This window comes from Microbacterium hominis NBRC 15708 (genome assembly GCF_001592125.1).
In the GTDB taxonomy this organism is placed as follows: Bacteria; Actinomycetota; Actinomycetes; order Actinomycetales; family Microbacteriaceae; genus Microbacterium; species Microbacterium hominis.
In genome coordinates, this window is the sequence record NZ_BCWI01000011.1 from 56,923 (window position 1) to 112,957 (window position 56,035).

The window sequence follows — 56,035 nt, forward strand, 5'->3', positions numbered from 1 at the left end:
GCGGCGCGCAACGCGCTTCGCCGCTGGACCGGGACCGCCTGAGCCCGTCCTGCCCGGCGGCCGTCCCGCCGGCGTTCAGTCGCGCAGGATGAGTCCGTCCGCGACGTAGAAGAGCACGACGTCGATCGACTCCAACGGGACGCCGTGCCGCGCGTGATAGGCGGCGCGGTACAGGCGGAGCTGGACCATACGCTCCTCGCGCTCGGCGGCGGTGCGCGGTGCGCGCCCCGTCTTCCAGTCGACGATCTCGATGCGGTCCCCGCGGCGGTACACGGCGTCGAGCTTGCAGATCACGACGTGCGGGCTGCCGTCGCCCAGCGCGTCCGCCATCGTGACGTCGATCTCGGTCTCGACCTCCAGCGGCTGCAGCCGAGCCCACTCGGAGGCGAGGAAGGCCTCCTGCAGGCGTCGCAGGTCGGCGTCGCTCTCCGATGTCATGCCGACGGCGTCGCCGTGGGCGAGTTCGTCGTCGTCGTGCCAGAGCACGTCGTCCGGCGACGTGCCGTCGCCGACCAGCCCCGAGCGCTGCTCCACCCAGGCATGGAACCTGGTCCCCAGCCGGGACTGACGGTAGGGCCGCTCGGGCAGCGGGCGCGCGAGGGCGGGGGCATCGCCGAGGTAGTCCTTGAAGCGCGACGCCGGGATGCGCACCGGGGCGGGAGGGCGCACGGGATGCTCGCGCGCGTCGCGCTCCGCGAGCAGCAGGGCGAGCTCCCGCGACGGTACGGCGGGCGGATCGGCCGCGGATGCGGCCCGCACCGCGGCGGCCGCCGCCTCGACGACCTCGCGGCGCGCCCCCAGCGGGTCGAGCGGCCACTGCAGCATCCTGCGCCTGCCCTCGAACGGGTTCTCCCCCGCATCCTCCGGCACCTCCAGCGCCGCGCCCAGGGCATCGGCGATCTCCCGGAGGAACGGGCTGGGCTTGCGCGCCGACCGGGTTCCCGACCAGCTCGACCCCGTCAACAGCAGATGATCGCGGGCGCGGGTGACCGCCACATACGCGAGTCGGCGTTCCTCCTCGAGCTGGCGGGCACGACCGGCGTCGACGAACGAGGCGAGCGCGGCGGCGAGGTCCTGCTGGGTCGGCGCCTGATCCGCCCGCCAGCGCAGCTCGGGGAGCCACTCGGCGTCACCGCGGAACTCGTAGGGCAGCACGCCGAAGCCGAGCCAGCCGCGCGTGTCCTTCGGCCGCGTGGGCAGCTCGTCCTCCACCAGGCGGACGACGGCCACGGCATCCCATTCGAGTCCCTTCGACCCGTGGATCGTGAGCAGCTGCACCACGTCGTCCTCCGGGGGCTCCGTGCGCGGCGCGAACTCGTCGAGCCGCTCGGCGTGGTCGAGCCACGCCAGAAGGCTCGGCAGCGACCCGCGCTCGTCCGTCGCGAGGAAGCCGTGCAGCTCGTCGACGAACGCGCGCAGCTGATCGCTCGCCACCCGCGCGGGACCGCGGGCCTCGTTCGCGGCGAGTTCGATGTCCAGGCGCAGTTCCAGCTCGATCATGCGCACCAGTTCGGGAATCGGCAGGGCGGCCTGCCGCCGCAGCCCGGCGAAGACGGCCGCCGCGTCGCGCAGCCGCTCACGGGCCGGAGGGGTGATGTCGGCGAGCCACCCGTGATCGGGTCCGTGGCGCAGGAAGAAGTCCACCGCGTCGACGAGTGAGCCCTGCTCGTCGCCGGCGGATGCGCGCATCCGCTCGACGACCTCGGGGGCCAGCGGCTGCAGCGCCGCGTCGTGTCGCGCGATGCGGCGCGACAGCTCCGCCAGCGCCCGCAGGTCGGCGACGCCGATCCTCCACCGCGGACCGGCGAGCAGACGGATGAGCGCCGATCCGGCGCGCGGGTCGCTGATCACACGGAGCGCGGACACGACGTCCACGACCTCCGGAGTCGACAGCAGTCCCCCGAGTCCCAGGATCCGATGCGGGATGCCGCGGCGCCCGAGCGCGTCGGCGAAGTGGACCATGTGCATCTTGCTGCGGAGCAGCACCGCCCCCGTCGTGGGGCGCCCCTCGCCCTCGCGTTCGCGGCGCACCCGTGTGAACCACTCCGCGACCCGGTCGGCTTCGGCGTCGATGTCGCCGTCGAGATGCACCTCGACATGGCCCCGCTCGGCGCCGGGGCGTGGCCGCAGCGGCGCGACCGGCACCGGAACGCGCTCGGCGAGAGGGGCCAGCACGGCGCCGGCGGCGGTCAGCACGTCGACGCTGTTGCGCCAGCTGGTCATCAGCGAGTACATGCCGGCATCGTCGTCGGTGCTGAAGGCGCTCGCGAACCCGCCCAGGTTGCCGGCGCTCGCACCGCGCCAGCCGTAGATCGACTGATGCGGGTCGCCGACGGCCATCACGGCGGCATCCCGGAAGACCGCCGCCAGCAGCTGCGTCTGCACCACCGACGTGTCCTGGTACTCGTCGAGCAGGATGACGCGGTAGCGCTCGCGCAGTTCGGCCCCCACGACCGGATGCGCGTCGACGATGTCGCACGCGCCCGCCACCTGATCCGAGAAGTCGATGACACCCAGCCGGCGTTTGCGCCGCCCGTATTCGCGGGCCAGGTCGACGAGCACCTCCAGCCCACTCACCGCCGTGGCGGCCTTCGCCACATCGGCGTAGACCGTGACCCGCGCGGACGTGGACGGACGCTGCAGGACGTCCGCGAACCGGGCGGGGAAGAGGGCGAGCTCGTCGAGATCGACCCGATTGTCCGCCGCATCGCGGGCGATGCGCAGCGCGCCGTCGACGATCGATCGCAGAGCCTCCTCGCGGCCCTCCAGGCGCACGTCGTCGGCGTCGAGGACGACGCGGCGCATCAGTAGCCACGCCGCCGACTCGCTGAGCACGGCGGCTTCGGCGTCGCGCCCGAGCCGCACGGCGTGCTCGCGGACGATCGCGTCGGCGAAGCTGTTGTAGGTGGCGACGGTGGGCCGATCGAGCAGACTGTCCGCCCCCTCGTCCGCCGGGACGGGGACCGCGCCGGATGCCGCGGCGAGCTCCGCCAGCAGATCGTGGCGCCTCCCCTCGGGCGCTCCGGAGCGTTCCAGCTCGCCGAGCGCATCCAGGCGTCCCGCGGCGTGCAGGGCGTCGAGGTGCGGGACCAGTCCCCGCCGCTCGAACTCGGCGAGCCGATGCAGCCGGCGGTGGATGCGCTCGGCCAGCTCGCCGGCGGCCTTGCGGGTGAAGGTGAGACCCAGGACCGCGTCGCGGGAGACGAGGCCGTTGGCGACCAGCCAGACGACGCGTCCCGCCATCGTCTCGGTCTTGCCGCTGCCCGCTCCCGCGACGACGAGAGCCGGCGCCAGGGGCGCGGCGATCACGCGCGCCTGCTCGGGTGTGGGCGGGAACTGACCGAGGGCGGCGGCGAGGGCGGCGGGGCTGACCGATGTCACGAGGCGCTCACCGCGCCGACCGTGTGGATGCGACACAGGCCGTACGAGTAGTCGTCGCGGCAGTGCTCCTCGTAGGGCGCGGAGAACGCCGTGCCGCTCATGATCTCGACGGCGGCGCGCACGCGACCGAGGAAGGCGTCGCGGGCCTGGTCGTCCATGGGAGGCTGGCGCGGTTCGACGTAGTCCTTCGTCGCGGCGGTGGGCCGGAGCACGAGCAGCTTGGCGCCACCCGAGACGAGGCCCCGCGCCTCGGGAATGGCGCCGGCGTCCAGCGCGAGCTGATAGGCGGCGAGCTGCGGGTTGTCCACGACCTTCGCGTCGGTCTGCGGCTCGCGCTTGCCGGTCTTGAGGTCCACGATCACGACCTCGTCGGCCGCCGTGCGCTCGACGCGGTCGATGTAGCCGCTGACGACGGCGCCGTGCGGACCCGGCGGGTCGAGGGCGACGGCCACCTCGAAATGCGGCTCGGCGCCGATGAGGGTGCCGCCGGCCGCATCGAAGCGTCGCAGGTAGACCGCCAATCGCCGCACGAGCTCGCGCGCCCTCGCCCGCTCGGCGCGATCGCGCCACGCCGACTCGAACTCCAGCTCGCCCCAGCGCGCGTCGACGACCGCCCACAGGGCCTCCTCGTCGCTGCCCTCGGCGTGCTCCATCGCGGCATGCACGAGCGTGCCCAGACCGGCCACTGCGCCGCCGGTGTCGGCACCGAGATCCGACAGCAGCCAGTTGAGCTGGCACTCCTCGAGCGTCTGCAGCCGCGACGGCGAGACCCGCACGTCCTCCTGTGTCAGATCGCGAAGGGGCGCCGACGACGTCGAGGGGGCGATCCCGTACCACTGCTCCGGTGCCGCTCCGGGAACCCCCGCCGCGGCGAGGGCGGCGAGTTGGGAGGCCGCGTACTCCCGCGACGACGACCGATCGCCGCGGATGCCGTGCCCCCCGGCGGCGCCCTCCGTGAGCGTGCGGCGGTGCTGCGCGACGAGCCCGCGCAGCGTCAGCGGGTGTTCGGCCGACCATGCCGCCGTCTGCCGCGGCGGCAGGAGCTCGAACAGCGCGCTGGGGCCGGTGTCGTCGTCGTCGACGGCCGTGACGACCAGCCGTCGCCGGGCGCGCGAGCAGGCCCGGGCGAACAGACGGAGCTCGTCGTGGAGGACGGTTCGGCGCCGATCGAGCGCGCCGACGCCGACCTCGCCACGATCGCTGAGCGTCGCGCCCGCGAGACGCCAGGTCTGCAGGAGTCCCCCGCGCGCACGCAGATTGGGCCAGATCCCGTCCTGCACCCCCGCGACGACGACGGTGTCGAACTCCGCCCCGAGGGAGCCGGCCGGCGTCAGGATGCTGACGGCATCCACGACGGCGCCGTCGCCGAGACGGTCCTCCGCGACGTCGGAGTCGAGCACACCGCGCAGGAAGGCGGCCGGCGAGGTGCCGTCGGCGCGCTCGCCGTGGCGCTTGGCGGCCTGGAAGAGCGCGACGACGGCGTCGAGCTCGCGCCCGGCCTGGGCCGCGAGGGGTCCGGAGCCGGACGCAGCGGCCGCCCACGTCCGCTCGACGCCGAGGCCGTCCCACCCCGACCAGAGCAGTTCGTGCGCCGTCGGACTGTCGGCGCCCCCCGTGCGCACGAGCTCCCACTGCGCGCGCACGGCCGCCAGCGTCGTCGCGATCCGCTCGGCGCGGCGGCCCTCCCGCGTGTCGAGGAGGGCGAACGCGACCGGATGGGCGAGCGCCGACACCAGGAGCTCGCCGCTGGTCGGCTCGGGCGCGTCGCTCGGATCATCGTCGCCCGATCGGGCCGCCAGAGCGCTGTGGCGCAGCGCCGTGCGCAGCCGCCGGATCTCGATGGGATCCATGCCGCCGGCCCGCAGCGCATCGATCGCGTCGTCGAGGCTCCATCCGCTCGGATCGACGTCGGCCAGCAGGACGACGCGCAGCAGGTCCGCGACTGCGCGCGCCTGCGCGAGCGGACGCTGGCCGTTGGTGCGCGTGGGCACCTCACGGGCGGCCAGCTCCGCCTCCAGGGTCGCGACCTGCCGGCTGTCGTGCGCGATCACGGCGCACTGCGCCCAGGGCACGCCGTCGTGCACATGCCGCTCACGGAGCAGGCGGGCGATGACGTCGTGCTCCTCCGCGGTCGACCGCGCCGTCAGGGCACGGACGCTGTCGTCGTCACCCTCCACGGGGGCCGCGGCGGGCGGGCGCCGGTGCGCCACGACGCCCGCGGCGCCGATGCGCCCGGTGATGCCCGCGACGAGTCGGCGCTGCCCGGCGGTGCCGCGGTGGACCTCGGTGAGGACGTGGAGGGGCGAGCGCGCGGCGAGGCGCGCGAAGTTCTCGGGGCTGGCCCCGCGGAACGTGCCCGACCCGACATCGGGATCGCCGAACGCCAGGACCGCGATCCCCCGCGCCCGGCAAGCCTCGAGCAGCTCGACCCCGCCCAGGGTGAGCTCCTGCGCATCGTCGACGACGATGACGCGAAGCCGTTCCACCGCCGCCACGCCCGGCGAGCCCGCGGGCAGGGTGCGGACCAGTCCGAGGGCCTCCCGGACGAGGCCGGCGGCATCGCGATGCGCATGACGCATGCCGTCGCGGGCATCGAGGTACTCCTGCGCGAAGGATGCCGCGGCCCGCCACTCCGCGACATCGTCGCGCGCGCCCAGGTCGGCGAGTCGGGCCGGCGACACCCCGAGCTGCGCGCACTCGGCCAGCAGCGCGCGGACTTCGGCGCGGAACGCGCGGGTCGCGCGCACCGGTGCGGGCAGCGAGGCGGGCCAGCGGATCAGGCCCTCGCGTTCGTCGGCGGCGTCGCCGTCGAGGAGGTCGGCGATCAGCTGATCCTCGTCGGGCCCGGTGAGGAGCTGCGGGGTCTCGGCGCCGGAGTGGACGGCGTGCGCGCGCACGATCTGGTAGGCGAAGGCGACCACCGAGCGGGCGAGCGCGCCGCGGGTCGGGATGCCGACGGCGAGAGCGAGCCGGTCGCGCAGAGCCGTCGCCGAGGTGCGCGACGGCGTCAGCACGACGATCTCCTCGGGCACCAGGACAGGCTCCCCACCGTCGCCGGCGCCCTGCCCGGTGACCTCATCACGCCCGCGCAGCAGCGCGGCCACGCGCGCGATCGCCGTGGACGTCTTGCCCGACCCGGGCGCGCCGACGACCACACCGGACGCCGCGGGAGGAAGGTCGATGACGGCGCGCTGCGCGGCATCCCACGTCACACCATCCATGCTCTTCACGGTAGCCGGAAGCGCCGACACAGCCGTTCGCGCACAGCGAGCGCCGCGGGGCCCGAACGGCGATCCGCGCCCCGCGGCGGTGTCGTAGAGTCGACATGCGGCCGGCGCACCGGCCCGCCCCGCATCGCCCTCGGCGGCCGGGTCACGACGAGAAGTGAGGCACAGTCACCGTGGAGATCCGCATCGGCATCGCGAACACCCCCCGAGAGCTCAGCTTCGAGTCGGCCCTGTCGGCGGAGGCCGTGACGACCACCGTCCAGAAGGCGCTCGCGTCGGACGAGTCGTTCGTCACCTTCACGGACGTCAAGGGCAACACCTACATCGTCCCCACCGCGGGCATCACCTTCATCGAGGTCGGGACCGAGGAGTCCCGCCGCGTCGGCTTCGTCGCCTGATCGCGAGTCCCCGCACCGTGGACATCCTCCTCGCCTTCATCTTCGGCGGCGCCTACGGCGGCGTGCTCCATTACCTGATGCCCGGGCGCACCTCGCGGGGTGCGGCGCTGGCGCCGGTGCTGGGCGCGCTGTTGGGTGGCTTCGTCTGGATGGTCATGACCTGGGCGGGTCTGACGACGCTGAGCCCCTGGCTGTGGATCGTCTCGCTCGCCGTCCCCGTCATCGTCGTCCCGGCCGTGCTGGCGGTGCTGACGCGTCGGCGTGCCACGCACGACGCACGCGAACGTCTGCGCCTCAAGATCTCCTGAGCCCGGCTCCGGGCCGCTACGCGTCGAGGCCCATCGCGGCCATACGACGAGAATGCGCGCCGAGCAGGTCGGTGAACACCGGCTCGACCTTGCGTTCCTCCGCAGCGTCGAGGGTCTGCGGCCGCAGCGCGCCGCGCGCGATGAGCAGCGTGTCGCCGACGAGTCGTCGCCCCCAGAGGGCGAGCAGCGACTTCCACTGCTCGTCGGCGGCGATCGCATCCGCGAGGATGCCCGCCAGCGCCTGCCGGTCGTCGTCGGCACGCAGCACGTCGGCGACGCGGCGTCCCGTCGAGCCGTAGCTCGACGACAGTGCGAGGTAGAAGTCGTCCAGCATCCCCGCGGTGATGTGCACCGACAGCATCGTCTGCAGATGCCGGGCGCCGTGGGTCGCCCGGCGGAAGGCGTCGAGGGGCTCGCGGAAGGGCAGCATGAGATCGAGCGGGTCGTCGCCGCGGTCGCGGATGATCGTCAGGAGGGCGCGGTGCTTCTGCAGCGCCGCACCGGCCGCCACGGAGATCGACTCCTTCTGGGTGAGCTCCGGCGTGGGGGCGATCAGTTCGCTGAGGGTCTCGAAGTACCCGAGCTGCAGGTAGGCGGCCTGCCCGAGGAACGTGTCGACGTCGGGCGCGAGCTCCTCGAAGTCCACGCGTCGGACGTCTCCGAAGTCGCCGCGCGAACGCACGCGGAGCGTGCGCGCCACGGTGCGCTCCCGCTGCCAGGGCCAGGTCACCACGTCCCCAGCCTAGAGGTCGCGGCGCCGCTTCCGAGGGACGCGGCGCCCGCTCCGCTAGGCTGGTCTGGTCCCGGCGACGGATCGGGACCCCCGCGCCTGCGGATGAGTAGAAGGCGTGGACCTCCTCACCGGCGGCTTCTCACCGCCAGACAGGCACGTATCGTGACGACATTCGCTGAGCTCGGAATCGACCCCGACATCGTGGAGGCGCTCGCCTCCAAGGGCATCGTGGACGCCTTCCCCATCCAGGAGCAGACCATCCCCCTGGGGCTGCCCGGCCAGGACATCATCGGCCAGGCCAAGACGGGCACGGGCAAGACCTTCGGCTTCGGCATCCCCGTCGTCCAGCGCCTCGGACTCGACCCGGCTCCGGGCGTGCAGGCGCTCATCGTCGTTCCCACGCGCGAGCTCGCCGTCCAGGTCTACGAGGACATGGACATGCTCACGCAGAACCGTTCCACGAGCGTCGTCGCGATCTACGGCGGCAAGGCCTACGAGGGGCAGATCGACCAGCTGAAGGCCGGCGCGCAGATCGTCGTGGGCACCCCCGGCCGCCTCATCGACCTCAACAACCAGCGACTGCTCGACCTGTCGGGCGCGGTGGAGGTCGTGCTCGACGAGGCGGACAAGATGCTCGACCTCGGCTTCCTGGCCGACATCGAGAAGATCTTCCAGAAGGTGGCGCCGGTGCGCCACACCCAGCTGTTCTCGGCCACCATGCCGGGACCGATCGTGGCCCTCGCCCGTCGGTTCATGAGCAACCCGATCCACATCCGTGCCACCGATCCCGACGAGGGTCTGACGCAGGCGAACATCAAGCACCTCGTCTACCGGGCGCACTCGCTCGACAAGGACGAGGTCATCGCGCGCATCCTGCAGGCCGAGGGTCGCGGCAAGACCGTCGTGTTCACGCGCACCAAGCGCGCCGCCCAGAAGCTCGTCGACGAGCTGAACGACCGCGGCTTCAACGCCGGAGCCGTCCACGGCGACATGAGCCAGGAGGCGCGCGAGCGCTCGATGGCCGCCTTCAAGGCAGGCAAGAAGGACGTGCTCATCGCGACCGACGTCGCCGCGCGCGGCATCGACGTCGACGACGTGACCCACGTCATCAACCACACCATCCCTGACGACGAGAAGACCTACCTGCACCGCGCCGGCCGCACCGGCCGCGCGGGCAAGACCGGCATCGCCGTCACGTTCGTCGACTGGGACGACCTCCACAAGTGGGCGCTGATCAACCGCGCGCTCGAGTTCGGTCAGCCCGAGCCGGTCGAGACCTACTCGTCGAGTCCCCACCTCTACACCGACCTCGACATCCCCGCCGGGACCAAGGGCCGCCTCGCGAAGGCGCCGAAGACCGAGACGGTGCGCACGCAGCGCCCCGCCCCGGAGCGCGCCACGGATGCCGCGGCGGAAGGATCCGCCGAGGCCGGCACCCGCCGTCGCCGTCGGCGCCGTTCGGGATCGTCCGTGGTCGGCGCGACGTTCGCCGAGGGCGCGTCGGAGAGCACGGATGCCGCCGCCGTCTCGACCGTGGACGCCCCTCGCTCGGCCGACGGTGCCGGCACGCACGACGGCGCCGGCACGGAGCACCACGACGGCAAGCCCGCGCCCGCGCGCCGCCGCCGCCGTCGGCGTGGTTCCGGGGGTGGCGCTCCCGCTACGCCCCCCGTCGCCGGAGCCTGATTCGGCCCCGCCCGGCCGCCTCCGACACCGGGTTGGATGTCGGAGGTCGCCGATAGCGTCGGGTCATGAAGGTCGTCGACGGTCACTCCTCCCCGGGCTCTTCCGCGACTTCCGCGACTTCCGCGACCCCGGCGTCGCCGACGGTGGTCGGGGCGGGTACACCCACGTGACCATCACGACCGACACGATCATCAGCAGGAACCACGACACGAGCTTGGTGAGCGACACCGGGTGCCATCCGTCGAGCTGGTCGGGGTAGAGCCACGCCCCGGCCCAGGTCGCGATGTTCTCGGCGAGGTAGATGAACAGGGCGACCCCGGCGTAGGCCGCGAGCAGCGGCAGCCGGAGCGTCCGCCGCCAGATGCGCGCGTGCATCACCGTCGGCAGCCACAGCGCGGCGACGGCCAGCAGGAGCAGCCAGCGCAGGTCCCAGACGTAGTGGTGCGAGAAGAAGTTGACGTAGATCAGCGCCGCGACGACCGTGGTCGCCCACCGACGCGGGTAGCGCACGAAGCTGAGGTCGAAGAGGCGGTAGACCCGCACCATGTACGAGCCGACGGCCGCGTACATGAAGCCGCTGAACAGGGGCACGCCCCCGAGGCGCAGCACGCCCTCGGCGGCGTACGACCACGAGCCGACGTCCGTCTTGAACAACTCCATCCCGGTGCCGGTGATGTGGAACAGCACGATCACCCACAGCTCGCGCCCCGTCTCGAGGCGCCCCACCAGCATCCCGATCTGGATGAGCACGGCGGCGATCGTCAGCGCATCGTTGCGGGCGAGCGCCGCGTCGTCGGGCCACCACAACCGGGCCGCGACGATGACCGCGAGAAGCGCGGCGCCGAAGACGCACGCCCACGCCTGCTTGACCACGAACACCGCCGCCTCGACGAGAAAGGCACGGATGCCGCTCTCCGGAGCACCGCGCAGCAGCCGGTGGGCCGCGGCGTCGATCCGCCGTTCGAGGGGGGTGGGTTGCTGCATCCGGAATACGCGACGTCAGGGGAAGACGGGGTCGCTCCCGCGGGCGGCGGCGATGATGCGCGCGACCACGTCGTCGTCTGTGGTGAACTCCCCCGGCTGGTTGGGCTTTCCCAGCCCGTGGTAGTCGCTCGATCCCGTCACGAGCAGATTTCGGCGCTGCGCGAGCTCCCGCAGTGCGCCGAGCGCCGGTTCCCGGTTCTCGCGGTGACCGAGCTCGAAGCCGGCCAGGCCGGCCGCGAGCATCCGGTCCATGAGCGGCTCGGGCAGGAGCCCGCCGCGCCCCGCGGGGTGCGCGATCACGGGGACACCACCGGCATCCACCACCGTCGCGACCGCGGTCACGGGGTCGGGGGCGTAGAGGTCGACGTAGTAGTCGCTGCCCGGATGCAGGATGCCGGCGAAGGCCTCACCGCGGTCGCGCACGTAGCCGCGCGCGACGAGCGCGTCGGCCAGGTGCGGACGCCCCACGGTGGCCCCCACGGCCGTCTGGGCGACGATGTCGTCCCAGGTCAGCTCGTAGTCGCGGCCGATGCGCTCCGCCATCGTCTGCGCCCGCGTCAGGCGCGAGTGGCGGATGCGGTCGGTGAGGGCGCGCAGGCCGGGGTGCTCGGGGTCGAACAGGTAGGCCAGCACATGGATGCTGCGCCACTCGTGCCGTGCCGACAGCTCCATGCCGGGGAGGAACGTCATCCCGAGCGAGCCGGCCGCCTCGGCCGCCTCGGTCCAGCCGGAGGTCGTGTCGTGATCGGTCAGCGCCACGGTATGCAGTCCGGCGGCGTGCGCGGCGGCCATCACCCGGGCCGGCGGCTCCGTGCCGTCGGAGTGGTCCGAGTGCAGGTGGAGGTCGCTCGGCCCGCGGAAGCGGAGCGCCCGATGCTCCCCCTGCGACACGACCATGCCACGAGCGTACCGTCGGCGCGGACACGAGGCCGGGACGAGGCGGCGCGTAGCCAGAGTCGAGGCGACGGTCCGGGAACTCTCAGGGGCACTGTCGTAGAGTCCTGACGTGCTGCGCCTGTTCGGAATCCTGATCACCGTGGCCGCGGCGATCGCCGCGGCCGTCGTCACCTGGCCGCAGTTCTTCCGCCTCGAGCAGACCTTCCCGTTCGCGCAGATCGTCTCCCTGCGCGGGGTCGTCGTCATCGTCTTCGGCGTCGTCTTCGTGCTCGGGCTGCTGCTGGCCCTCGCGCGGCCGCTGCGGGCGTTCGCCGGGACGATCGCGATCATCGCCCTCGTCGCCGGCCTCGTGAACGGCGGCATCCTGCTGTCGCGGGGCCTCGGGTCGGGCACGCTCCCCGAGCCCACCGACACGTCCATCCGCGTGATGACCTGGAACACGGCCGGCGCCGCGACCGACGCGCAGCTGATCGCCCAGACGGCCGTCGCGATGCGCGCCGACATCGTGGCCCTCCCCGAGACGACGATCGAGACGGGCGAGGCGGTCGCCATCGCGATGCGCGAGATGGGCTCGCCCATGTGGGCCCACCACGAGAATTACGGGGAGCGTCCCGGCTACCCCGACTGGGCCGCCAACTCGACGACGCTGCTCATCTCGCCCACGCTCGGCGACTACGCCGTCGTCGCGTCCACCTCCGACGGCGCGACCAACACCTCCGCGGTGCCCAGCGTGGTGGCGATGCCGGTCGACGGCAGCGGGCCGACGATCGTCGCCGTGCACGCGGTCGCTCCGCGCCAGGACCGCATGGAGGACTGGCGGGGCGACCTGGAGTGGGTCGCGAACCAGTGCGCCAGCGACGACGTGATCATGGCGGGCGACTTCAATGCGACGGTCGATCACATGGCGCGACTGGGCGTCGACGGGGGCGACCTCGGACGCTGCACGGATGCCGCGGCGCAGACCGGCTCGGGCGGGGTCGGCACCTGGTCGACGGCGTGGCCCGCCCTCCTCGGCACGCCGATCGATCACATCATGGCGACCGACCGCTGGGAGGCGACCGGATCGGTCGTGCTCGGCTCCCTCGACGCGAGCGGCAGCGACCACCGCCCCCTGATCGTGCAATACGACGTGCGCGACGCCACACAGCCCGCCGACGGGTGAGCGGAGGTGCGAGACTGGAGGGCATGAGCACGAGCGAGAGCGCCACGACCGACACCGCCGTCACCTCCACCGAGAACACCAACCGCAAGCAGCCGTTCCCGCGGGGCTTCCTCGAGACGATCTCGACCGGGTGGGCGGATCGCCCCGACCTCACTCCCCCGCCGCGCGAGCAGGCGCCCTACACCGCCGCACGCCGCGCGGCCGTGTCCGCCGCGTTCCCCGGGCGCCGCCTCGTGCTGCCCGCCGGCACCTACAAGCAGCGGTCGAACGACACCGACTACCCGTTCCGCGCCCATTCGGCCTTCACGCACCTGACCGGCTGGGCGAGCGACAGCGTGCCCGAGTCGGTGCTCGTCTTCGACCCGCGGGCCGGTGGCTCGGGCCACGATGTCACCCTCTACCTGCGCGAGCGCGCCGACCGCACCACCTCGGAGTTCTACGGCGATGCGACGATCGGCGAGTTCTGGATCGGGCCGCGGCCGGCGCTGGACGGCGTCGCGAGCGACCTCGGCATCGCGACCGCCCACATCGACGCGTTCGCGCCCGGGGAGGGCGACCTCGTCCTGGACGAGGACGACGAGCTGACCCGCTTCGTGTCCGAGCTGAGACTCATCAAGGACGAGTACGAGATCGCCCAGCTGCGCCTCGCGGTGGAGGTGACCGCCCGCGGATTCGACGACATCGTCGCCGACCTGCCGCGCATCATCGCCACGCCGCGCGGAGAGCGCGCCGTCGAGGGCGTGTTCCACCACCGCGCACGCGTCGACGGCAACGGCGAGGGCTACGACACGATCGCCGCGTCCGGCCCGCACGCCTGCTACCTGCACTGGACGCGCAACGACGGCGCCGTCGTGCCCGGCGATCTCATCCTCATCGACGCCGGCGTCGAGGTCGACAGCCTCTACACGGCCGACATCACGCGCACGCTTCCCGTGAACGGCACCTTCTCCCCCATCCAGCGCACGATCTACGAGACCGTCCGTGAAGCCGCCGACGCCGCCTTCGCGGCCGCCCGACCCGGCGTGAAGTTCCGCGCGGTGCACGAGGCCGCGATGCGCGTGATCGCCGCCCGCGTCGCCGAATGGGGTCTTCTTCCCGTCACCGCCGAGGAAGCCCTCGACGCCGACGCCGGTGGGCAGCACCGCCGCTACATGGTGCACGGCACGAGCCACCACCTCGGTCTCGACGTGCACGACTGCGCGCAGGCACGCCGCGAGATGTACTACGACGGCGTGCTCGAGCCGGGGATGGTGTTCACCATCGAACCGGGCCTGTACTTCCAGATCGACGACCTCACCGTTCCGGAGGAGTACCGCGGCATCGGCGTGCGCATCGAGGACGACGTCCTCATGACGGCGGACGGCCCCGTGAACCTCTCGGCCGCGATCCCGCGCACGGCGGACGAGGTCGAGGCCTGGATCGCGGGACGCACCGTCACGAGCTGATCGCGGCATCCCGCGCCTGCGCGCGCAGCCACGGCACCACCGACGCCGCGAGGCCGGCGCCCACCTCGGCGGCCGGACGTCGGCGTCCCTTCACCTCGAAGGAGTGCCCGCCGCCGTCGACCCACACGACCGAGGCGTCGCGGCACGTCGCGACGACCTCCTCGAACTGCGCCCGCGGCTGGATGAACGGGTCGACCGTCCCCTCGACGAACAGCTGCGGCGCCGCGACGGACGGCAGGTGCGCCGCCCGCAGCTTCTCCGGGGCGCCCGGCGGATGCAGCGGGTAGCCGAGGTAGACGAGTCCGGCGGGCGAGATCACGCCGTCGGCGGCCGCCATCGACGCCATGCGCCCGCCGTAGGACTTTCCCGCCGCGAACAGCGGGACCCCGGCGACCGCCGCGCCGGCGGCGGCGACGGCCGCGGTCCACGCGGCGACGGCATGAGCGGCCGGTCCCGGCATCCGCCGCCCCGCCTGCGCATACGGGAACGCGAAGCGGAGGACGCCGACCCCCTCCGCGGCCAGCGCATCGGCGAACCCCACCAAGAACGGATGGTCCATGCCCGCGCCCGCGCCGTGGGCCAGGGCCATGACCGCCCAAGGGCTCTCCGCCGCCGACAGCGCGGTCGAGACGGTGACGACGCCCGCGGGCAGCGCGACCTCCATCACCGCTCCGCGGCGGCCGACCCCGTGTCGCGGTCCTCGTCGGAGGGGGGTGCGTCCGGCGCGGCGGCCGGACGGCCCTCGCCGTCGATGCGCTCGCCGTACTGCGGCGGATCGATCCGTTCTCCGTACTGGGGAGGTGCGGCCGGCCCGGGTACGGGCGCGGCCGGCGAGGGGTGCACGGGTTGCGCCGGCGCGGGCGCGACCGTCCGGCCCACGACCTCACGCGCACGATGGATGCTGCGTGGCAGCACGGTGACCTCGTACCGGTCGGCGAGCACCTGCGTGACGGAGGTGTAGTCGCGACGGCGGCGCACGATCGAGTAGGTGACGATGCTCATCAGCATCCCGAGGGCGATGCCGACGAGCATGACGCCCACGAAGAGCTGGATCGCGGCGTTCGGCGTGCCCAGCACGAAGATCGCGGAGAAGAGGAGACCGAGCAGGATGCCGTTGATGGCGCCCGATCGCGCGGCGGCGGCGTAGCCGAGGCGGCCGGTGACGGTCTCCACCGATCGCAGGCCATGGCCGACGATCGCGATGTCGCGCGCCGGGATGTCTGCTTCGACGAGCTGCGAGACGGCCTTCTGCGCGGCGGGATACGTCGCGTAGTCGGCGATCTTCTCGCCCTGCTCCTGGGGGATTCCGCCCAACATGCTCACCCGACCATCTTGTCATGCGCACGCTGCGCGTCGGCCTCGCGGAGGGCGCGCGGACTACGCTGGTCGAGTGAGTACGCAGAGGGTTTTCGTGGCACGGCTGGTGGGCTGCACCGTCTTCGACCCCGCGGGCGATCGTCTCGGCAAGGTCCGGGACGTCGTCGTCATCTACCGAAAAGACGACCCGCCGCGTGTCGTGGGGCTCGTCGTCGAGATCCCCGGGCGCCGGCACGTCTTCCTCTCGATCGGACGCGTCACCTCGATCCAGTCCGGACAGGTGATCACGACGGGCCTCATCAACGTGCGCCGCTTCCAGCAGCGCGGCGGCGAGGTGCGCGTGATGAGCGAGATGCTCGGGCGCAAGGTGTACTTCACCGACGGCTCCGGCCACGCCGTCATCGAAGACGCGGCGATCGAGCGCAACCGCCTCGGCGAGTGGGACATCGGGCAGCTCTTCCTGCGCAAGCCCCGGACGAGCGCCTCCCCGTTCGCGAAGGGTCCGACGACCTTCGCCAACTGGGGCGACGTCCGCGAGCAGGCCGTGCCCGGCGAAGCGCAGTCCGCCGAGCAGCTCGTCGCGACGTTCTCGGAGCTCAAGCCCGCCGACCTCGCCAACACGCTCCTCGACCTTCCCGAGGAACGGCTGCTCGAGGTCGCCGAGGAGTTGTCTGACGACCGTCTCGCGGACGCGCTGGAGGAGATGCCGGAGGACGAGCAGGTCCACATCCTCGAGGCGCTCGGCGATGAGCGCGCCGCGGACATCCTCGATCAGATGGAGCCGGACGACGCCGCCGACGTCCTCGCGCAGCTGCCCGAGGACCAGCGCGAGGAGCTCCTCGAGCTGATGGAGCCCGAGGAGGCGGAAGACGTCCGCGCCCTGCTCAAGTACGGGCCCGACACCGCCGGCGGTCTGATGACGAGCGAGCCGATCGTGCTGTCGGCCGATGCGACCGTGGCCGAGGCGCTCGCGCTCATCCGCCGCCACGAGCTGCACCCCGCCCTCGCGGCGGCCGTCTTCGTCACCCTCCCGCCGTACGAGACACCGACCGGCCGGCTGCTGGGAACCGTCCATTTCCAGCGGATGCTGCGCTATCCTCCGCACGAACGGCTCGGCGCCATCATCGACGACACGCTCGATCCCGTGCCGGTGACCGCCTCCGCCGCCGAGGTCGCGCGCCTGCTCGCGAGCTACAACCTCGTCTCCCTGCCGGTGGTCGACCCGGCGCATCGGCTCGTCGGCGCCGTGAGCGTCGACGACGTGCTCGACTACCTGCTGCCGGAGGACTGGCGTTCCCATGACGGCACCGACGATCCGCTCGTCGTCCCCGCCACCACCGCGACGATCCCGAGGAGGCCCTGATGGCCAAGGCGAAAGACCGCCGCATCCCCTCGCTGGACGCGCCGCGCGGGCGCGCCGGCATGCTCAACCGCACGCCCCAGCCCTCGCGCGACCGGTTCGGCCGCTTCTCGGAGGCGTTCGCGCGGGCGATGGGCACCTCCGGCTTCCTCATCGGGATGTCGGTGTTCGTCATCGTGTGGCTGTGGTGGAACTCGGTGATGCCGCGCGACATCCAGTTCGACGCGGCGGAGAACAACTTCACGCTGCTGACGCTCATCCTGTCGCTGCAGGCCTCCTACGCGGCCCCGCTGATCCTTCTCGCGCAGAACCGGCAGGACGACCGCGACCGCGTCCAGATCGAGCAGGACCGCCAGCGCGCCGAGCGCAATCTCGCCGACACGGAGTACCTGGCGCGCGAGGTCGTCGCGTTGCGGATGGCTATGACGGACGTCTCGGAGCACGTGGTCACCCGCGACGTGCTGCGTCATGAGCTCAAGGCGCTGCTCGAGTCGCTCGAGGAGTCGCGCGAGACGTCGCCGTCGACCCCGGGCACGGCCCCCGAGCCCTCATGACGGCGCCGCAGGCGCACGACGATCCGGACGCGCTCCGCCGCGACGCCGTGCAGCGCGCGGTCGGGGCGGTCATGGACCCCGAGCTGCGCCGTCCGCTCTCGGAGCTCGACATGGTGCGAGATGTCCGTGTCGTCGGCGACCGCGCCGACGTCGGGATCGCGCTGACGATCGTCGGCTGCCCCGCCGCCGACCGGATCGAGCGCGAGGTGCGATCCGCCGCGGCGAGCGTGCCGGGCATCGCGACCGTCGAGATCGCGGTCGGGGTCATGACGCCCGCGGAGCGCCAGGAGCTCACGGCGCGCCTGCGCGGAGGCCGCGCGGCGCGCAGCATGCCGTTCGGCCCCGACTCGCTGACCCGCGTCATCGCGGTCACCAGCGGCAAGGGCGGCGTGGGAAAGTCGAGTCTCACGGCGAACCTCGCCGTCGGCCTGGCCGCCCGCGGTCTCGCCGTCGGTCTCATCGATGCGGACGTGCACGGCTTCTCGATCCCGGCGCTGCTGGGTCTCGTGGATGCCGAGGGTCGCCCGCCCGCGCCGACCCGGATCGACGACCTCATGCTCCCGCCGGTGGCCTTCGGCGTGAAGGCCATCTCCATCGGGATGTTCCTGCCGCGCGACCAACCGGTCTCGGCGGCGGTCGCGTGGCGCGGGCCGATGCTCCATCGCACCGTGCAGCAGTTCCTCACCGACGTCTACTTCGGCGACCTCGACATCCTCCTCATCGACATGCCCCCGGGAACGGGAGACGTGGCCATCTCGGTTGGCCAGCTGCTCCCCCACGCCGACGTCCTCGTCGTCACGACGCCGCAGACCGCCGCCTCCGACGTCGCGGTGCGCAGCGGACTCGTCGCGGCGCAGACCGGGCAGCGCGTCATCGGTGTCGTCGAGAACATGGCCGCGATGACGCTCCCCGACGGCAGCGTGCTCGACCTGTTCGGCGCCGGCGGCGGCGCGGCGGTCGCGGCATCCCTGTCGAGTGCCGGACACGACGTGCCGCTGCTCGCCTCCGTTCCGCTGAGCGTGGGGCTGCGCCGCGGCGGCGACGAGGGCGTGCCGATCGTGGTCGCCGATCCGGACGATCCTGCCGCGCGGGCCATCACGGCGGTGGCCGACGCTCTGGCGCGCGCTCCGCGAGGCCTCGCCGGCAGATCGTTGCCGCTCACCCTGCGCTGAGCGGCCGGCCGGTCAGGTGGCCTCGTCGTCGTAGGGGACGTCGAGCTCGGGATCGAAGGCGGGGGTGAGCGGCGTCGGCGAGGTGGCGGCGATCGCCGTGCCGACGGCGGCCGCGCGGACGGCGGGCACCGGAGCGTCGTCGAGGAGCGCGTCGCGGATGATGCGGCGCGGGTCGTACTGGCGGGGATCGAGCTTGCGCCACTCGACGTCGTCGAAGTCCTCGCCCAGCTCGTCCTTGACGCGCGTCTTCGCACCGCTCAGCCACTCGCGGGCGCGCACGGTCAGCTTGGCGAGCGTCTCGGCGTAATGCGGCAGCCGCTCGGGTCCGACCAGGAGGGCGGCCACGATCAGGATCAGGACGAGCTTGTCCCAGTCGAGGCCGAAGAACATGACTCCAGGTTACCCGTGCGCCTGCCCGCCGCGACGCGACCGGCACCGTACGCTGGGGGCGGAGGATGAACATGGCCGATCAGGACGCGATCCGCAGGTACGTCGACGAGATCACCGTCGAACCCGAGGCGATCGAGCGCGCCCGTGCACACGCGCTCGAGCTCGGCGCCGATCCGATCAGCCCCGCCGTCGGCGCGCAGATCGCCGTCATCGCCGCCACGACCGCCGCCCTCAACATCGTCGAGATCGGCACGGGGGCCGGCGTCTCCGGCCTCTGGCTGCTGCACGGCGCCCCCCGGGCGACGCTGACGACGATCGACAAGGAGCCGGAGCATCTCGCCGCCGCCCGCGTCGCCTTCGCGGATGCGAAGGTCCCGCCGGCACGCGCGCGCTTCATCGCCGGACGGGCGACGGAGGTCCTCCCCCGCATGAACGAGGCGTCCTACGACATCGTGCTCGTGGATGCCGATCCGGAAGGCGTCATCGACCACGTCGAGCACGGCCTGCGCCTCGTGCGGGCCGGGGGCACCGTGCTGATCCCGCGCGTGCTCGCCGGCGGAGCGGTCGCCGACCCCGTGCGTCGCGACCCGGTGACGACCGCGTTCCGCACCCTCATCCAGGAGACCCAGTCCTCCCCCGCCGTGCTGGGCGCGCTGTCGATCGTGGGCGAGGGGCTCCTGCAGCTGACGACCGTCGCCGCCGACGCGCGCTGAGCGCGCGGTCCGGCACCGGGGGACGGGAAAGGGTCGGTCCGAAGACCGACCCTTCTCTCGTATCGGAGGAACTCAGGCCGCGCCGACCACGCCGCCGAGCACGCCGTGCAGTTCCTTGGCCTCTTCGTCATTGACCGAGACGACGAGTCGACCGCCGCCCTCGAGGGGAACGCGCACGATGATCAGGCGCCCCTCCTTCACGGCCTCCATCGGTCCGTCACCGGTTCGCGGCTTCATGGCTGCCATCGCGGGCTCCTTTTCGTCATCGGACTACCTGTCAAGTTTATCGGTAAGCCGAGACAGTGGCCGAACGCGGCGTGCCGCGGCGTCATTCTCACGGGATCTGTGTGTACGTGTTCCCGAGCGCGAGCATCTGATAGATCCACCACCACTGGCCGACGAGACCGAGCAGCAGCATCCCCGCGCGCCAGAGCCGGTGCGGCGGCAGCGCCAGCGCACCGTAGAGCGGCGCGAGCGGCAGGAGCAGTCGGAAGATGCTCGACTGCGGGAAGAACACGAGCAGCAGGTACAGCAGATACGCGCCGGACCACAGCCGCACCTCGACGCCCAGACGGCGCACGTGCGGCTCGAACAGCAGCAGCGCCGCGACGGCCACGACCGCCACGACGAGTGCGATGTAGCCGAGCACCTCGGGCAGGCCCCACAGCCGGAACCACAGGGCCGCCGCCTGGACGAACCCGTCGAAGGGGACGAAGCCGCCCTCGCCGATCCAGCCGCGCCGCCACGACAGCTCCGTCTCCATGTACGCACTCGGGTCACCGGTGACGACGCCGGCGATGAACTGCCAGGAGAAGCCGACCGCGACGGCGAGAAGACCCAGCAGCACGATGTGCACGACCTCGACGGCGGCGAGCGGGTCGGTGCGCCGCCGCACCCACCGGTACACCCCGTAGGCGCCCAGCAGGAGGGCGAACGCGAGCACCCCCGGGCGGGTGTAGCCCATCGCCGGGATCAGCAGGTACAGCCATCCGAACCGCCGCAGCTGCAGGCACCGCAGAGCCAGGAACAGCCAGAGCAGGAAGAGCGACTCGGCATAGCCCATCTGAAAGAGGGCCGCCAGCGGGGATGCCGCCAGCAGCGCGACCGCCCACAGCGCCGCCGCCGCGTCGATCCGTGCGCGGAGCAGGTGGAAGAGCACCAGGCAGGCGAGGTAGCCGGCGACGATCGCGAGGACGACGGCGGCGAGCGGGTAGTTGCCGCCCAGCACGACCGACAGGGCGCGCGTGAGCGCGGGGTACAGCGGCATGAACGCCCACGCGTTCTGCATGACGTGCCCGGTCCCGTCGACCGGGAGCTGATCGGGATAGCCCGCCGTGCCGACGACCCAGTACCACTGGGCGTCCCACCCCATCGACAGCGTGCCGATGTTCGCGTCGGACCCGAACCGCGAGGTCGGACCCGACAGCTCCGCCGCGATCGCCAGGAACACCGTCGTCACGACCCGCGCGGCGACGTACACCACGGCCACCGCCAGAGCGGGCCGGAGCCTGCCGAGACGGTCGACGGGCGACCATCCGCGCGCCGGCACCCCGGCGTCGGTCAGGGCGCGCTCAGCCACGCGCGCAGCCCACGTTCGACGTCCTCGATCTGCGCGTAGGAGACACGCTCCTCGTCATGGTGCGCGAGACTCGGATCGCCCGGGCCGTAGTTGACGGCCGGCACGCCCAGCGCCGCGAAGCGCGCCACGTCGGTCCAGCCGTACTTGGGCCGGGCCTCGGCGCCGACGGCCGCCAGGAACTCCTGAGCGAGCGGCGCATCCAGCCCGGGCCGCGCGCCGGCGGCGGCATCGACGATCTCGACGTCGAAGCCCTCCAGCACGCGGCGCACGTGCGCCTCCGCATCCGCGACGCTCCGGCTCGGGGCGAAGCGAAAGTTCACCTCGACCTCGCACAGGTCGGGGATGACGTTGCCCGCGACGCCGCCCGAGATGCGGACGGCGTTGAGCCCTTCGCGGTACACGAGCCCGTCGACCGCGATCTCCCGCGGACGGTACTCGGCGAGGCGCGCGAGGATCGGCGCCGCACGGTGGATGGCGTTCTCCCCCATCCACGCGCGGGCGCTGTGGGCGCGCACCCCGTGGGTGCGGGCGATGGCGCGGAGCGTGCCGTTGCAGCCGCCCTCCACCTGGCCGTTGGACGGCTCGCCCAGGATGGCGAAGTCGGCGGCGAAGAGATCGGGGCGGGTGCGGGCGAGACGGGTGAGGCCGTTGCGGTCGGAATCGACCTCCTCGTTGTCGTACCAGAGCCACGTGATGTCCACGCGCGGCGCGATCAGCTCGGCGGCGAGTTTGAGCTGCACCGCGGTGCCGCCCTTCATGTCCACCGTGCCGCGGCCCCAGAGATGGGGCCGCCCGTCGACCTCGATGTCGCGGGTCGGCAGGTTGGCGTTGATCGGCACGGTGTCGATGTGCCCGGCGATCGCGACCCGACGGTCGCGTCCGAGATCGGTGCGCGCGACGATCGTGTCGCCGTCGCGATACACCTCCAGGTGCGCGAGGGGCGAGATCGCCGCGAAGATGGCGTCGGCGAGCGTGGCCTCGTCGCCGGAGACGCTCGGGATGTCGCAGATCGTGCGCGTGAGGTCGACGGACGAGGCGGACAGATCGAGCACGGGCATGGGCCGAGTCTATCGAGGCCCGCCGCTTCGATAGCCTGGACGCATGAGTGAGCAGCGGACGGTATGGGGCATCGGCCTGGCGACGACGAGCGGCGACGGGACGGTGCTGGACACCTGGTTCCCGGAGGTGCGCCTCGGCGCTCCCACCGACGCCGACGTCGCTGCGGCCGCCGCGACGTGGGGTTCCTTCGCCGAGCCCGACGAGCGCCGCGCGGTCGAGGTCGAGCTCGTCACCGTCGCGGTGGACCTCGATGCGGCGCCCGCCTCGACGCCCGATGCGTACCTGCGCCTGCACGCGCTCTCGCACCGCGTCGTCGCGCCCAACGACCTCAACCTCGACGGCATCTTCGGGCACCTGCCGATCGTCGCGTGGACCACCGCGGGTCCCATGCATCCGGGCGATGCGGCGCGGCTCCGGCCGGCCCTGCAGCGCGCCGGCATCCAGGTGCACGGCCTCGACAAGTTCCCGCGCCTGCTCGACTACGTCACGCCGCCGGGCGTGCGCATCGCGGACGCCTCCCGGGTGCGCCTGGGCGCGTACCTCTCCCCCGGCACCACGGTCATGCACGAGGGATTCGTCAACTTCAACGCCGGCACCCTCGGCGCGTCCATGGTGGAGGGCCGCATCTCGCAGGGCGTCGTCGTGGGCGACGGCTCGGACATCGGCGGCGGCGCGTCGATCATGGGCACCCTGTCCGGCGGCGGGACCCACCGGGTGTCCATCGGCGCGCGGACGCTCCTGGGCGCCAACGCGGGCATCGGCATCTCCCTCGGCGACGACTGCATCGTCGAGGCCGGCCTCTATGTGACGGCGGGCACCAAGATCGTGCTCTCGAACGAGGCGCCGCTGCACGACGGGTCGCGCCCGGTCGTCAAGGGCGGGCAGCTGTCGGGGCAGAACAGCCTGCTCTTCCGGCGGAACTCGCTCACGGGCGCCGTCGAGGCCGTGCGCCGCGAGGGCGTGGGGGTCACCCTCAACGAGGCGCTGCACGCCTGAGAGCCGGCGGCGGCTACGATCTGGTCATGAGCGACCGGATGCCGAAGAAGCCGTACGAACGCGAACTGAAGCGGCTGCAGGCGCAGCTGGTCGACATGCAGGCGTGGGTCCAGTCCACCGGCGCGCGCATCGTCGTCATCTTCGAGGGGCGTGACGCGGCCGGCAAGGGATCCACGATCAGTCGCGTCTCCCAATACCTCAATCCGCGCGTCACCCGCGTGGTCGCCCTGCCGACGCCGACCGAGCGCGAGAAGTCTGAGTGGTACTTCCAGCGCTACATCGCCCACCTCCCGGCCGCCGGCGAGATCGTCCTGATGGACCGCTCCTGGTACAACCGCGCGGGCGTCGAGCACGTGATGGGGTACTGCACCAACGCCGAATACCATCGCTTCCTGCACCAGGTGCCGATCTTCGAGCGGATGCTGGTGGAAGACGGCATCCTGCTGAAGAAGTACTGGTTCAGCGTCTCCGACGTGGAGCAGGAGAAGCGGTTCCGCTCGCGCAACGACGACCCGATGCGACGGTGGAAGCTCTCGCCCAACGACGTCCTGTCCATCACGAAGTGGGAGGACTACTCGCGCGCGAAGGACACGATGTTCGTCCACACCGACATCCCCGAGTCGCCGTGGTTCGAGGTCGACAACGAGGACAAGCGCCGCGGACGGATCAACATGATCCACCACCTGCTGACGCAGATCCCCTACGAGGACGTCGAGCGGGCTCCCATCGACATCCCGCCGCGCCCCGCCTCCGGCGGCTATGAGCGGCCCCCGCGCGAACTGCAGAACTACGTGCCGGATTACGCCGCGACGATCGCGCACTGACCCGCGTCGCAGAATCGGAGTTCGACGACAGCATCGGATGCCGCGGCTCGCGCCGACCGCATCCGTTGCGCGGCTCCGATTCCGTTCAGTCGCGGATGCGGACCGAGAGGCAGGTCACGCAGCCCTCGAGCTTCTCGAACTCGGTGATCGGCGTCGCGACCACCGTCAGCCCGCGCGCGACGTAGCGCTCGGCGGTCTCCGGGGCGTCCGCCGACATCAGCACCTCCGTCGGACCGAGCACGACCACCGCCGTGCCGTGCTCCTCCGGCACCGCCTCGAAGACGGGGAACGCCGACGGATCGTCGACGAGCGGCTCGTACCCCACCACCGTGCCGTCGGGCAGCGCCGTGACACCGCTCTTGAGGTGCAGCACGCGCTCGACCGGCACCGCGACCACCGTCCACCCGCGCGGGGCGAGCAGCGCGGTCAGCTGGGCGATGCCGTCCGCGTTCGTGCGGGCGGACGCGCCGACGTACACGGTCCGGCCGACCTTCAGGACGTCACCGCCGTCGAGGGTGCCCGGCGCGACGATCTCGGCCGTCTGCAGTCCGGTGTCCGCCAGGGCATCCCGCACCGACGCCGCCTCACCGCGGCGCGACGGCGCGCCGGCCCGGCACAGCACCGCGAGGTCGTCGAAGACGACCACGGCATCCTCGACGAAGACCCCGTCGGGCTGGTCGTCCGCGGGTGCGATCTCCTGGATCTGCCAACCGCGCGAACGGAAGACGTCGACGTACGCCTCCCACTGCCGCTGGGCGAGGTCGGCGTCGACCGACGTGCGACCGATGTGCGTGACCTCGCCGTCGGCGAGGCGGGGCGAGGGACGGCGGACCAGCAGACGCGACATGGCTCGACCCTAGTGGATCCCGCCGAGGCGTCCGCCGGATGCCGCGTCAGCGTGCGCCGGGATAGTCCCGCTCGGCCGCGCCGACGTACAGCTGCTGCGGACGGCCGATCTTCGTCTGCGGATCGTGCTGCATCTCGCGCCAGTGCGCGAGCCATCCCGGGAGCCGCCCGATCGCGAACAGCGGCGTGAACATGCGCGTGGGAAAGCCCATCGCCTTGTAGATGACGCCGGTGTAGAAGTCGACGTTCGGGTACAGCCGGCGCTCCTTGAAGTAGTCGTCCTCCAGGGCGACCTGCTCCAGCTCCTGCGCGAGATCGAGCAGCGGGTCGTGCACGCCCAGCTCGGCGAGGATCTCGTCCGCCGACTCCTTGACGAGCTTCGCGCGCGGGTCGTAGTTCTTGTAGACGCGGTGTCCGAAGCCCATGAGCTTGACGCCGTCTTCCTTGTTCTTGACCCGCTCGACGAAGCGCTGCACGCTCTCGCCGGACTCCTGGATGCGCGCGAGCATGTCGAGCACGGCCTCGTTGGCGCCGCCGTGCAGCGGGCCGTAGAGGGCGTTGATGCCCGCCGAGATCGACGAGAACTGGTTGGCCCCTGTCGAGCCGACCAGTCGCACCGTCGAGGTCGACGCGTTCTGCTCGTGGTCTTCGTGGAGGATCAGCAGCCGCTCGAGCGCGCGGGAGGTCACCGGGTTCACCTGGTACACCTCGGCGAGGTTGCCGAAGTTCAGCTTCAGGAAGTTGTCGACGAAGCTCAGCGAGTTGTCGGGGTAGAGGAAGGCCTGTCCGATGCTCTTCTTGTGCGCATAGGCGGCGATGACCGGGAGCTTCGCGAGCAGGCGGATCGTGTTGAGTTCGACGTGCTCGGGGTTGTTGGGGTCGGACTGCCCCTCGTAGTAGGTCGAGAGCGCGGCCGTGGCGGCCGAGAGCACCGACATCGGGTGCGCGGTGTGCGGAAGCGACGAGAAGAAGCGCTTGAGATCCTCGTGCAGCAGCGTGTGGTGGCGGATCTTGTCGTCCCAGTCGGCGAGCTCGTCGGCGGTCGGCAGCTCGCCGTAGAGCAGGAGCCACGCCACCTCGAGGTAGGTGCTGTTCTTCGCCAGCTGCTCGATCGGATACCCGCGGTAGCGCAGGATGCCCTCGTCGCCGTCGATGAAGGTGATGGCCGACTTCGTCGCCGCCGTGTTGACGAAGCCGTAGTCCAGGCTCGTATGTCCGGTCTGCTTCGTGAAGGTCGAGAAGTCGACGCTCGGCACGCCTTCGGTGCCGGTGAGGATCGGCAGTTCTGCGGTGCGGTCACCGACGGTGACCGTGGCCTTCTGGGGGTTTCCCGCGTCGCTCACGAAGCCTCCTTGCGGTCGTTGGGGGATCCTTTACAGCCTACTGGGCGCGCGGGCCTACTCAGATCCACCGCAAAGGAATCGGGAATCCGTAGGAGGAAAGCTACGAAGGTCTCAGCGCAGACGCGCAGCCGCGGCGCGGATGCGCTCGTCGCTCGCCGTCAGCGAGAAGCGGACGTGCTGCGGGAAGTGGGCCCCGTAGAAGTGTCCCGGCCCGGCGAGGATGCCGAGCTCCGCCAGGCGGCTCATCGACTCCCACGCATCCACCCCCTCGGTCGCCCACAGGTACAGGCCGCCCTCGGAGTGGTCGATGCGGAAGCCCGCCGCTTCCAGCGCGGGACGGAGGATGTCGCGCCGGACGCGGTAGCGCTCGCGCTGCTCGGCGACGTGGGCGTCATCGCCCAGCGCGACGGTCATCGCCGCCTGCACGGGCGCCGGCAGCATGAGCCCCAGGTGCTTACGCGCCGTCAGCAGCCGCGCGACGAGCGCGTCGTCGCCGGCGAGGAACGCGGCGCGGTATCCGGCCAGGTTCGACTGCTTGCTGAGGGAGTACACCGACAGGATGCCGCGGCGGTCTGACCCGACCACGCGGGGATCGAGGATGCTCGGCACCGGCTGCGTGGCCCACGGGCCGTCCCATCCGAGCTCGGCGTAGCACTCGTCGCTCACGACGATGGCACCGATCGCACGGCCGCGCTCGACCGCCGCGCGCAGCGCGTCGACGTCCAGGACGCGTCCGTCGGGGTTGCCGGGCGTGTTGAGCCAGACCAGCCGCGTGCCCTCGGGCCACTCGGCCGGGTCGTCGGCGGCGACCGGCGAGGCGCCGACGAGCTTCGCTCCCACCTCGTACGTCGGGTAGGCCGCGCGGGGGTGGACCACGACGTCGCCCGGACCGAGGTCGAGCAGCAGCGGCAGCAGCGCCACCAGCTCCTTCGACCCGACCGTCGGCAGGACCTCCTGCGTGGTGAGGCCGGGAACGCCGCGGCGACGCGCGTACCAGTCGACGATCGCCTCGCGCAGCGCGGGCGACCCGACCGTCAACGGGTAGGAGTGCGCGTCGGTCGCCGCACGCAGGGCGTCGGCCACGATCTCCGGGGTCGGGTCGACGGGCGATCCGATGGAGAGGTCGACGATCCCGTCGGGGTGCGCCTTCGCGCGCGCGGCGTAGGGTGCGACGGCATCCCACGGGTAGTCGTCGAGATCGCGGACGGCCATCAGTGCGTCTGCGGGGGAAGGGCCGAGATCACGGGATGGTCCTTCGCGATCACGCCGACCTTGGCCGCGCCGCCGGGCGAGCCGATGTCCTCGAAGAACTCGACGTTCGCCGTGTAGTAGTCCTGCCACTCCTCGGGCAGATCGTCTTCGTAGTAGATCGCCTCGACGGGGCAGACCGGCTCGCACGCGCCGCAGTCGACGCACTCGTCGGGGTGGATGTAGAGCGAACGCTCGCCTTCGTAGATGCAGTCGACGGGGCATTCGTCGATACAGGCACGATCCTTCACATCCACGCACGGCAGGGCGATCACATATGTCACGTCTTGATTCTAGTTCGTGCCCGTGGTGTCGTCGTGAAGCGGGGCCGTCCGCCGAGCGGATGCCGGCAGCTGCGGCCAGGCGACGACGATCGCCGCCATCACGGGCACCGCGAAGGTCCAGATCAGCCCGGTCGACAGCTGCCCGTCGGCGGGGGCGGGCACGACGACCGATCCGCCCGGTCCGCGACCCGACAGCGCCAGGGTCGTCAGCAGCACGCCGAGCCCCGTGGCCAGGCCCGCCCACCGGTCGCCGGTGAGCAGTCGGACGGCGAGAAGGAGCGCGCCCGTGCCGATGACGGCGACGACGAGCCCGACGGGAAGGGCGCCCCAGGAGGCGGCTTGCCCGATCGTACCCGCAGCGCCGTAGACGAGTCCGATGACGGCGGCGACCGCCCACGTGCCGATCCGTGCGATTCTCACCCGGTGAGTCTACGTCGCCAGTCCCCAGGCCCGCAGGAGCGCGGCGACGACCGCCGCGGCCACCACGACCACCAGGAACGGCGCGCGCAGGATCAGCAGTCCTGCCGCGACCACGACCGCCGGGACCCGGGCGTCGGCGACGATCTGCTGGCCGACGCCGAGCGTCTGCACCGCCACCAGCGCGGCCAGCAGGGCCACGGTGAGCAGATCGATCGATCGCTGCGCGCGCGGGGCCTCGAACCATCGCGCGGGGATGACGTAGCCCAGCGCCTTGAGGGCGAGGCACAGCAGGGCTGCGACGAGCACCGCGGTCCAGAGCGTCATGTCCTCGCCCTCTCGCCGAACGCGTTGGTCCATCCCACGGCGATCGCCACGACCGCGGCCACCAGCACGGGGATCCCCGGCATGAGCACCGGCGTCAGCGCGGTCGCGACGACCGCCGCGGCGACGCCCACGGCGATCGCCTGCCGACGGCGCAGGCGCGGCCACAGCAACGCCAGGAAGGCGGCGGCCGCGGCCGCATCGAGACCGTACGCCCGGGGGTCACCGAGAACGTCGCCCAGCAGGCCGCCGGCGAGCGTGGAGAGGTTCCAGCCGATGTAGATGCCGATACCGGTCACCCAGAACCCGATGCGACGAGCCCGCGGCTCGGAGTGGGCGAGCGCGACGGCGGTCGACTCGTCGATCGTCAGATGCGGCGCGAAGAGGCGCCGCCAGCCGGAGCCGACGACCGGCGCCATCCGCAGACCGTACGCGATGTTGCGCGCCCCCAGCAGCACGGCCGAGGCGATCGCCGCCGGGGCCGCGGCGACTCCCCCGGCGCCGATGACGCCGACGAACGCGAACTGGGATCCTCCCGTGAACATCACGAGGCTGAGCAGGCACGTCTGCCACACGTCCAGCCCGGATGCCACGGACAGGGCGCCGAACGACACGCCGTAGGCGCTCGTGGCGACCGCGACGCCGACACCTTCGCGCCACGCGCGGCGCTCGGCGGCAGTGCGCACGCTCCCGGCATCCATGGACACCATCATCACGAGCGGACGCGCGTTCGTCAAACCGAACGAATGTTTGCCATACTGAACGACATGGATGCCCTCGGCCCTCGGATCTCGCACGCCCTCCGCCGCGAACGCGACCGCGCCGGGCTGAGCGTGTCGGAGCTCGCCCGTCGGGCCGGTGTCGGCAAGGCCACCGTGTCGCAGCTCGAATCCGGCACGGCCAACCCCAGTGTCGAGACCCTGTGGGCGATCGCGACGGCGCTGGACGTGCCGTTCGCCGTGTTCGTGGCGGAGCCCGACGAGGCCCCCACGCTCATCCGGGCCCGCGACGGCAGCGGCATCCGCGCGTCGGACGCGCCGTACGAGGCCCTGCTGCTGGCGGCGGGGGCTCCGCAGTCGCGCAGCGACCTGTACCTCCTGCGTGCCGAACCCGGCTCACCCCGCTCGTCGCAGCCGCACTCGCCCGGCACGACGGAGCACGTCGTCATCGTCACGGGCTCCGCGCTCGTCGGTCCGACGGACGCACCGGTGGAGCTCGGCCCCGGCGACTATCTGCGCTACCGCGGAGATGCTCCGCACGTGTTCGAGGCCCGCCGCCCCGGCACCACCGCCGTCCTCGTCTCCGAGGTGCGCTGACCCCCGCCGCGAGCCGCTATCCCCCGGCCGAGCCGCCACGCTCCGGCCGCGCCGCCGGATAGCGGCTCGGCCGGAGCGTCGCGGTTCGGCGACGGGCGGCGCGCTTACGCGCCGGCGTCCTGGCGCTTCGCGCGGGAGGCGGCGCGGCCGCGCTCGGTCGCGTCGAGCACGACCTTGCGGATGCGCACCTTCTCGGGGGTGACCTCGACGCATTCGTCGTCGCGCGCGAATTCGAGCGACTCCTCCAGCGTGAGCACGCGCGGCGGCGTCATCGACTCGAAGGAGTCGGAGGTCGACGAGCGCATGTTCGTCAGCTTCTTCTCCTTCGTGATGTTGACGTCCATGTCGTCGGCGCGTGAGTTCTCGCCGATGACCATGCCCTCGTAGACCTCTTCGGTCGGCTGCACGAAGAAGCTCATGCGCTCCTGCAGCGCGATCATCGCGAACGGCGTGACGACGCCCTGGCGGTCCGCGACGATCGAGCCGTTCTGGCGCGTCGTGATCTGACCGGCCCAGTCGTCGTACCCGTGCGAGATCGCGTTGGCGATGCCGGTGCCGCGCGTGATCGTGAGGAACTCGCTGCGGAAGCCGATGAGACCGCGCGAGGGCACGACGAACTCCATACGCACCCAGCCGGTGCCGTGGTTGGTCATCGTGTCCATGCGACCCTTGCGGGCGGCCATGAGCTGGGTGATCGCGCCGAGGTGCTCCTCGGGGGCGTCGATCGTCAGGTGCTCGAACGGCTCCTTGAGCTTGCCGTCCTCGCCGCGGCGGGTGACCACCTGCGGCTTGCCGACCGTCAGCTCGAAGCCCTCGCGACGCATGTTCTCGACGAGGATGGCAAGGGCCAGCTCGCCGCGGCCCTGCACCTCCCAGGCGTCGGGGCGACCGATGTCGACGACCTTGAGCGAGACGTTGCCGATGAGCTCACGGTCGAGGCGGTCCTTCACCATGCGCGCCGTCAGCTTGTGCCCCTTGACCTTGCCCATCAGCGGCGACGTGTTCGTGCCGATGGTCATCGAGATCGCGGGGTCGTCGACCGTGATGGCCGGCAGCGGCCGCACGTCCTCGGGGTCGGCGATCGTCTCACCGATCGTGATGTCCTCGATGCCGGCGATGGCGACGATGTCGCCGGGGCCGGCGGACTCGGCCGGGTAGCGCTCGAGCGCACGGGTCTTCAGCAGCTCGGTGATCCGCGCGTTGGAGTGCGTGCCGTCGTGGCGCACCCACGCCACGGTCTGGCCCTTCTTCAGGGTGCCGTTGAAGACGCGCAGCAGCGCCAGGCGGCCGAGGAACGGCGAGGAGTCGAGGTTGGTGACCCAGGCCTGCAGGGGCGCCTCGTCGTCGTACGCGGGAGCCGGGACGTGCTCGAGGATCGCCTCGAACAGCGGCTCGAGGTCGTCGTTGTCGGGCAGCTCGCCGTTGGCGGGACGGTTGCGCGAGGCGGCGCCGGCACGGCCGGACGCGTAGACGACGGGAACGTCCAGCAGGGCGTCGACGTCGAGGTCGGGCACGTCGTCGACGAGGTCGCCGGCGAGACCCAGCAGAAGGTCGTGCGCCTCCTCCTCGACCTCGGCGATGCGCGCGTCGGGGCGGTCGGTCTTGTTGACCAGCAGGATCACCGGCAGCTTCGCCTCCAGCGCCTTACGCAGGACGAAGCGCGTCTGCGGCAGAGGGCCCTCCGAGGCATCCACCAGCAGAACGACGCCGTCGACCATCGACAGACCGCGCTCGACCTCGCCGCCGAAGTCGGCGTGGCCGGGGGTGTCGATCACGTTGATCGTGACCGGCACCTCGGTGTGCAGGCCGTTGTAGGTGATCGCCGTGTTCTTGGCGAGGATCGTGATGCCCTTCTCGCGCTCGAGGTCGTTCGAGTCCATCGCCCGCTCCTCCATGTGCTCGTGAGAGCCGAACGAGCCGGTCTGACGGAGCATGGCATCCACGAGCGTCGTCTTGCCGTGGTCGACGTGCGCGACGATCGCGACGTTGCGGAGATCCGGACGGAGGGCGTGCGCCATGGAGATGACCTAACGAGAAAGGGAGACGCTCCGAGCAGAGCGCCTCCCATTCTACAAGCCGGATGCCGCGGCGTCCCCCGCGGCATCGCCGGTGCCGACCGTCACGCCGGAGCGGCGTCTCCGGGAACCTCGTCGGCGTCGACGCCGGCGGCCAGATCGGCCAGGCGCCGGTCGCGACGCTCGCGCTGGATCTCCGGGTCGGGGACGGGGACGGCGGCCAGCAGCCGCTTGGTGTACGCCTGCTGCGGGCGGCGCATGATCTGGTCGCGGCTGCCCACCTCGACGAGCGCGCCGTGGCGCATCACGGCGATGCGGTCGGCGAGCTCGTCGATGACGGCGAGGTCGTGGCTGATGAACAGGCACGCGAACCCGCGCTCGCGCTGGAGGTCCTTCAGCAGCTCGAGCACCGTCGCCTGCACCGAGACGTCCAGCGCGCTGGTGGGCTCGTCGGCCACGAGCACCTTCGGGTTCAGCGCGAGCGCGCGGGCGATGCCGACACGCTGCTTCTGGCCGCCGGAGAGCTCGTGCGGGTAGCGCGAGGCGTACTCGCGCGGCAGGCGCACCGAGTCCAGCAGCGCCCGGACGCGCTTGTCGAGCGGGGCGCCCTTGATCTTCTCCGACAGCAGGATCGGCTCGGCGATGGAGTCGCCGATGGTCATGCGCGGGTTCAGCGAGCTGGAGGGGTCCTGGAACACGATGCCCACCTCGTGGTGCAGCGCGTGCAACTGATCGCGGCCGGCCTTCGAGATGTCCATCCCGGCCACCTCGAGACGTCCGGAGTGGATCGGCAGCAGGCCGATCGTCGCGCGTCCGATCGTCGTCTTGCCCGACCCCGACTCGCCGACGAGGCCCAGCACTTCGCCCTGATAGATCTTCAGGTCGATGTGGTCGGCCGCGCGGAAAGCCGGCACGCGGCCGCGCTTGGGGTACTCGATCGCGACGTCGTCGAAGGAGACGACGACCGGAGCGGTCGGATGGGCCGCCTCGGGAGCCTGCAGGTCCTCGGTGGTGATCCGCGGCACGGCCGCCAGGAGCGCACGCGTGTACGGATGCTGCGGATCGGCGAACACCTCGGCCACGGCGCCCGTCTCGACGATGTCGCCCTGACGCATGACCACGATGCGGTCGGCCATGTCGGCGACGACGCCCATGTCGTGCGTGATGAGCAGGATGGCGGAGCCGAGCCGGTCCTGCAGCTTGCGCATCAGCTCGAGGATCTCGGCCTGGACCGTCACGTCGAGGGCCGTGGTGGGCTCGTCGGCGACCAGGAGCAGCGGGTCACAGGACAGCGACTGCGCGATCATCGCGCGCTGGCGCTGACCGCCGGACAGCTGATGGGGGTAGGAGTCGAACGCCTTCACCGGGTCGGGCAGCTCGACGAGGGTCAGCAGCTCGATCGCTCGGGCCTTGGCCTCCGCCGGGGAGACACCGAAGTGCTGGCGCAGGGTCTCCACGATCTGGAACCCGACGGTCAGCACCGGGTTCAGCGCGGTCATCGGCTCCTGGAAGATCATCGAGATCTGGTTGCCGCGGATCTCCTGCATGTCGCGCGGCTTCATCCCGATCAGCTCGCGGCCGTCGAGCTTCGCACTGCCGCTCACCCGCGAGTTCTTCGGGAGGAGCCCGAGCAGCGACATCGACGAGACGCTCTTGCCCGAGCCGGACTCGCCGACGATGGCGAGCACCTCCCCCGAGGCGATCGAGTACGACACGTGCCGCGCCGCGGGCACCCAGTAGCCGTCGACGCCGAAGTCGACATTGAGGTCCGTGACCTCGAGCACCGGGCCGCGATCGGGCTGGTGCGCCTCAGTGGTGGGCAGCATGCCGCGGGACGTTCTCATCGGCGGGTTCCTTCTGTTGTGCGTGCGAACGGACTCGTGATCCGGGATGCGACGATGGGGGGATGACGGAAGATGTGCGCCAGTACCGGTCGACCACCAACACCGTGATCTCGATCGGCGCGTGGGCGGCGATCGCCGTGGGGGCGATGCTCGTCGTGCTGGTGGGCGCGGCGCGGACGTCGGCGTACCTGTGGGGCCTGGTGCCGCTGGCTCTGCTGGCCGTGCTGGTCGCCGAGCTGTTCTGGCGTCCGCGCATCCACTGGGATGACGCCGCCATCACGCTCGTCAACCCGTACGCGACCGTCGAGATCCCGTGGACGATCGTGGTCGACATCGACACGCGCTTCGCCCTGACCGTCGTCACGCCGGGCCGGCGCTACCGGTCGTCTGCGGCTCCGGCCGCCGGCGCGCTCACGCGACCCCGCGGCGGGCGCGACAGCCTCGGACCGCACCAGGAGGGCGGCGTCCTGCGCAAGTCCGACGCGCTGGGCACCGACTCGGGCGACGCCGCCTACATCGTGCGCGGCGTCTGGAGCGCACTGGTCGAACAGGAGCGCATCCCGCTCGGACGCGCGGCCAGCGACCGCGCCCGCACCCGCGTGCACGTCGGCGCCATCGCGCTCACCGTGCTGCTGGTCGGCGCGACGTTCCCGGCGCTGCTGAACCTCTGACCGCATCCGGCTTACTCCGGATCCTGCAGGGTCGGCGTTCCGGTCCGGGGGTTCTGCGCACCGGCATCCATCAGCGACGTCGGCGGCGCGACATCCGGCTCGACGCCGTTCGCACGGTCCTTCGTGCGACGGCGGGAGAACCGGCGGCTGCGCGGGTCGAACGCCTCGCGCAGCGCGTCGCCGAAGATGTTCGCCGACAGCGCCAGCACGACGATGAACAGGGCGGGCCACCAGAACAGCCACGGACGCACGGTGAACGCCGACTGGTTCACGCCGATGAGCAGACCCAGCGACACATCAGGAGAGCGGATGCCGTAGCCCAGCAGCGAGATCGCCGCCTCGAGCAGGATCGCGCCGGCCGCCAGGAGCGAGCCCGAGACGATGATGACGCCGGTCGCGTTGGGCAGGATGTGGCGGAAGATGATCCGGGCGTCGGAGGCGCCGGCCACGCGCGCGGCCTCCACGAACTCGCGCTCGCGCAGCGAGAGGAACTCGCCGCGCACCAGGCGGGCGATGACCATCCAGCTGAAGAAGCCGAGCATGATGCCGAGCACCCACACGCCGACGGCGCCGGCCCAGTTTCCGACGACCGCCGCGATGACGATGGCCGGGATCACGATGAACACGTCCGTCAAGCGCATGAGGACGGCATCCACCCATCCGCGGAAGTAGCCGGCGATGGCGCCGACGGTCACACCCACCACGAGCGCGATGCCCGTGATGAGCACCATGGCGACGAACGAGTTCTGGATGCCGCGCATCGTCATCGCGAAGTAGTCGCGACCGATGCGGTCCTGGCCGAAGGGGTGGTCGCCGAGCGAGAACGGGATCAGCGTCAGCGTCGGCTCGCCGCCGTTCACGCTGTTCGACAGGTCGTACCAGTTGTACTTCCACCAGCCCGGGATGGGGCCCACGCCGACAGCGCTCGTCGCGAACGCGACGACGGCCAGCAGCACGATGGCGGCGATGAGGCCGACCTTCTGCGAGAGGAAGCGACGCCAGATGATGCGGCTCTGGCTGACCGAGCGCGTCTCCTCGACGTCACCGGGGGCTTCGGAGATGGTGCTGGACATCAGCGGACCCTCACTCTCGGGTCGAGTGCCGCATACGCGAGATCGGCAAGGAAGTTGAACAGGATGGCCATGAAGGCGATGACGATGAAGTAGCCCATCACGGGGTACAGGTCACCCGGCCCCAGGGATCTCTGGAACAGGGCGCCCATGCCGGGGATCGCGAAGATGAACTCGGTGATGATCGCACCACCCAACAAGCCGCCGAGGTCCGTCGCGACCAGCGTCGTGATGGGGATGAGCACGTTGCGGAACGCGTGACGGACGACGACGACGCGCTCGGGCATGCCCTTGGCGCGGGCGGTGCGCACGTAGTCCTGGCTGAGCACCTCGATCATGCCCGCGCGCGCGTAGCGCGTGTAGCCGGCGAACGAGATCGTGAGCAGCGACACCGTGGGAAGCAACAGGTGGAAGAAGACGTCGAGACCGACGCGCCACATGTTGTCCGGGGCGTAGCCGGGGGTGGACGAGCCGACGGTCGCGATCGGGCGACCGTTCATGTCGTCCATGTACCCGGGGAAGGACTGCATGAAGCGGTCGATCAGGATGATGACGCTGACCAGGATCGCGACGAGCACCCCGATGCGCATGTTCTGCGCGCGGTCGTCGCCGCCGACGAAGAAGCCGGTGGCGAGTCCGACCGCGAGGGCGATCACGAACAGGATGACGAGCGTCCAGAAGGTCGACACGTCGAACAGGCCCTGGAGCGCGAAGTAGCAGACGATGCCGACGACGGCGACGATGCCGGCGGTCAGCAGCGCACGGCGCTGGCGCAGCCCCGCGATGAGGAGGGTCACGCCGAGCGCGGCTCCCGCGCTCAGCACGATCACGCCGACGGGTCCGAACCCGGGGGTGAGGAACCAGCCGGTGGCGCTCATGTACAGCAGCAGGCCCGCGGTGAGCACGAAGCTCGTGCCCCCGGAGGTCAGCCGCCGGCGGGCGTCCCCGCCCACCACGGCTTGGACGATGAGGGCGACCACGAGTCCGATGACGATCGAGACCACGATGGGGATCACCGGATCCTGCAGGAAGTCGTTGAAGCCGATCGCGACGAAGTTCTTCAGCAGCGCGGCCGCGAGGAACGACGGCAGCGAGTACAGGAACAGGCTCAGCACCGTGAAGGACACGTCGAAGCCGCTGTTCTCGCGAAGGGCGGAGAGGATGCCGGTGGAGATACCGAACAGGATGGCCAGCAGCAGCGCCGCTGTGACCATCTGAACCGTGGAGACCATGGCGATCGGCAGGACGTCCGTCACGGGCGCGCCCTGGAACGTGGTGCCGAGGTCGCAGGCGTTGGCGAACGGGATGAGGCACTTGGCGGCTCCCCCGACCCACATCGCCCACCGCAGCGGCGGCGCCACATCGAGGTTGGCGAGCTGGATGCGCGCCTCGATGAGCTGCTGCTTGTTGGGGTTGTTCGACGCGCGCAGATCCTCGAGCGGATCCGTGGACAACGCGACGAGGTTGAACATCACGAAGGATGCCGCAAGAAGGATGAGGATCGACACACCGACCCTACGGAGAATGAAACCGACCAAAGGTCACTCACTTCGACGTGCGACGGGACGGCGGCATCGGGTTGCGATCGCCCGTCCCATCGGTTGACAGACAGGGGCCAGGGTGGCGCCTTCGGGATCTACCGTAGACGCCACCCTGGCGTGGGTACTACTTGGTGTTGGTGCTCTTCTTGACGGACCACTCCCAGTTGTTCCAGATCGGACCGGTCTGGTTGCCCATGTACTTCACGCCGTCCAGCTTGCTGGAGACGCCGTAGATGCCGGGTGCCTGGAAGAGGGGCAGGCCGTAGCCCTCGGTGAAGGCGGTCTTGTCGATCGCCAGCATGAGGTCGGTCAGCTTGTCCTTGTCGACGGTGGTCTGCGTGGCCACGGCGTCGTCGTTGGCCGCGGTGAAGCGGTTGTAGTTACCGCCGCCGTCCGAGGCGAACAGCTGCGGGATCTGCGCCGTGCCGATGCCGGCCGAGATCCAGCCGAACAGCGACGCGTCGTAGTTGCCGCCGGCGAGGAGCGTCGACCACTTGGGGTCTCCGCCGTCGACGACCTGGAAGCCGGCCTTCGCCGCCGAGGACTGGATCGCCTGGAACTCGTCCACGCGGTTCGGGTTCTTGGTGTTGTAGAGGATCTTCACGGTCGGCGTCTTGCCGGCGAGGAGCTCCTTGGCCTTGGCGATGTTCTCGTCGAGCTTCGACGGGTCGTACTTGTCCGAACCGTTCTGCTTGACCGTGGTCGCGTACTCCGACTGGCTCGGCAGCCACAGCTGCGAGTCGAGGACCTTGGCGTCGGGGTTGACCGGCGTCACGATCGCGTCGAGGATCTGCTGGCGCGGGATCGTGAGCAGGAACGCCTCACGGACCGTCGCGTCGCTGAAGACCTCGGAGCCGAAGTTCAGGTCGAGGTGGTCGTAGGAGACCTGGTCACCGGTGATGACCTGGGCGCCGGAGACGGCCTCGAGCGACTTCTTGGTGTCGGCGGACGCCTGCGGGTAGACGAGGTCGACCTCGCCGTTCTGCAGGGCGGTCACCTGGGCGGCCGCGTCACCGATGATGCGCATGACGAGCTTGTCGATCTTCGGGGCGAGGTTGCCCGTGTAGTTCGGGTTGTGCTCGAACGTGAGCGACTGGCCGGGCGTCCACGCCGACAGGACCCACGGGCCCGACGTGACGAGGAGGTCCTTGTCGGTCGGGAACGACGTGATGTCGTACCCGGTGTTGACGAAGTCGGCAGCCTTCTTCAGCGTGTCGTTGACGGCGACGGGAGCGGCCGGGTCGCCCTTGGGCAGGCCCTCGAGCAGCTTCGTCAGGTCGGCGGCCGTCGACAGGCCCGCCTTCTTCGCCACGACGTGCGCGGGCTGGGCGATCGGGTTGAAGATGTCCCAGTCCACGTAGGGCTCGGAGTACTTCAGGGTGATCGACGTGTTGTCGTCGCCGACCTCGGGGAAGTCGGTCGAGTTGATGCCCGCGGTCGAGCCGGCGATCTGGAAGTACTGCGTGCCGCCGGTGACGTTGCCGTCCGCGTCGGTGGTCGCGTCGTCGTAGTGGCCCGAGGCGATCGCCCAGGCGAGGACCATGTCGTCGGCGGTGATGGGCTCACCGTCGGACCACTTGAGGTCCTTCTTCAGCGTGTACTTGACGGTCAGCGGGTCGTCCGAGGTCTTCTCGTACGTGCCGAACGACTCGTCCTTGACGACGTTGAAGCTGTTGTCCGGGTAGAAGAACCCGCCCGTGGTCAGGTAGACATACTGGCCGTTGGTGTCCAGGTTGCCCTGCGGCGTGTTGCTGTTCAGCGACGTCAGGTCGTTCACGATGGCCATCGTGACGGTGCCACCGGTCGGCGCAGCGTCGGTGGCGTTGCCACCACCGCTGGCCGTGCAGCCCGTCAGGGCGAGGGCGCCGGCCGCGGTGACCGCGGCAAGTGCTCCCCAGCGTGACTTCTTCAATTTTCCTCCTGGGTAAGGGATGGATGCGCAGGCGGGTGAAACACCCACGGCGCGGATACCGAAACCATAAGTTCTGATCAGCGTTGATCAAAACCGTTAGGGAAAACGTTACAGACCCTTAACTCAGTTCCGGGCACATCTGGCAATCTGACAAGATGAGCGATTCTCTCACCGGCGAACTGCCAAGAACGAGGAGGCTGCACACCCGACTCTGGTGGGAGATCGGAATCGTGCTCGCCCTGTCGGTCGGACGCTCCGCCGTCTTCTCGGTGCTCTCCCTCGTGCAGGCGCTGACGAGGGAGCAGGCGCTGGGCGACCAGTCGACCTCGCTCAACCCGGGCGCCAACGCGGCGCAGTTCTGGGACGTGCTGAACCAGCTCGTCAGCCAGCTCTTCGCGTTCGCTCCGATCGCCCTCGCGATCTACCTGCTGTGGGAGCCGGGAGTCTCGGCGTTCCGCCGCATCGGGCTGGACTTCCGCATGTTCGGCAAGGACCTCGGCGCGGGCGCGCTGCTGGTCGCCGTCATCGGCATCCCGGGGCTCGGGCTCTACGTGGCCGGCCGGGCGCTCGGCATCACCGTCCAGGTGGATGCCGCGCCGCTGGACGCGTCGTGGTGGACGATCCCCCTCCTGCTGCTCGCGGCGGTCCGTGCGGGGCTGACGGAGGAGGTCATCTTCATCGGCTATCTGTTCGACCGCCTGCGACGCCTGGGCTGGGGCACGTGGACCATCATCCTGTCGACGGCCGCGCTGCGCGGCGCGTACCACGCCTACCAGGGGTGGGGTCCGATCGCGGGCAACGTCGCGATGGGCATCGTGTTCGGCTGGGTCTACCACCGCTGGGGGCGGGTCATGCCGCTCGTCATCGCCCACACCCTCATCGACGTGATCGCGTTCGTGGGGTACCCGCTCGCCGCCGCCTGGTGGCCCGGCATCTTCTCCTGATCCGCCGCCCGCGCCCCGCGCGCGACGCCACACCCGCGCCGAGACATCACCTCCGCGCCGAGACACACGATGTGCAGTGGTTTCTCGGCGCGAGAGGCGTGTCTCACACGGCGGGCAGCGCGGGCCGGGCGGGCGTCAGGCGAAAGCCTCCGGCGGCGGGCAGGCGCAGACCAGGTTGCGGTCGCCGTACGCGTTGTCGATCCGTCGCACGGGCGGCCAGTACTTGGTGCGCACGAGGCTGTGCACGGGGTACACGGCGAGCTCGCGGGTGTACGGATGCGTCCACTCCCCCACGGCGATCGACTCCGCGGTGTGCGGCGCGTTCGCGAGCGGGTTGTCGTCGGCGGGCCAGGTGCCGGATGCCACGGCATCCGCCTCGGCCCGGATCGCGATCATGGCCTCGATGAAGCGCTCGATCTCGCCCAGGTCCTCGGACTCGGTCGGCTCGACCATCAGCGTGCCCGCGACCGGGAACGACATCGTCGGCGCATGGAAGCCGTAGTCGATCAGCCGCTTGGCGACGTCGTCGACGCTCACGCCGGTCGCCTCCTTGAGGGGCCGCAGGTCGAGGATGCACTCGTGCGCGACGAGGCCGCCCTCACCCGCGTACAGCACCGGGTAGTGATCGCGCAGACGCACGGCGATGTAGTTGGCGGCCAGCACGGCGGCCCCCGTCGCCTCCCGCAGCCCGTCGGCTCCCATCATCCGGATGTACGCCCACGAGATCGGCAGGATGGATGCCGAGCCGTACGGCGCCGCCGAGATCGGCCCGCCGTCGAAGACGAAGCCGCCCGCGTGCTCGGCGCGCTGCGCCAGCGGGTGCGACGGCAGGAACGGCGCGAGGTGCGCCTTCGCCGCGACCGGTCCGACGCCGGGCCCGCCGCCGCCGTGCGGGATCGCGAACGTCTTGTGCAGGTTCAGGTGCGACACGTCGCCGCCGAGGTCGCCGAAGCGGGCGAAGCCGACGAGCGCGTTCATGTTGGCGCCGTCGACGTACACCTGTCCGCCGGCCTCGTGCACCGCGGCGGTGATGTCCACGACGTCCTGCTCGTAGACGCCGTGGGTCGACGGGTAGGTGATCATGAGTGCCGCCAGGGCGTCGGCGTGCGTCGCGATCTTCGCGCGGAGGTCGGCGAGGTCGACGTTGCCGGCCTCGTCGCAGGCGACCACGACGACCCGCATCCCGGCGAGCACGGCGGATGCCGCGTTGGTGCCGTGGGCCGACGACGGGATGAGACAGACGTCGCGCTGCACGTCGCCCCGGGAGTGGTGGTAGCCGCGGATCGCCAGCAGGCCCGCCAGCTCCCCCTGCGAACCGGCGTTCGGCTGCAGGGAGACCGCGTCGTACCCGGTGATCTCGGCCAGCCACGACTCGAGCTGCTCGATGAGCACGAGGTAGCCCGCGACGTCGTCCGCCGGGGCGAACGGGTGCACGCGCGCGAACTCCGGCCACGACACCGCCGCCATCTCGGTGGCGGCGTTGAGCTTCATCGTGCACGAGCCCAGCGGGATCATCCCGCGATCGAGCGCGTAGTCGCGGTCGGCGAGCTGCTTGAGGTAGCGCATCATCGCCGTCTCGGAGTGGTGCGCCTGGAACACGGGGTGCGTCAGGAACTCGTCGACCCGCCACAGCGACGACGGCACCGACGCGGGCAGCGGCCCGCTGACGAATCCGAACGCGCGTTGCTCGGGTCCGCCGAAGACCTGCACGAGGGCGTGGACGTCCGCGGGCGTCGTGGTCTCGTCGACCGAGATGCCGACCGAGTCGGTGTCGCGGAACCACAGCTGGAAGCCGCGCTCGCGCGCCGCGTCGACGACGGCGCCCGCGCGCCCGGGGACCTTCACGACCACGGTGTCGAAGAAGCTCTCGTGGAGCACCTCGTTTCCCGCGTCGACGAGCCAGTCGCGAAGCAGCGCCGCGGTCGCGGCGACCTCGGCGGCGATGCGGCGCAGTCCGTCGGGGCCGTGGTACACGGCGTACATCGAGGCCATCACGGCCAGGAGAACCTGCGCGGTGCAGATGTTCGAGGTCGCCTTCTCGCGGCGGATGTGCTGCTCACGGGTCTGCAGCGACAGCCGGTAGGCGGGGCGGCCCGCGGCATCCACCGAGACGCCCACGAGGCGTCCGGGCAGCTGCCGCTCGAGGCCGGAACGGACCGCCATGTAGCCCGCGTGCGGGCCGCCGAAGCCCATCGGCACGCCGAAGCGCTGCGTGGTGCCGACCGCGATGTCCGCGCCGAGCGAGCCCGGCGACCGCAGCAGGGTGAGCGCGAGCAGGTCGGCCGCGACGACGACGAGACCGCCCTGCGCCTGCACCGCCGCGATGACGTCGCTGGGATCCCAGATGCGTCCCGTCGCGCCGGGGTACTGGACGAACGCCCCGAACACGTCGAGATCGGCGGGCAGGAGGCTCTCCCCGTAGGAGGTCTCCCGCACCTCGATGCCGAGCGCGGCCGCGCGGTGCGCGAGCAGCGCCTTGGTCTGCGGGAGCGCGTCGGCGTCGACCAGGAAGACGGTGCTCTTCGACCTCGATGCGCGGCGGGCGACCAGCATGCCCTCCACGACGGCGGTCGACTCGTCCAGCATCGACGCATTGGCGGTCGCCAGGCCCGTCAGATCGGTGACCATCGTCTGGAAGTTGATGAGGGCTTCGAGCCGACCCTGCGAGATCTCCGGCTGGTAGGGCGTGTACGCGGTGTACCAGGACGGGTTCTCGAAGACGTTGCGCGCGATCACCGACGGGGTCAGCGTGTCGTAGTAGCCCAGCCCGATCATCGACCTCGCCGGCCGGTTCTGCGACGCGAGCTCGCGCAGCTCCGCGAGCGCCTGCGCCTCGGTCGCCGCCGGGGGGATGGCGCTGTCGGCGACGGGGGCGGCATGGATGGATGCCGGGACGGCGCGGTCCACGAGCGCGCCGACGCTGTCGTAGCCGAGCGCGCTGAGCATCTCGGCCTGGGCGGCGGCGTCGGTGCCGATGTGCCGGTCGCGGAAGGGCGCCGTGTTCACTCCTCGCCGCCCGTGAGCGCGACGTAGGCGGCCCGGTCCAGGAGCGCGTCGACATCGCTCGGGTCGACCTGGATCTTCACGAGCCAGCCGCCGTCGAAGGCGCCGCTGTTCACGAGGGAGGGGTCGTCGACCACGGCGTCGTTGATCGCGACGACCTCGCCGGACAGCGGTGCGTAGAGCTCGCCGACCGACTTGGTCGACTCGATCTCGCCGCAGACCGTGTTCGCGGTGACGGTGGAGCCGACCGCGGGGAGGTCGACGTAGACGACGTCGCCGAGCTTGTCGGCCGCGTAGTCGGTGATGCCGACGGTGGCGACGTCGCCGTCGAGGGCGACCCACTCGTGTTCTTCGGTGTACTTGAGGGCGGTCAGGTCGGTCATGCGGTCCTCCGGTAGAAAGGCAGGGCGGTCACGGTCGCGGGGATGAGCGTTCCCCGCACGTCGATGAAGAGCGAGGTGCCGGCTTCGGCGAGCGCCGCCGGGACGAAGGCCATGGCGACGGGGTGCCCGAGCGTCGGGCTGAGCGCCCCGCTGGTGATCTCGCCGACGGGGGTGCCCGCGGCATCCACCACGGCGTAGCCGGCGCGGCCGGCGCGACGTCCCTCGGCCACGAGACCGACCAGCACGGGCAGATCGTCGGATGCCGCCGCGAGCGCGTCCTTGCCGACGAACTCGTCCTTGTCGCCGGCGACGACGCGGCCGAGCCCCGCCTGGGCCGGCAGGATCGCCGTCGACAGTTCGTGTCCGTGCAGCGGCATGCCGGCTTCGAGCCGGAGGGTGTCGCGCGCGGCGAGGCCGGCGGGGACGAGGCCGAGCGGCTCCCCCGCCTCGAGCAGGGCGTCCCACAGCGCCGGAGCGAGGGCGTTCGGCACCATCAGTTCGAAGCCGTCCTCCCCGGTGTACCCGGTGCGCGCGATGAACAGGTTCTCGTCCTGGAACCGCCCCGCGGACCAGGCGTAGTAGCCGAGGTCGGCGAGCGCCGGCTGCACGTCCGCGACGCCGGTCGTCGCTTCCACGATCTCGCGGGCGCGCGGGCCCTGCACGGCGATCAGCGAGGTCTGGTCGGAGATGTCCTCGATGCGCGCACGCTCGGTGCCGACGACGAACCCGACGGCGCCGTCTGCGGGAACCTCCCTGCCGGACCGCACGATCTCCGCCGCGCGGTCGACCCGCGCCGAGAACGCGTCGGCGACGAGGGCGCGGTTGCCGGCGTTGGAGATCACCAGGAAGTACTCGTCGCCGGTGCGGTAGACGATGACGTCGTCGATCACGCCGCCCTGATCGTCGAGCAGCAGCGAGTACTTGGCCTTCCCGACCTTCATCGTGGAGATGCGGCCGGCGAGCGCGTAGTCGAGGAAGGCGGCCGCGCCCGAGCCGGTCACGAGGAACTCCGCCATGTGCGAGATGTCGAACAGGCCCGCGGCCGTGCGGACGGCGTGATGCTCGGCCAGGTCGGAGGTGTAGCGCACCGGCATGTCCCACCCGCCGAAGTCGGTGAAGGAGGCTCCGAGCGCGGCGTGGCGATCGGCGAGTGCGGTGGTGCGGAGGTCTGGCATGAGTTCTCCCCGAGATCGGGCGGGCGGATGCCGGGACCGGCAGCCGGGAACTCCCCCTCTGTCATGGGCCTGAGAGTTTCACCGGCTCCGTCTGCACGGGTGCCGGCTTTCACCGTCGGCGGATCCCCCCACAGCGGGGATCGCTTTCCAGAGCGGCCGGACGCGAGCGGTACGCGGACCTGAGAGATTGGCGGGGAGGCTTGCTCCTTCGGTGTCCGGGCCCCGTCGAGAACGTGGATGCCGGAGCTCTCCCGCACACGTCATGCGGCCTGTCTTCAGTTGCCCTGTCAGCATAGCGCCCACGCCGGGTGTGCGTTCAGCCCGTGCAGCGGCCGGATCCGACCGTGGGCGACGCGGAGGTCACCGAGGCGAGGTCGGGGCGCAGCACCGAGGTCGTCATCGCGTACCCGCGCCCTTCGCCGTCCGCGCCGCGCGCGAAGACCACGCCCACGACTTCGCCGTCGCCGGTCAGCAGCGGCCCACCGGAGTTGCCGGGCTGCACGTCGGCGTCGAGGGCGTAGATCTCGCGGGGCGCCGCGGAGGCGTCGTAGATGTCGGGCACGGGGACGGAGGCGACCGACAGCACGCCGGCGGAGATGCTCGTGAACGGTCCGCCGTGCGGGTAGCCCTGCACGGCGGCCTGCGTTCCGGGCGCGGCCGGGTCGGCGAGGGGAAGCGGCGTGGCGGCGAGGTCTCCGATCGAGATGACCGCGAGGTCGTCCACGGCATCGAACAGGACGATGCGCCCTTCCGTGGCGCGCCCGCCGGGAAGCTCGACGACGGGGGTGTCGACTCCCGCGACGACGTGCGCGTTGGTCACGACGAGTCCCGGCGCGGCGACGAACCCCGAGCCCGTCATCGACACGCCGCAGGCGTACGCGGTGCCGCTGACGCGGGCGACCGATGCCGACGCGGCCTGCAGCTGGGGGTCGTCGAGGGTGATGGGCGGATCGGTCGGTGCCACCACCGCGCCGATGGCCGCTTCGAGCCGCGGGAGGCCGTCGGACAGCAGCGCGCCGCGCGCCGTCGCCAGGGCTTCGTCCAGGGGCGCCGGGGTGAGGGCGTCGATCGCGCCGAGCACCCGCGACGAGGCGACGGCCGACGAGACGTACGGGATGCCGGCGGTCGCGAGCCCGGAGGAGACGAGCAGGAGTGCCAGCGCCGTCGCGACGGTCGTCAGCACGCCCCCGAGGAAGCGCTCGAGCCCGCGGAGCCGGCTGCGGTCGACGCCCCGGCGCACCGCCCTGCCGATCGCGGCGCCGGCCGCCGTGCCGATCACGACCAGGCCGATCGCGGCGGCGGCGAGCGCCGCGGTGCGCGCGCCGCCGGACGGGATCACGGTCGAGAGCCAGGGCGTCGCGAGGGGAAGCAGCCAGAGGGCGGCGGCGGCGCCGACGATCATGCCGATGACGCTGCCCAGGCTCGCGAAGAACCCACGGGCGATGCCCGCCGCGAACGCGATGAGCAGGGCCGCGGCGGCGATGATGTCGACGATGAGCACGGGGTGACCTCCGCCGACACCGTACCCGGCCGTCCTCGGTGCTTCCTGCACGATCGCCGCGGGCCCCCGATCTGATCCGGCGAGGTCGGTTTGACCTTCGTGTCGGGATGACTCTAAGATCGTGGCCGAGGTTATGGTCACCATGACAAGAACAGACTCCGCTGTCGACGGCATCCGTGTCGCCGTGTCGACGGTCATCTTCAGCCTGCGGCGCGACGCCGACGGGCGGCTGGCGGTCGTCCTCCCGCTCGTGCGGCGCACGCGGGATCCCCACGAGGGACGCTGGGCGCTGCCCGGCGGCTGGCTGGACAGCACGGAGGAGCTCGAGACGGCGGCCTCGCGCACGCTGGCCGAGACGACCGGCCTCGCGCCCAGCTACCTCGAGCAGCTCTACGCCTTCGGCGACATCGGCCGCTCCCCCGGCCGCGTCGTGTCCATCGTCTACTGGGCGCTGCTGCGCGAGGGCGCCCAGCTGCCCGCCGACGCCGAGAACGTCGCCTGGTTCGACGCCTCCCGACCGCCGGAGCTGGCCTTCGACCATCGCCACATCGTCGAATACGCGCTGTGGCGGCTGCGCAACAAGGTCGGCTACAGCCGCATCGCGCACGGGCTGCTGCCGGACCTGTTCACCCTGTCGGACCTGCGCGAGGTCTACGAGGCGATCCTCGAACGCGAGCTCGACCCCGCCAACTTCCGACGCCAGGTCGAGAACTCGGGGACGCTCATCCCCACGGAGCGCTTCCGCACGGGCAGCCACCGTCCGGCCCGCCTGTACCGCTACAACCACGACGTCGAGCTGGCCGATCGCGGCCCGCTGCCCACCGACACCCCCGCACCACCCGTCCTTCCCGAAGAGGTCACGATATGAGCGCCACCATCCTCACCCTCACGCCGCCGCCGGCCGACGCCGTCGACCCGAGCGTCGACCACGGCATCCAGGCCATCGTCGCCGGCGCTTCGACGGCCGAGACCTGCAACACGGAGCTCGCCGCGGGCCCGTGGGACTTCGACCGACGTCCCGGCTACGGTCCCGGCTCGTCGATGGGCGATGTGATCCCCGTGGGCTCGCCGCGTCAGGGAGAGCTGCCCGCCGAGTACCGCACCGCCGGCGAGGACGAGCTGCACGCCCGCATCCGCGCCGCGAAGCAGACGCTCGGCTCGCGCGTCGTGGTGCTCGGTCACTTCTACCAGCGCGAAGAGGTCGTCACCCACGCGGACTACGTGGGCGACTCCTTCCAGCTCGCCAACGCGGCGCTCGAGCACCCGGATGCCGAAGCGATCGTCTTCTGCGGCGTGCACTTCATGGCGGAGACCGCCGATCTGCTGTCGCGCCCGGAGCAGGCGGTCATCCTTCCGAACCTCGCGGCGGGATGCTCGATGGCCGACATGGCCTCCATCGACGAGGTCGAGGAGTGCTGGGAGCAGCTGGCGGACGTGTACGGAGACCTCGAGGCCCCGGACGCCGACGGTCGCGTGCCGGTGATCCCGGTCACGTACATGAACTCGTCGGCGGCGATCAAGGGCTTCGTCGGGCGCCACGGCGGCATCGTCTGCACCTCGTCGAACGCCCGCACCGTGCTGGAGTGGGCCTTCGCCCGCGGGCGCCGCGTCCTCTTCTTCCCCGACCAGCACCTCGGCCGCAACACCGCGAAGGCGATGGGCGTGCCGATCGCGCAGATGCCGATGTGGAATCCGCGCAAGCCGCTCGGCGGCTCCACCCCGGCCGAGCTCGCGGACGCACGGGTGATCCTGTGGCACGGGTTCTGCTCCGTGCACCGCCGGTTCACGGTCGACCAGATCGACAAGGCGCGCGCCGAGCACCCGGGGGTGCGGGTCATCGTCCACCCCGAGTGCCCGATGGCGGTGGTGGATGCCGCCGACGAGGCGGGGTCCACGGACTACATCCGCAAGGCGATCGCCGCGGCCACCGAGCCGACGACCTTCGCGATCGGCACCGAGATCAACCTCGTCCAGCGGCTCGCGGCGCAGTACCCCCAGCACCGCATCTTCTGCCTGGACCCGGTGGTCTGCCCGTGCTCGACGATGTACCGCATCCACCCCGGGTATCTCGCCTGGGTGCTGGAACGGCTCGTCGCCGGCGAGGTCGTCAACCGCATCACGGTGCCCGCCGACGTCGCCGATCCGGCGCGCGTCGCGCTCGAGCGGATGCTGGCGGCCAAGCCGTGACCGCGACCGACGCCGCCCCGCGGGTGCCGCCGGCGCGGCGGGACGCGCCGCACGTGGTCATCGCGGGCTCCGGGATCGCCGGGCTCACCGCGGCCCTGCACGCCACGGCATCCGGATGCCGGGTCACGCTCGTGACGAAAGACGTGCTGGAGCACGCGAACACGCGGTACGCGCAGGGCGGGATCGCCGGCGTCATGTTCGACGACGACAGCGCGGCGGCGCACGAGCGCGACACGCTGGTGGCGGGGGCAGGCCTCAGCGACGCCGACGCGGTGCGCGTGCTCGTCGAGGAGGGGCCCGCCCGCATCCGCGAGCTCATCGCACGGGGCGTGGAGTTCGACCGGGGAGCCGACGGCACCCTCGTCAAGGGACTGGAAGCCGCCCACTCCTACCCCCGTGTGCTGCACGCGGGGGGCGATGCGACGGGCAGCGCGATCGAGAAGGCGCTCGTCGGGCGGCTTCGGGTCAGCGGCGTCGACGTCCTCGAGCACGCCTTCCTCGTCGACGTGCTCCTCGACGGCGACGGGCGCGCCCGCGGCGTGGACCTGCTCGTCGACGACGAGCGTCGCGTGTCGCTCGACGCCGACGCCGTCGTCCTCGCCACCGGCGGTGCCGGGCAGCTGTACGCGCACACGACCAACCCGCCGGTCGCCACCGGAGACGGCATCGCCGCCGCGGTGCGCGCCGGCGCCGTGGTCCGCGACCTGGAGTTCGTCCAGTTCCACCCGACCGTGCTCACCTCGCGGCCGGGAGAGGCGTTCCTCGTCTCCGAGGCGGTGCGGGGCGAGGGCGGCGTCCTGAGAGACGAACAGGGTCGCCGATTCATGCTCGACGTCCATCCCGACGCCGAGCTCGCGCCGCGCGACGTGGTCGCGCGCGCCATCGCCGCCGTGATGGAGGAGCAGTCGGGTCGCCCCGTGCTGCTGGACGCGACGGGACTCGGACACGACGGCTCCGGCCCCGCACGCAAGCAGACGGCGGCCTTCCTCGCGCGCCGGTTCCCGACGATCGACGCGGCCGTCCGGGAGCGGGGGTTCGACTGGTCGCAGGAGCCGATCCCCGTCACTCCCGCCGCGCACTACCTGATGGGCGGCGTCGCCACCGACCTGGCCGGGCGGACCAGCGTCCCGAGGCTCTACGCGGTGGGCGAGGTCGCCCGCACCGGCGTCCACGGCGCGAACCGGCTCGCCTCCAACTCGCTGCTCGAAGGCGCGGTGTTCGGTGCGCGCGCCGGTGACGCCGTCGCCGCCGACCTCGCCTCCGGACTCTGGCCGTCGCCCGCGCCGCTCGCGGCCGCCGACGACGACGGCGCCGCGGCGGTCCCGGCCGGCTCGACCGCCGGCATCCCGTCGCCCGCGCCCTTCACGCGACGCGCCCTCCAGCGGGTGATGTGGGAGGACGCCGGCCTCGTCCGCGACGCCGCGGGTCTGGATCGCGCGAGCCGGATGATCGCGGGCTGGCGCGCACAGCCGCGGACGCCGCGCACCGAGGCCGAGTTCGAGGACGAGAACCTGCTCGTCGTCGCGGCCCAGGTGGTCGGCGCCGCGGCGGCGCGCACCGCATCCGTCGGCGCGCACACCCGGCGCGACGACACCGGGGCCTCGAACGACCGGGCGTCCCGAGAGCTGGAGGGCGCATCATGCTGACCCGGCGCCACATCGACCGCGTCGTCGCCGCCGCGCTCGACGAGGATGCACCGTGGGGCGACCTCACGAGTCGGTACCTGATCCCCGAGGATGCCGTCGCCACCGCCGACCTCGTCGCGCGCGAGCCCGGCGTCTTCAGCGGCGGCGAGGTCTTCGCCGCCGCGTTCGCGCTGACCGATCCCGCCGTCGCGGTGCGGCTCCACCGGCGCGACGGTGAGAGCTTCGCGGCCGGGGACGTGCTCGCCACCGTGGCCGGCCCGGCCCGCGCCGTGCTGACCGCGGAGCGCGTCGGACTCAATTTCGTGCAGCGGATGAGCGGCATCGCGACGCTGACGGCGCGCTACGTCGCCGCGGTGGCGGGCACGCGGGCGCGCATCGCCGACACGCGCAAGACCACGCCGGGCCTTCGCGCCCTCGAGCGCCACGCCGTGCGCAGCGGCGGGGGACGCAACCACCGCTACTCGCTGTCGGACGCGGTCATGGCCAAGGACAACCACCTCGCAGTCCTCACCGCGGGCGGCGCCGACGTGACGGCGGCGCTGCGCACGGCACTCGCGGAGCTGCCTCACACGGCGCACATCGAGGTGGAGGTCGACCGACTCGACCAGATCGAGCCCGTCCTCGCGGCGAGCACCGCGGCGGCGCGGATCGGCACGATCATGCTCGACAACTTCTCCCTCGACGACCTCCGCGCCGGCGTCGCGCAGGTCGCGGGCCGCGCCACCGTGGAAGCCTCGGGAGGCGTCAGCCTGGAGACCGTCGCGGCCATCGCGGCCACCGGCGTCGACGTGATCTCGGTCGGCGCGCTCACCCACTCGGCGCGGGCGCTCGATCTCGGTCTCGACGCCCGCATCGCGCGCGGCGACGGGGGCGCGGCCACCGCCTCGACACCGGCGGGCTGACGGGAGATCGGGCGTGTTGTACCTGGACCATGCCGCGACGACGCCGGTGCGCCCGGACGTGCTCGACGCCATGCTGCCCTACCTCCGCGGGGCGTACGGGAACCCCTCCAGCCACCACACCGTCGGAGAGGCCGCGGCCGCCGCGCTGGCCGACGCCCGACGCCGTGTCGCCGCGGTCGTCGGGATGAGACCGGCGGACATCGTCTTCACCTCGGGGGGCACCGAGGCCGACAACCTCGCCGTCAAGGGCATCGCCATCGGCACCGCACTGCGGCGCGGAGAGGCCGTGCACGTGGTCACGACGCCCATCGAGCACGAGGCGGTGCTCGCCTCGTGCGACTATCTCGAGCGCGTCCACGGCGTCGCGGTGACCCGCGTGCCGGTCGACGAGACGGGCCGCGTCGACCCCGCGCACGTCGCCGCCGCGCTCCGACCGGAGTCGGCTCTCGTGTCGGTCGGCTACGCCAACAACGAGATCGGCACGGTGCAGGACGTCGCCGGGCTCGCCGAGGTCACGGCGGCGGCGGGAGTGCCCCTGCACCTCGACGCCGTGCAGGCGGCCGGGTGGCTGCCGCTGGCCGGCACGGGTGCCGACGCCCTGTCGATCGCGGGCCACAAGATCGGTGCCCCCGCCGGCATCGGCGTCCTCGCGGTGCGGGGGCGGCTGCCGCTGGAGCCGGTCCTGCACGGCGGCGGCCAGGAACGCGATCGCCGCAGCGGCACCGAGAACCTCGCCGGCGCCGTCGCGATGGCCACCGCGCTCGAGCTCGCCGAAGCCGAGCGCGTGGAGGCGTCCGCGCGGGTGAGCGCCCTGCGCGACCGCTTCATCGCGACGGTGCTCGGGCTCGTCTCGACCGCGCGCCTGACCGGGCATCCGCGGTATCGCCTTCCGGGCACGGCGAGCTTCACGTTCACGGGCACCAGCGGCGAGGCGGTCCTGCTGGAGCTCGAGCGCCGCGGGATCGTGTCCTCGAGCGGGTCGGCGTGCGCCGCGGGCAGCGACGAGCCGTCCCACGTGCTGCTGGCGCTGGGCATCGACCCGGAGGTGGCGCAGACAGCGGTGCGCATCACCTTCGCTCACGACCTGGGCCGCACCGACCCGGTGCAGGCCGCCGCCGAGCTGGACCTCGTCGCGGACGCCGTCGCCTCTTCGGTGGCGGCGGTACGATCGGGGCCGTGAGCACTCCGGTCGTCACCGTCATCGTCCCGGGCCGGGACGTCGCCGCCTTCGCCGAGGAGGCCCTGGCATCGCTGCGCGCGCAGACGCTCACGAACTGGTGCGCGGTCCTCGTCGACGACGGCTCCGTGGACGCCACCGGCGCGGTCTTCGCTGCCGCGGCCGCCGCCGACCCGCGCTTCCGCGTGATCACCCATCGCGTCGCGCGCGGGCTCTCGGCCGCCCGCAACGCCGGTCTCGACAGCGTCGAGACCCCGTTCGTCGCCTTCCTCGACGCCGACGACGTCCTGACCCCGACCGCGCTGCAACGGTTCGTGGAGACCCTCACCCGCACCGGCAGCGATGTCGTCGTCGGGGCCTACGTGCGACTGCGCGCCGACGCCGAGGGACGCTACTCCCCCGGTCCCGTGCAGCCGTGGGTGCGGGCGGCGACCGAGCCGGAACGGCTCGGTACGACGTTGGACGAGCACCCCGAGCTGTCGGGCAACATCGTGGCCTGGTCGAAGCTGAGCCGGGTGGAGCTCTGGCGCCGGAGCGGACTGCGCTTCCCCGAGGGCAAGCTCTACGAGGATCAGATCGTCACGCAGCGGCTCTACACCGCGGCGCGTGCGGTCGACGTCATCCCCGACGTCGTCGTCCACTGGCGAGAACGCGCCGACGGCACGTCGATCACGCAGAACAAGGATCTGCTTCCCGTGCTGGTCGACTACCTCGAGGCGCTCCGCGGCGGCATCGCCGTGCTGGATGCCGCGGGCCAGCGCGCCGCCTCCCGTGCCCGTGTGCGCCTCATCCTCGACATGGACGTCCCCCCGCTGGTGCGCATCGCGCAGAAGAGCCCCGAGGACGCGTATCGACGTGCGCTCGGGGAGTTCGTGCGCGGCCTGCTCGACCGTGCCCGCGCCGACGCCATCGCCCTCGATCCCGCGACGGCCGACCTGCGCAGCGCGGCCGAGCTCTGGTGAGCTCCGACGCCCGGTACCGGCGCGACGGCTATCCTGAGCCCATGAACGGTTCCGACACCCCCGCCTCCGACCAGCCCACCGGGCCCGACCTCGCGGAGATCCGCGCCGAGATCGACGAGCTCGCCGCGCTGTCGACGGAGGAGCTGGTCAATCCGACGCCCGAGCTCATCGCGGAGAACGAGCCCACCCCGCACCCGACGGACGCCATCGGTTCCGAGGACTGGAACACGCCGGCCTGATCCGCCGCCGCTCACCCGCGCGGGGCGGAGACGTCCGGGCGGGGCTCCTCCGCCCGCAGCTCCATGCCCGCGATCGTCGCGGCCGCCATCTGCTCGACCGCCAGTTCCGCGTAGAGTCCGCCGCGGGCCAGCAGCTCGGCATGGGTGCCGGACTCGACGATGCGTCCCGCCTCGACGACGTGGATGACGTCCGCCCCGACCACCGTCGAGAGCCGGTGGGCGATCGAGAGCGTGGTCCGTCCGCGCGCAACGTTGTCCAACGCCTCCTGGACGACGCGCTCGGACACCGTGTCCAGGGCGGAGGTCGCCTCGTCGAGCAGCAGCACGGGCGGGTCCTTCAGGAGAACGCGCGCGATCGCGATGCGCTGCTTCTCCCCGCCGGAGAGCCGATAGCCGCGTTCGCCCACGATCGTGTCGTACCCGTGCTCGAAGCCCACGATCGCGTGATGGATGTTGGCGGCGGTGCAGGCGGCGACGAGTTCGTCGTCGGTCGCGTCCGGCTTCGCGTAGCGCAGGTTCTCCGCGATGGAGGCGTGGAACAGGTACGTCTCCTGTGAGACGATCCCCACGTTCTCGACGATCGACTGCTGGGTGAGGGAGCGCACGTCCTCACCGCCGAACAGGACCGCGCCCGACGAGGCCTCGTACAGCCGCGGCGCGAGGTAGATGATCGTGGTCTTGCCGGCGCCGGACGGACCGACGAAGGCGACGTGCCGGCCGGGCTCGGCGACGAAGGAGACACCGTCCAGCGTCGGGCGGCCCTCGCTCGCGGCATCCGGGTAGCGGAAGACCACGTCGCGGAACTCGACGCGTCCGATCGGGCCGGGCGCCGCGGCGACGTCGATGGCGTCGGGCGCGTCGACGATCGCGGGCGTCAGGTCGAGGTACTCGAAGATCCGCGCGAACAGCGCGCGCGACGTCTGCAGGTCCAGCGCCACGCGCATCAGCCCCATGAGCGGCTGGAGCAGCCGCGCCTGCACGGTGGTGAACGCCACGACGGTGCCCGCGGTGATCGCCCCGGTGCCGCCGGCGATGAGATAACCCGACACGAGGTAGATGATGGCGGGCACCGACGCCATGATCACCTGGACGACGGCGAAGAACCCCTGGCCGCTCATGGCGCGACGCACCTGCAGGCGCACCTGGTTGCGGTTCTCGTCGCGATAACGCTCCGACTCGGCCCGTTGCCGGTTGAACGCCTTCGACAGAAGGATGCCGCTCACCGACAGCGTCTCCTGCGTGATGCTCGTCAGCTCACTCAGCGACTCCTGCGTCTGTCCGGCGATGCGCGCCCGCACCTGGCCGACGCGCCGCTGCACCAGCACGAGCGCCGGCATCATCACCACGGCGATGATCGTCAGACGCCAGTCGATGAGGATCATCGCGACCAGGGCCGAGATCACCGTCACCGTGTTGCCGAGGATGCTCGTGACGGTGTTCGTCAGCACGTCGGACACCCCGCCGACGTCGTTCTGCAGTCGCGACTGGATGACGCCGGTCTTCGTGCGGGTGAAGAAACCCAGCTCCATCGCCTGCAGGTGGTCGAACAGCCGCACGCGCAGGTCGCCCGTCACGCGGTTGCCGACGGTCGAGGTCAGCCAGGTCTGGGCGACGCCGAGCACGGCGGAGAACAGGAAGAGCCCGATCATGGTGAGCACCAGGCGCACCAGCAGCGCCAGGTCGGGCGGACCGCCGGCGGTCGGGAACAGGGCGTCGTCGAAGATGCTCTGCACGATCAGCGGAGGGACGACGCCGATCGCCGCGCCGACGACCACCAGCACGGCGGTTAGGACGATGCGTCCGCGATACGGGCGGAACAGGCCGACCACACGGGCCCCGAGATCCGCGACCTCCGGCGCCTGCGCGTTCAGCCGCCGCTGGGCGCTCTCGTCCACGCCGCGGAAGGCCGCCGTGCGCCCGCCGGGTCCCATCCCGCCCATCCCCATGCTCACCGGGTCACTCTAACCCCGCGCCGGAAGGGGGTGGCCGGTCAGCCGAGTCCCGCCACGAGATTGATGACCGAGGCGAGGATGACCGCTCCGAACAGGTACGCGATGAGCGTCTGCCCCACCACGATGCGTCGGATCTCGTTGGCCGACACGTCGTTGTCGGAGACCTGGTAGGTCAGGCCGAGGCCGACGGCGAAGTAGCCGAAGTCCGAGTACATCGGCTCCTCGTCCTGGTTGAAGTCGATCCCGGCGCGCTGGCCGGCGGCGAGCCGGCCGTAGTACACCCGCGCGTACCGCAGCATGTAGTCGACCTGGATCAGCGCCCAGGAGCTCACGACCGCCGCGATCGCGACGCCGGCCACGACGAAGGCGTGCAGCCGACTGCCGTGACCGCCGCCGACGAGCACGGCGACGACGCCGCCGAGACTCGCCACGCTGCCCACGAGCGCGATGAGGCGGGCGACGGGACGCCCCGGGTCGACGGCGCTCGTGTGCGACCGGGTGGCCTCGGCATCCATGGGCCACACCACCGACAGCAGCCAGACGACGTTGACGGAGGCGACGACCGCCCAGCCGGCGAGCAGCCCCACGGCCACCCCGGCCAGCGCCGAGACCGTCGCCGCGACGACCGCTCCGACCGCGAGGGACAGAGGACCGCGCACGGCGACGCGGGAGGGATGCCGCGTGGGTGCCATGCTGCGATCGTCCCACCCGGCGGGGGAATACGACGTCAGACCCGGCCGTTATGGTGGAGAGTCGTCCCCGGCCTCCGGGCACGCCGCGCCCTCGTGCGCCCCGTCGCCGCTCCCTCCGCCCCGTGCACCGCGTCCCGTACGCCGCCCCGATGACTCGAGGAACCTCATGACCTCCCCTGAGACCGACTCCCTTCCGGACACGACCGCCGTCGTCGGCGCGAAGGAGAACCGCGTCATCTGGCTGCTGCTCGCGGCG

The 56,035-nt window shown here is 71.7% G+C and carries 52 protein-coding genes and 2 riboswitches (2 of these 54 running past the window's edge); of the genes, 23 read left to right on the plus strand and 29 right to left on the minus strand.

Going from position 1 to position 56,035, the window contains the following annotated elements:
• Window positions 1-42, plus strand: the end of a protein-coding gene (locus MHO01S_RS09960) for a phosphotransferase (RefSeq protein ID WP_061782240.1). The gene continues 1,272 nt to the left of window position 1, outside the view; the window shows 42 of its 1,314 coding nt (coding positions 1,273-1,314); its start codon lies off the left edge, out of view; its stop codon occupies window positions 40-42.
• A gap of 33 nt (window positions 43-75) precedes the next feature.
• Here the strand turns inward: MHO01S_RS09960 and MHO01S_RS09965 are convergent, their stop codons facing one another.
• Both MHO01S_RS09965 and MHO01S_RS09970 read right to left on the minus strand, forming a co-directional pair.
• Window positions 76-3,381, minus strand: a complete 3,306-nt coding sequence (locus MHO01S_RS09965) for an ATP-dependent helicase (protein ID WP_061782254.1) — start codon at window positions 3,379-3,381, stop codon at window positions 76-78.
• On the minus strand, window positions 3,378-6,602 hold the full coding sequence (locus MHO01S_RS09970; protein WP_061782241.1) for an ATP-dependent helicase: 3,225 nt from the start codon (window positions 6,600-6,602) through the stop codon (window positions 3,378-3,380). The genes MHO01S_RS09965 and MHO01S_RS09970 overlap by 4 nt, the downstream gene beginning before the upstream one ends.
• A gap of 179 nt (window positions 6,603-6,781) precedes the next feature.
• Between MHO01S_RS09970 and MHO01S_RS09975 the strand changes: the two genes are divergently transcribed.
• Together MHO01S_RS09975 and MHO01S_RS09980 are read left to right on the plus strand one after the other, a co-directional pair.
• Window positions 6,782-7,006: a DUF3107 domain-containing protein gene (locus MHO01S_RS09975; RefSeq protein WP_060960173.1), complete on the plus strand. Its 225-nt coding sequence runs from the start codon at window positions 6,782-6,784 to the stop codon at window positions 7,004-7,006.
• Window positions 7,007-7,023: 17 nt separating this feature from the next.
• Complete coding sequence (locus MHO01S_RS09980; protein ID WP_060960172.1) at window positions 7,024-7,314, plus strand: hypothetical protein; 291 nt, start codon at window positions 7,024-7,026, stop codon at window positions 7,312-7,314.
• Window positions 7,315-7,330: 16 nt separating this feature from the next.
• Here MHO01S_RS09980 and MHO01S_RS09985 read toward each other — a convergent pair whose 3' ends face one another.
• A complete protein-coding gene (locus MHO01S_RS09985) occupies window positions 7,331-8,047 on the minus strand; it encodes a ferritin-like fold-containing protein (protein WP_060960171.1) in 717 nt (238 codons plus the stop codon).
• A gap of 162 nt (window positions 8,048-8,209) precedes the next feature.
• Here MHO01S_RS09985 and MHO01S_RS09990 point away from each other — a divergent pair, with 162 nt between their 5' ends.
• Window positions 8,210-9,733 carry a DEAD/DEAH box helicase gene (locus tag MHO01S_RS09990; protein WP_061782242.1) on the plus strand — a complete coding sequence of 508 codons (1,524 nt, stop codon included), beginning with the start codon at window positions 8,210-8,212 and terminating at the stop codon, window positions 9,731-9,733.
• A 63-nt stretch (window positions 9,734-9,796) separates the two neighbouring features.
• Here MHO01S_RS09990 and MHO01S_RS09995 read toward each other — a convergent pair whose 3' ends face one another.
• Together MHO01S_RS09995 and MHO01S_RS10000 are read right to left on the minus strand one after the other, a co-directional pair.
• Complete coding sequence (locus tag MHO01S_RS09995; protein WP_060960169.1) at window positions 9,797-10,717, minus strand: DUF817 domain-containing protein; 921 nt, start codon at window positions 10,715-10,717, stop codon at window positions 9,797-9,799.
• A gap of 15 nt (window positions 10,718-10,732) precedes the next feature.
• The gene (locus MHO01S_RS10000) at window positions 10,733-11,614 is read right to left on the minus strand and encodes a PHP domain-containing protein (protein ID WP_060960168.1); all 882 of its coding nucleotides are present in this window, start codon (window positions 11,612-11,614) and stop codon (window positions 10,733-10,735) included.
• A 109-nt stretch (window positions 11,615-11,723) separates the two neighbouring features.
• On the opposite strand from MHO01S_RS10000, the gene MHO01S_RS10005 reads away from it, so the two are divergent.
• Together MHO01S_RS10005 and MHO01S_RS10010 are read left to right on the plus strand one after the other, a co-directional pair.
• On the plus strand, window positions 11,724-12,776 hold the full coding sequence (locus MHO01S_RS10005; protein WP_061782243.1) for an endonuclease/exonuclease/phosphatase family protein: 1,053 nt from the start codon (window positions 11,724-11,726) through the stop codon (window positions 12,774-12,776).
• 23 nt (window positions 12,777-12,799) lie between these two features.
• Window positions 12,800-14,221, plus strand: coding sequence for an aminopeptidase P family protein (locus MHO01S_RS10010; RefSeq protein WP_060960167.1), 1,422 nt, complete (start codon window positions 12,800-12,802; stop codon window positions 14,219-14,221).
• On the opposite strand, the gene MHO01S_RS10015 is transcribed toward MHO01S_RS10010, so the two are convergent.
• Both MHO01S_RS10015 and MHO01S_RS10020 read right to left on the minus strand, forming a co-directional pair.
• Window positions 14,211-14,885: an alpha/beta hydrolase family protein gene (locus tag MHO01S_RS10015; protein ID WP_061782244.1), complete on the minus strand. Its 675-nt coding sequence runs from the start codon at window positions 14,883-14,885 to the stop codon at window positions 14,211-14,213. The genes MHO01S_RS10010 and MHO01S_RS10015 overlap by 11 nt on opposite strands.
• Complete coding sequence (locus MHO01S_RS10020; RefSeq protein ID WP_231735137.1) at window positions 14,885-15,538, minus strand: YflT domain-containing protein; 654 nt, start codon at window positions 15,536-15,538, stop codon at window positions 14,885-14,887. Before MHO01S_RS10020 ends, MHO01S_RS10015 begins: the two co-directional genes overlap by 1 nt.
• 73 nt (window positions 15,539-15,611) lie before the next feature.
• Here MHO01S_RS10020 and MHO01S_RS10025 point away from each other — a divergent pair, with 73 nt between their 5' ends.
• From MHO01S_RS10025 to MHO01S_RS10035, 3 genes are read left to right on the plus strand one after another with little or no spacing between them, the layout of a single operon-like run.
• Window positions 15,612-16,901 (plus strand): magnesium transporter MgtE N-terminal domain-containing protein, encoded by a 1,290-nt coding sequence (locus tag MHO01S_RS10025; RefSeq protein WP_060960164.1) that lies wholly within the window; start codon window positions 15,612-15,614, stop codon window positions 16,899-16,901.
• The gene (locus MHO01S_RS10030) at window positions 16,901-17,452 is read left to right on the plus strand and encodes a DUF1003 domain-containing protein (protein WP_060960163.1); all 552 of its coding nucleotides are present in this window, start codon (window positions 16,901-16,903) and stop codon (window positions 17,450-17,452) included. The genes MHO01S_RS10025 and MHO01S_RS10030 overlap by 1 nt, the downstream gene beginning before the upstream one ends.
• On the plus strand, window positions 17,449-18,624 hold the full coding sequence (locus tag MHO01S_RS10035) for an Mrp/NBP35 family ATP-binding protein (protein WP_060960162.1): 1,176 nt from the start codon (window positions 17,449-17,451) through the stop codon (window positions 18,622-18,624). Before MHO01S_RS10030 ends, MHO01S_RS10035 begins: the two co-directional genes overlap by 4 nt.
• A gap of 12 nt (window positions 18,625-18,636) precedes the next feature.
• On the opposite strand, the gene MHO01S_RS10040 is transcribed toward MHO01S_RS10035, so the two are convergent.
• Window positions 18,637-19,014, minus strand: a complete 378-nt coding sequence (locus MHO01S_RS10040; protein WP_060960161.1) for a twin-arginine translocase TatA/TatE family subunit — start codon at window positions 19,012-19,014, stop codon at window positions 18,637-18,639.
• Between the two features lie 71 nt (window positions 19,015-19,085).
• Here MHO01S_RS10040 and MHO01S_RS10045 point away from each other — a divergent pair, with 71 nt between their 5' ends.
• A complete protein-coding gene (locus MHO01S_RS10045) occupies window positions 19,086-19,727 on the plus strand; it encodes an O-methyltransferase (protein WP_060960160.1) in 642 nt (213 codons plus the stop codon).
• A gap of 72 nt (window positions 19,728-19,799) precedes the next feature.
• Here MHO01S_RS10045 and MHO01S_RS16330 read toward each other — a convergent pair whose 3' ends face one another.
• The 3 genes from MHO01S_RS16330 to dapE all read right to left on the minus strand — a co-directional run bounded on the left by MHO01S_RS16330 (window position 19,800) and on the right by dapE (window position 22,364).
• Window positions 19,800-19,973, minus strand: coding sequence for a DUF3117 domain-containing protein (locus MHO01S_RS16330; protein WP_082734206.1), 174 nt, complete (start codon window positions 19,971-19,973; stop codon window positions 19,800-19,802).
• A gap of 88 nt (window positions 19,974-20,061) precedes the next feature.
• A complete protein-coding gene (locus MHO01S_RS10050) occupies window positions 20,062-21,306 on the minus strand; it encodes a hypothetical protein (RefSeq protein WP_060960159.1) in 1,245 nt (414 codons plus the stop codon).
• Complete coding sequence (gene dapE, locus MHO01S_RS10055; RefSeq protein WP_060960202.1) at window positions 21,288-22,364, minus strand: succinyl-diaminopimelate desuccinylase; 1,077 nt, start codon at window positions 22,362-22,364, stop codon at window positions 21,288-21,290. The genes MHO01S_RS10050 and dapE overlap by 19 nt, the downstream gene beginning before the upstream one ends.
• A 43-nt stretch (window positions 22,365-22,407) precedes the next feature.
• On the opposite strand from dapE, the gene dapD reads away from it, so the two are divergent.
• A complete protein-coding gene (dapD, locus tag MHO01S_RS10060; RefSeq protein ID WP_060960158.1) occupies window positions 22,408-23,361 on the plus strand; it encodes a 2,3,4,5-tetrahydropyridine-2,6-dicarboxylate N-succinyltransferase in 954 nt (317 codons plus the stop codon).
• A gap of 38 nt (window positions 23,362-23,399) precedes the next feature.
• Complete coding sequence (ppk2, locus tag MHO01S_RS10065; protein ID WP_060960201.1) at window positions 23,400-24,185, plus strand: polyphosphate kinase 2; 786 nt, start codon at window positions 23,400-23,402, stop codon at window positions 24,183-24,185.
• A gap of 85 nt (window positions 24,186-24,270) precedes the next feature.
• Here the strand turns inward: ppk2 and ddaH are convergent, their stop codons facing one another.
• The 7 genes from ddaH to MHO01S_RS10100 all read right to left on the minus strand — a co-directional run bounded on the left by ddaH (window position 24,271) and on the right by MHO01S_RS10100 (window position 29,348).
• Window positions 24,271-25,032 carry a dimethylargininase gene (ddaH, locus tag MHO01S_RS10070; RefSeq protein WP_060960157.1) on the minus strand — a complete coding sequence of 254 codons (762 nt, stop codon included), beginning with the start codon at window positions 25,030-25,032 and terminating at the stop codon, window positions 24,271-24,273.
• Between the two features lie 46 nt (window positions 25,033-25,078).
• The gene (locus MHO01S_RS10075) at window positions 25,079-26,374 is read right to left on the minus strand and encodes a citrate synthase (protein WP_060960156.1); all 1,296 of its coding nucleotides are present in this window, start codon (window positions 26,372-26,374) and stop codon (window positions 25,079-25,081) included.
• 111 nt (window positions 26,375-26,485) lie between these two features.
• Window positions 26,486-27,586, minus strand: coding sequence for a succinyldiaminopimelate transaminase (dapC, locus tag MHO01S_RS10080; protein WP_060960155.1), 1,101 nt, complete (start codon window positions 27,584-27,586; stop codon window positions 26,486-26,488).
• Entirely contained in the window at window positions 27,586-27,906 is a 321-nt protein-coding gene (gene fdxA / locus MHO01S_RS10085) for a ferredoxin (RefSeq protein WP_060960154.1), read from the minus strand. The genes dapC and fdxA overlap by 1 nt, the downstream gene beginning before the upstream one ends.
• Window positions 27,907-27,915: 9 nt before the next feature.
• Window positions 27,916-28,326: a hypothetical protein gene (locus MHO01S_RS10090; protein ID WP_060960153.1), complete on the minus strand. Its 411-nt coding sequence runs from the start codon at window positions 28,324-28,326 to the stop codon at window positions 27,916-27,918.
• Between the two features lie 9 nt (window positions 28,327-28,335).
• Window positions 28,336-28,650 (minus strand): AzlD domain-containing protein, encoded by a 315-nt coding sequence (locus MHO01S_RS10095; RefSeq protein WP_060960152.1) that lies wholly within the window; start codon window positions 28,648-28,650, stop codon window positions 28,336-28,338.
• Complete coding sequence (locus MHO01S_RS10100) at window positions 28,647-29,348, minus strand: AzlC family ABC transporter permease (protein WP_061782255.1); 702 nt, start codon at window positions 29,346-29,348, stop codon at window positions 28,647-28,649. The genes MHO01S_RS10095 and MHO01S_RS10100 overlap by 4 nt, the downstream gene beginning before the upstream one ends.
• Window positions 29,349-29,414: 66 nt before the next feature.
• Between MHO01S_RS10100 and MHO01S_RS10105 the strand changes: the two genes are divergently transcribed.
• Complete coding sequence (locus MHO01S_RS10105; RefSeq protein WP_174524674.1) at window positions 29,415-29,963, plus strand: helix-turn-helix domain-containing protein; 549 nt, start codon at window positions 29,415-29,417, stop codon at window positions 29,961-29,963.
• Between the two features lie 104 nt (window positions 29,964-30,067).
• Here the strand turns inward: MHO01S_RS10105 and typA are convergent, their stop codons facing one another.
• Together typA and MHO01S_RS10115 are read right to left on the minus strand one after the other, a co-directional pair.
• Window positions 30,068-31,981, minus strand: coding sequence for a translational GTPase TypA (gene typA / locus MHO01S_RS10110; protein ID WP_061782245.1), 1,914 nt, complete (start codon window positions 31,979-31,981; stop codon window positions 30,068-30,070).
• Between the two features lie 101 nt (window positions 31,982-32,082).
• Window positions 32,083-33,822: an ABC transporter ATP-binding protein gene (locus MHO01S_RS10115; RefSeq protein ID WP_060960150.1), complete on the minus strand. Its 1,740-nt coding sequence runs from the start codon at window positions 33,820-33,822 to the stop codon at window positions 32,083-32,085.
• Between the two features lie 62 nt (window positions 33,823-33,884).
• Between MHO01S_RS10115 and MHO01S_RS10120 the strand changes: the two genes are divergently transcribed.
• Complete coding sequence (locus MHO01S_RS10120) at window positions 33,885-34,493, plus strand: hypothetical protein (RefSeq protein WP_060960149.1); 609 nt, start codon at window positions 33,885-33,887, stop codon at window positions 34,491-34,493.
• 11 nt (window positions 34,494-34,504) lie between these two features.
• On the opposite strand, the gene MHO01S_RS10125 is transcribed toward MHO01S_RS10120, so the two are convergent.
• From MHO01S_RS10125 to MHO01S_RS10135, 3 genes are all read right to left on the minus strand, one after another.
• Window positions 34,505-35,566, minus strand: a complete 1,062-nt coding sequence (locus MHO01S_RS10125) for an ABC transporter permease (RefSeq protein ID WP_060960148.1) — start codon at window positions 35,564-35,566, stop codon at window positions 34,505-34,507.
• Window positions 35,566-37,071 carry an ABC transporter permease gene (locus MHO01S_RS10130; RefSeq protein ID WP_060960147.1) on the minus strand — a complete coding sequence of 502 codons (1,506 nt, stop codon included), beginning with the start codon at window positions 37,069-37,071 and terminating at the stop codon, window positions 35,566-35,568. Before MHO01S_RS10130 ends, MHO01S_RS10125 begins: the two co-directional genes overlap by 1 nt.
• A 157-nt stretch (window positions 37,072-37,228) precedes the next feature.
• Entirely contained in the window at window positions 37,229-39,016 is a 1,788-nt protein-coding gene (locus tag MHO01S_RS10135; RefSeq protein ID WP_060960146.1) for an ABC transporter family substrate-binding protein, read from the minus strand.
• 155 nt (window positions 39,017-39,171) lie between these two features.
• On the opposite strand from MHO01S_RS10135, the gene MHO01S_RS10140 reads away from it, so the two are divergent.
• Window positions 39,172-39,960, plus strand: a complete 789-nt coding sequence (locus MHO01S_RS10140; protein ID WP_060960145.1) for a CPBP family intramembrane glutamic endopeptidase — start codon at window positions 39,172-39,174, stop codon at window positions 39,958-39,960.
• A 135-nt stretch (window positions 39,961-40,095) separates the two neighbouring features.
• Here the strand turns inward: MHO01S_RS10140 and gcvP are convergent, their stop codons facing one another.
• The 4 genes from gcvP to MHO01S_RS10160 all read right to left on the minus strand — a co-directional run bounded on the left by gcvP (window position 40,096) and on the right by MHO01S_RS10160 (window position 46,022).
• Entirely contained in the window at window positions 40,096-42,906 is a 2,811-nt protein-coding gene (gene gcvP / locus MHO01S_RS10145; protein ID WP_231735136.1) for an aminomethyl-transferring glycine dehydrogenase, read from the minus strand.
• Window positions 42,907-42,962: 56 nt separating this feature from the next.
• Window positions 42,963-43,346, minus strand: coding sequence for a glycine cleavage system protein GcvH (gcvH, locus tag MHO01S_RS10150; protein ID WP_060960143.1), 384 nt, complete (start codon window positions 43,344-43,346; stop codon window positions 42,963-42,965).
• Window positions 43,343-44,521 carry a glycine cleavage system aminomethyltransferase GcvT gene (locus MHO01S_RS10155; RefSeq protein WP_061782246.1) on the minus strand — a complete coding sequence of 393 codons (1,179 nt, stop codon included), beginning with the start codon at window positions 44,519-44,521 and terminating at the stop codon, window positions 43,343-43,345. The genes gcvH and MHO01S_RS10155 overlap by 4 nt, the downstream gene beginning before the upstream one ends.
• A 51-nt stretch (window positions 44,522-44,572) precedes the next feature.
• Window positions 44,573-44,677: riboswitch (glycine riboswitch) on the minus strand.
• A gap of 1 nt (window position 44,678) precedes the next feature.
• Window positions 44,679-44,785, minus strand: a riboswitch (glycine riboswitch).
• A gap of 52 nt (window positions 44,786-44,837) precedes the next feature.
• Window positions 44,838-46,022: a MarP family serine protease gene (locus MHO01S_RS10160; protein ID WP_061782247.1), complete on the minus strand. Its 1,185-nt coding sequence runs from the start codon at window positions 46,020-46,022 to the stop codon at window positions 44,838-44,840.
• Between the two features lie 142 nt (window positions 46,023-46,164).
• Here MHO01S_RS10160 and MHO01S_RS10165 point away from each other — a divergent pair, with 142 nt between their 5' ends.
• The 7 genes from MHO01S_RS10165 to MHO01S_RS10195 are packed head-to-tail and all read left to right on the plus strand — an operon-like array spanning window position 46,165 to window position 53,135.
• Window positions 46,165-46,890: an NUDIX hydrolase gene (locus MHO01S_RS10165; protein ID WP_060960198.1), complete on the plus strand. Its 726-nt coding sequence runs from the start codon at window positions 46,165-46,167 to the stop codon at window positions 46,888-46,890.
• Window positions 46,887-48,209: a quinolinate synthase NadA gene (gene nadA / locus MHO01S_RS10170; RefSeq protein ID WP_060960141.1), complete on the plus strand. Its 1,323-nt coding sequence runs from the start codon at window positions 46,887-46,889 to the stop codon at window positions 48,207-48,209. Before MHO01S_RS10165 ends, nadA begins: the two co-directional genes overlap by 4 nt.
• On the plus strand, window positions 48,206-49,855 hold the full coding sequence (nadB, locus tag MHO01S_RS10175; RefSeq protein WP_255266083.1) for an L-aspartate oxidase: 1,650 nt from the start codon (window positions 48,206-48,208) through the stop codon (window positions 49,853-49,855). Before nadA ends, nadB begins: the two co-directional genes overlap by 4 nt.
• Entirely contained in the window at window positions 49,849-50,757 is a 909-nt protein-coding gene (gene nadC / locus MHO01S_RS10180) for a carboxylating nicotinate-nucleotide diphosphorylase (RefSeq protein WP_061782248.1), read from the plus strand. The genes nadB and nadC overlap by 7 nt, the downstream gene beginning before the upstream one ends.
• A gap of 13 nt (window positions 50,758-50,770) precedes the next feature.
• Window positions 50,771-51,937, plus strand: a complete 1,167-nt coding sequence (locus MHO01S_RS10185; RefSeq protein ID WP_061782249.1) for a cysteine desulfurase family protein — start codon at window positions 50,771-50,773, stop codon at window positions 51,935-51,937.
• Window positions 51,934-52,896, plus strand: coding sequence for a glycosyltransferase family 2 protein (locus MHO01S_RS10190; protein WP_060959136.1), 963 nt, complete (start codon window positions 51,934-51,936; stop codon window positions 52,894-52,896). The genes MHO01S_RS10185 and MHO01S_RS10190 overlap by 4 nt, the downstream gene beginning before the upstream one ends.
• A 41-nt stretch (window positions 52,897-52,937) precedes the next feature.
• A complete protein-coding gene (locus MHO01S_RS10195) occupies window positions 52,938-53,135 on the plus strand; it encodes a hypothetical protein (protein WP_060959141.1) in 198 nt (65 codons plus the stop codon).
• A gap of 11 nt (window positions 53,136-53,146) precedes the next feature.
• Here the strand turns inward: MHO01S_RS10195 and MHO01S_RS10200 are convergent, their stop codons facing one another.
• Together MHO01S_RS10200 and MHO01S_RS10205 are read right to left on the minus strand one after the other, a co-directional pair.
• Window positions 53,147-55,075, minus strand: a complete 1,929-nt coding sequence (locus tag MHO01S_RS10200; protein WP_060959135.1) for an ABC transporter ATP-binding protein — start codon at window positions 55,073-55,075, stop codon at window positions 53,147-53,149.
• Between the two features lie 50 nt (window positions 55,076-55,125).
• Window positions 55,126-55,779: a DUF1345 domain-containing protein gene (locus tag MHO01S_RS10205; RefSeq protein WP_060959134.1), complete on the minus strand. Its 654-nt coding sequence runs from the start codon at window positions 55,777-55,779 to the stop codon at window positions 55,126-55,128.
• 166 nt (window positions 55,780-55,945) lie between these two features.
• On the opposite strand from MHO01S_RS10205, the gene MHO01S_RS10210 reads away from it, so the two are divergent.
• Window positions 55,946-56,035, plus strand: the 5' end (the start) of a protein-coding gene (locus MHO01S_RS10210; RefSeq protein ID WP_060959133.1) for a DHA2 family efflux MFS transporter permease subunit. 1,389 nt of this gene lie beyond the right edge of the window; the window shows 90 of its 1,479 coding nt (coding positions 1-90); the start codon lies at window positions 55,946-55,948; the stop codon falls past the right edge of the window.

What these genes read in the sequence shown, in the direction of transcription:
- MHO01S_RS09970 (WP_061782241.1), bottom strand. Translation starts at nt 6,602, where the DNA reads ATGGATGGTGTGACGTGGGATGCCGCGCAGCGCGCCGTCATCGACCTT.
- MHO01S_RS09995 (WP_060960169.1), bottom strand. Translation starts at nt 10,717, where the DNA reads ATGCAGCAACCCACCCCCCTCGAACGGCGGATCGACGCCGCGGCCCAC.
- MHO01S_RS10000 (WP_060960168.1), bottom strand. Translation starts at nt 11,614, where the DNA reads ATGGTCGTGTCGCAGGGGGAGCATCGGGCGCTCCGCTTCCGCGGGCCG.
- MHO01S_RS10010 (WP_060960167.1), top strand. Translation starts at nt 12,800, where the DNA reads ATGAGCACGAGCGAGAGCGCCACGACCGACACCGCCGTCACCTCCACC.
- MHO01S_RS10015 (WP_061782244.1), bottom strand. Translation starts at nt 14,885, where the DNA reads ATGGAGGTCGCGCTGCCCGCGGGCGTCGTCACCGTCTCGACCGCGCTG.
- MHO01S_RS10020 (WP_231735137.1), bottom strand. Translation starts at nt 15,538, where the DNA reads ATGTTGGGCGGAATCCCCCAGGAGCAGGGCGAGAAGATCGCCGACTAC.
- MHO01S_RS10030 (WP_060960163.1), top strand. Translation starts at nt 16,901, where the DNA reads ATGGCCAAGGCGAAAGACCGCCGCATCCCCTCGCTGGACGCGCCGCGC.
- MHO01S_RS10035 (WP_060960162.1), top strand. Translation starts at nt 17,449, where the DNA reads ATGACGGCGCCGCAGGCGCACGACGATCCGGACGCGCTCCGCCGCGAC.
- MHO01S_RS10040 (WP_060960161.1), bottom strand. Translation starts at nt 19,014, where the DNA reads ATGTTCTTCGGCCTCGACTGGGACAAGCTCGTCCTGATCCTGATCGTG.
- MHO01S_RS10045 (WP_060960160.1), top strand. Translation starts at nt 19,086, where the DNA reads ATGGCCGATCAGGACGCGATCCGCAGGTACGTCGACGAGATCACCGTC.
- MHO01S_RS16330 (WP_082734206.1), bottom strand. Translation starts at nt 19,973, where the DNA reads ATGGCAGCCATGAAGCCGCGAACCGGTGACGGACCGATGGAGGCCGTG.
- dapE (WP_060960202.1), bottom strand. Translation starts at nt 22,364, where the DNA reads ATGCCCGTGCTCGATCTGTCCGCCTCGTCCGTCGACCTCACGCGCACG.
- dapD (WP_060960158.1), top strand. Translation starts at nt 22,408, where the DNA reads ATGAGTGAGCAGCGGACGGTATGGGGCATCGGCCTGGCGACGACGAGC.
- ppk2 (WP_060960201.1), top strand. Translation starts at nt 23,400, where the DNA reads ATGCCGAAGAAGCCGTACGAACGCGAACTGAAGCGGCTGCAGGCGCAG.
- ddaH (WP_060960157.1), bottom strand. Translation starts at nt 25,032, where the DNA reads ATGTCGCGTCTGCTGGTCCGCCGTCCCTCGCCCCGCCTCGCCGACGGC.
- dapC (WP_060960155.1), bottom strand. Translation starts at nt 27,586, where the DNA reads ATGGCCGTCCGCGATCTCGACGACTACCCGTGGGATGCCGTCGCACCC.
- MHO01S_RS10095 (WP_060960152.1), bottom strand. Translation starts at nt 28,650, where the DNA reads ATGACGCTCTGGACCGCGGTGCTCGTCGCAGCCCTGCTGTGCCTCGCC.
- MHO01S_RS10100 (WP_061782255.1), bottom strand. Translation starts at nt 29,348, where the DNA reads ATGGATGCCGGGAGCGTGCGCACTGCCGCCGAGCGCCGCGCGTGGCGC.
- MHO01S_RS10105 (WP_174524674.1), top strand. Translation starts at nt 29,415, where the DNA reads ATGGATGCCCTCGGCCCTCGGATCTCGCACGCCCTCCGCCGCGAACGC.
- typA (WP_061782245.1), bottom strand. Translation starts at nt 31,981, where the DNA reads ATGGCGCACGCCCTCCGTCCGGATCTCCGCAACGTCGCGATCGTCGCG.
- MHO01S_RS10115 (WP_060960150.1), bottom strand. Translation starts at nt 33,822, where the DNA reads ATGAGAACGTCCCGCGGCATGCTGCCCACCACTGAGGCGCACCAGCCC.
- MHO01S_RS10120 (WP_060960149.1), top strand. Translation starts at nt 33,885, where the DNA reads ATGACGGAAGATGTGCGCCAGTACCGGTCGACCACCAACACCGTGATC.
- MHO01S_RS10125 (WP_060960148.1), bottom strand. Translation starts at nt 35,566, where the DNA reads ATGTCCAGCACCATCTCCGAAGCCCCCGGTGACGTCGAGGAGACGCGC.
- MHO01S_RS10140 (WP_060960145.1), top strand. Translation starts at nt 39,172, where the DNA reads ATGAGCGATTCTCTCACCGGCGAACTGCCAAGAACGAGGAGGCTGCAC.
- gcvP (WP_231735136.1), bottom strand. Translation starts at nt 42,906, where the DNA reads ATGCTCAGCGCGCTCGGCTACGACAGCGTCGGCGCGCTCGTGGACCGC.
- gcvH (WP_060960143.1), bottom strand. Translation starts at nt 43,346, where the DNA reads ATGACCGACCTGACCGCCCTCAAGTACACCGAAGAACACGAGTGGGTC.
- MHO01S_RS10155 (WP_061782246.1), bottom strand. Translation starts at nt 44,521, where the DNA reads ATGCCAGACCTCCGCACCACCGCACTCGCCGATCGCCACGCCGCGCTC.
- MHO01S_RS10165 (WP_060960198.1), top strand. Translation starts at nt 46,165, where the DNA reads ATGACAAGAACAGACTCCGCTGTCGACGGCATCCGTGTCGCCGTGTCG.
- nadA (WP_060960141.1), top strand. Translation starts at nt 46,887, where the DNA reads ATGAGCGCCACCATCCTCACCCTCACGCCGCCGCCGGCCGACGCCGTC.
- nadC (WP_061782248.1), top strand. Translation starts at nt 49,849, where the DNA reads ATGCTGACCCGGCGCCACATCGACCGCGTCGTCGCCGCCGCGCTCGAC.
- MHO01S_RS10195 (WP_060959141.1), top strand. Translation starts at nt 52,938, where the DNA reads ATGAACGGTTCCGACACCCCCGCCTCCGACCAGCCCACCGGGCCCGAC.
- MHO01S_RS10200 (WP_060959135.1), bottom strand. Translation starts at nt 55,075, where the DNA reads ATGGGCGGGATGGGACCCGGCGGGCGCACGGCGGCCTTCCGCGGCGTG.
- MHO01S_RS10205 (WP_060959134.1), bottom strand. Translation starts at nt 55,779, where the DNA reads ATGGCACCCACGCGGCATCCCTCCCGCGTCGCCGTGCGCGGTCCTCTG.